Origin of the sequence: Cellulomonas cellasea, assembly GCF_006538745.1 — a bacterium.
In the GTDB taxonomy this organism is placed as follows: Bacteria; Actinomycetota; Actinomycetes; order Actinomycetales; family Cellulomonadaceae; genus Cellulomonas_A; species Cellulomonas_A cellasea.
Genome location: NZ_BJLR01000035.1, coordinates 57,672 through 115,342, shown reverse-complemented (window position 1 = coordinate 115,342; position 57,671 = coordinate 57,672). Strand labels below are relative to the sequence as shown.

General features: G+C 74.0%; 43 protein-coding genes and 1 tRNA gene (2 of these 44 cut by a window edge). 23 read left to right on the top strand and 21 right to left on the bottom strand.

The features are described 5' to 3' along the window. From CCE01nite_RS18350 to CCE01nite_RS18320, 7 genes are all read right to left on the bottom strand, one after another. Positions 1 to 1,931, bottom strand: partial view of a hypothetical protein gene (locus CCE01nite_RS18350; RefSeq protein ID WP_141372789.1) — the 5' portion only. It extends 88 nt beyond the left edge of the window; the window shows 1,931 of its 2,019 coding nt (coding positions 1-1,931); the start codon lies at positions 1,929 to 1,931; its stop codon lies off the left edge, out of view. Positions 1,932 to 1,975: 44 nt separating this feature from the next. Then, entirely contained in the window at positions 1,976 to 4,693 is a 2,718-nt protein-coding gene (locus CCE01nite_RS18345; protein ID WP_052103796.1) for an ATP-binding protein, read from the bottom strand. Further along, on the bottom strand, positions 4,690 to 5,121 hold the full coding sequence (locus tag CCE01nite_RS18340; RefSeq protein WP_034627240.1) for a hypothetical protein: 432 nt from the start codon (positions 5,119 to 5,121) through the stop codon (positions 4,690 to 4,692). Before CCE01nite_RS18340 ends, CCE01nite_RS18345 begins: the two co-directional genes overlap by 4 nt. 8 nt (positions 5,122 to 5,129) lie before the next feature. Further along, the gene (locus CCE01nite_RS18335; protein ID WP_052103797.1) at positions 5,130 to 5,399 is read right to left on the bottom strand and encodes a hypothetical protein; all 270 of its coding nucleotides are present in this window, start codon (positions 5,397 to 5,399) and stop codon (positions 5,130 to 5,132) included. Between the two features lie 444 nt (positions 5,400 to 5,843). Further along, positions 5,844 to 7,973 carry a class I tRNA ligase family protein gene (locus CCE01nite_RS18330; protein WP_084142546.1) on the bottom strand — a complete coding sequence of 710 codons (2,130 nt, stop codon included), beginning with the start codon at positions 7,971 to 7,973 and terminating at the stop codon, positions 5,844 to 5,846. Between the two features lie 285 nt (positions 7,974 to 8,258). After that, positions 8,259 to 8,783: an allene oxide cyclase barrel-like domain-containing protein gene (locus CCE01nite_RS18325; RefSeq protein ID WP_034627245.1), complete on the bottom strand. Its 525-nt coding sequence runs from the start codon at positions 8,781 to 8,783 to the stop codon at positions 8,259 to 8,261. Positions 8,784 to 9,021: 238 nt separating this feature from the next. Further along, positions 9,022 to 11,676: a discoidin domain-containing protein gene (locus CCE01nite_RS18320; RefSeq protein WP_084142547.1), complete on the bottom strand. Its 2,655-nt coding sequence runs from the start codon at positions 11,674 to 11,676 to the stop codon at positions 9,022 to 9,024. A gap of 360 nt (positions 11,677 to 12,036) precedes the next feature. On the opposite strand from CCE01nite_RS18320, the gene CCE01nite_RS18315 reads away from it, so the two are divergent. Then, complete coding sequence (locus CCE01nite_RS18315; protein WP_141372788.1) at positions 12,037 to 13,065, top strand: bile acid:sodium symporter family protein; 1,029 nt, start codon at positions 12,037 to 12,039, stop codon at positions 13,063 to 13,065. A gap of 54 nt (positions 13,066 to 13,119) precedes the next feature. On the opposite strand, the gene CCE01nite_RS18310 is transcribed toward CCE01nite_RS18315, so the two are convergent. Beyond that, positions 13,120 to 14,220: a DUF4349 domain-containing protein gene (locus tag CCE01nite_RS18310; RefSeq protein WP_052103798.1), complete on the bottom strand. Its 1,101-nt coding sequence runs from the start codon at positions 14,218 to 14,220 to the stop codon at positions 13,120 to 13,122. Between the two features lie 163 nt (positions 14,221 to 14,383). On the opposite strand from CCE01nite_RS18310, the gene CCE01nite_RS18305 reads away from it, so the two are divergent. Then, positions 14,384 to 15,727, top strand: a complete 1,344-nt coding sequence (locus tag CCE01nite_RS18305) for a family 20 glycosylhydrolase (protein WP_141372787.1) — start codon at positions 14,384 to 14,386, stop codon at positions 15,725 to 15,727. Positions 15,728 to 15,788: 61 nt separating this feature from the next. Here the strand turns inward: CCE01nite_RS18305 and CCE01nite_RS18300 are convergent, their stop codons facing one another. After that, positions 15,789 to 17,678, bottom strand: coding sequence for a dolichyl-phosphate-mannose--protein mannosyltransferase (locus CCE01nite_RS18300; protein ID WP_246056708.1), 1,890 nt, complete (start codon positions 17,676 to 17,678; stop codon positions 15,789 to 15,791). A 131-nt stretch (positions 17,679 to 17,809) separates the two neighbouring features. Between CCE01nite_RS18300 and rsmI the strand changes: the two genes are divergently transcribed. Beyond that, positions 17,810 to 18,667, top strand: a complete 858-nt coding sequence (rsmI, locus tag CCE01nite_RS18295) for a 16S rRNA (cytidine(1402)-2'-O)-methyltransferase (RefSeq protein WP_034633967.1) — start codon at positions 17,810 to 17,812, stop codon at positions 18,665 to 18,667. A 146-nt stretch (positions 18,668 to 18,813) separates the two neighbouring features. Then, entirely contained in the window at positions 18,814 to 20,580 is a 1,767-nt protein-coding gene (locus CCE01nite_RS18290; protein ID WP_034633969.1) for an ABC transporter ATP-binding protein, read from the top strand. Positions 20,581 to 20,640: 60 nt separating this feature from the next. Here the strand turns inward: CCE01nite_RS18290 and CCE01nite_RS18285 are convergent, their stop codons facing one another. Then, positions 20,641 to 21,297 (bottom strand): ribonuclease FAU-1 family protein, encoded by a 657-nt coding sequence (locus CCE01nite_RS18285; RefSeq protein WP_169744049.1) that lies wholly within the window; start codon positions 21,295 to 21,297, stop codon positions 20,641 to 20,643. A 71-nt stretch (positions 21,298 to 21,368) separates the two neighbouring features. Beyond that, a complete protein-coding gene (locus CCE01nite_RS18280) occupies positions 21,369 to 21,938 on the bottom strand; it encodes an isochorismatase family protein (RefSeq protein ID WP_034633971.1) in 570 nt (189 codons plus the stop codon). A gap of 205 nt (positions 21,939 to 22,143) precedes the next feature. On the opposite strand from CCE01nite_RS18280, the gene CCE01nite_RS18275 reads away from it, so the two are divergent. Both CCE01nite_RS18275 and CCE01nite_RS18270 read left to right on the top strand, forming a co-directional pair. Then, positions 22,144 to 23,328, top strand: coding sequence for an aminotransferase class I/II-fold pyridoxal phosphate-dependent enzyme (locus CCE01nite_RS18275; protein ID WP_034633973.1), 1,185 nt, complete (start codon positions 22,144 to 22,146; stop codon positions 23,326 to 23,328). A 168-nt stretch (positions 23,329 to 23,496) separates the two neighbouring features. Beyond that, the gene (locus CCE01nite_RS18270) at positions 23,497 to 24,687 is read left to right on the top strand and encodes a PQQ-dependent sugar dehydrogenase (RefSeq protein ID WP_034633975.1); all 1,191 of its coding nucleotides are present in this window, start codon (positions 23,497 to 23,499) and stop codon (positions 24,685 to 24,687) included. Here CCE01nite_RS18270 and CCE01nite_RS18265 read toward each other — a convergent pair. Further along, positions 24,684 to 25,319, bottom strand: coding sequence for a TetR/AcrR family transcriptional regulator (locus tag CCE01nite_RS18265; protein ID WP_034633976.1), 636 nt, complete (start codon positions 25,317 to 25,319; stop codon positions 24,684 to 24,686). The genes CCE01nite_RS18270 and CCE01nite_RS18265 overlap by 4 nt on opposite strands. Positions 25,320 to 25,383: 64 nt before the next feature. On the opposite strand from CCE01nite_RS18265, the gene CCE01nite_RS18260 reads away from it, so the two are divergent. After that, positions 25,384 to 26,286: an oxidoreductase gene (locus tag CCE01nite_RS18260; protein WP_034633978.1), complete on the top strand. Its 903-nt coding sequence runs from the start codon at positions 25,384 to 25,386 to the stop codon at positions 26,284 to 26,286. Positions 26,287 to 26,330: 44 nt separating this feature from the next. Here CCE01nite_RS18260 and CCE01nite_RS18255 read toward each other — a convergent pair whose 3' ends face one another. Beyond that, a complete protein-coding gene (locus CCE01nite_RS18255) occupies positions 26,331 to 26,999 on the bottom strand; it encodes a hypothetical protein (RefSeq protein WP_141372786.1) in 669 nt (222 codons plus the stop codon). Between the two features lie 348 nt (positions 27,000 to 27,347). Here CCE01nite_RS18255 and CCE01nite_RS18250 point away from each other — a divergent pair, with 348 nt between their 5' ends. After that, entirely contained in the window at positions 27,348 to 28,484 is a 1,137-nt protein-coding gene (locus CCE01nite_RS18250; RefSeq protein ID WP_034633984.1) for a GH12 family glycosyl hydrolase domain-containing protein, read from the top strand. A 72-nt stretch (positions 28,485 to 28,556) separates the two neighbouring features. On the opposite strand, the gene CCE01nite_RS18245 is transcribed toward CCE01nite_RS18250, so the two are convergent. Beyond that, positions 28,557 to 29,843, bottom strand: coding sequence for a pectate lyase (locus tag CCE01nite_RS18245; protein WP_170223988.1), 1,287 nt, complete (start codon positions 29,841 to 29,843; stop codon positions 28,557 to 28,559). Between the two features lie 272 nt (positions 29,844 to 30,115). On the opposite strand from CCE01nite_RS18245, the gene metG reads away from it, so the two are divergent. From metG to CCE01nite_RS18210, 7 genes are all read left to right on the top strand, one after another. Then, a complete protein-coding gene (gene metG / locus CCE01nite_RS18240) occupies positions 30,116 to 31,744 on the top strand; it encodes a methionine--tRNA ligase (RefSeq protein ID WP_034631248.1) in 1,629 nt (542 codons plus the stop codon). Next, a complete protein-coding gene (locus tag CCE01nite_RS18235) occupies positions 31,741 to 32,682 on the top strand; it encodes a TatD family hydrolase (RefSeq protein WP_034631215.1) in 942 nt (313 codons plus the stop codon). The genes metG and CCE01nite_RS18235 overlap by 4 nt, the downstream gene beginning before the upstream one ends. 176 nt (positions 32,683 to 32,858) lie before the next feature. Then, positions 32,859 to 34,178, top strand: coding sequence for a resuscitation-promoting factor (locus tag CCE01nite_RS18230; RefSeq protein WP_246056705.1), 1,320 nt, complete (start codon positions 32,859 to 32,861; stop codon positions 34,176 to 34,178). A 363-nt stretch (positions 34,179 to 34,541) separates the two neighbouring features. Further along, the gene (locus CCE01nite_RS18225) at positions 34,542 to 35,828 is read left to right on the top strand and encodes a resuscitation-promoting factor (protein WP_034631252.1); all 1,287 of its coding nucleotides are present in this window, start codon (positions 34,542 to 34,544) and stop codon (positions 35,826 to 35,828) included. An 85-nt stretch (positions 35,829 to 35,913) separates the two neighbouring features. After that, positions 35,914 to 36,900, top strand: a complete 987-nt coding sequence (rsmA, locus tag CCE01nite_RS18220; RefSeq protein WP_084142751.1) for a 16S rRNA (adenine(1518)-N(6)/adenine(1519)-N(6))-dimethyltransferase RsmA — start codon at positions 35,914 to 35,916, stop codon at positions 36,898 to 36,900. Further along, complete coding sequence (locus CCE01nite_RS18215) at positions 36,897 to 37,832, top strand: 4-(cytidine 5'-diphospho)-2-C-methyl-D-erythritol kinase (RefSeq protein WP_034631219.1); 936 nt, start codon at positions 36,897 to 36,899, stop codon at positions 37,830 to 37,832. The genes rsmA and CCE01nite_RS18215 overlap by 4 nt, the downstream gene beginning before the upstream one ends. 144 nt (positions 37,833 to 37,976) lie before the next feature. Beyond that, positions 37,977 to 39,842 (top strand): ABC-F family ATP-binding cassette domain-containing protein, encoded by a 1,866-nt coding sequence (locus CCE01nite_RS18210; RefSeq protein ID WP_141372785.1) that lies wholly within the window; start codon positions 37,977 to 37,979, stop codon positions 39,840 to 39,842. Between the two features lie 34 nt (positions 39,843 to 39,876). Here CCE01nite_RS18210 and CCE01nite_RS18205 read toward each other — a convergent pair whose 3' ends face one another. Further along, on the bottom strand, positions 39,877 to 40,407 hold the full coding sequence (locus CCE01nite_RS18205) for a MarR family winged helix-turn-helix transcriptional regulator (RefSeq protein ID WP_371861061.1): 531 nt from the start codon (positions 40,405 to 40,407) through the stop codon (positions 39,877 to 39,879). Positions 40,408 to 40,620: 213 nt separating this feature from the next. Then, entirely contained in the window at positions 40,621 to 41,223 is a 603-nt protein-coding gene (locus CCE01nite_RS18195) for a TetR/AcrR family transcriptional regulator (RefSeq protein WP_174774715.1), read from the bottom strand. Positions 41,224 to 41,497: 274 nt separating this feature from the next. Between CCE01nite_RS18195 and CCE01nite_RS18190 the strand changes: the two genes are divergently transcribed. From CCE01nite_RS18190 to CCE01nite_RS18165, 6 genes are all read left to right on the top strand, one after another. Continuing rightward, positions 41,498 to 41,569, top strand: a tRNA-Gln gene (locus CCE01nite_RS18190). Between the two features lie 201 nt (positions 41,570 to 41,770). Continuing rightward, positions 41,771 to 43,423, top strand: coding sequence for a bifunctional UDP-N-acetylglucosamine diphosphorylase/glucosamine-1-phosphate N-acetyltransferase GlmU (gene glmU, locus CCE01nite_RS18185; RefSeq protein ID WP_034631232.1), 1,653 nt, complete (start codon positions 41,771 to 41,773; stop codon positions 43,421 to 43,423). Continuing rightward, positions 43,420 to 44,403 (top strand): ribose-phosphate diphosphokinase, encoded by a 984-nt coding sequence (locus CCE01nite_RS18180; protein WP_034631234.1) that lies wholly within the window; start codon positions 43,420 to 43,422, stop codon positions 44,401 to 44,403. The genes glmU and CCE01nite_RS18180 overlap by 4 nt, the downstream gene beginning before the upstream one ends. 428 nt (positions 44,404 to 44,831) lie before the next feature. Then, a complete protein-coding gene (locus CCE01nite_RS18175; protein WP_034631236.1) occupies positions 44,832 to 45,455 on the top strand; it encodes a 50S ribosomal protein L25/general stress protein Ctc in 624 nt (207 codons plus the stop codon). A 127-nt stretch (positions 45,456 to 45,582) separates the two neighbouring features. Further along, positions 45,583 to 46,200, top strand: coding sequence for an aminoacyl-tRNA hydrolase (gene pth / locus CCE01nite_RS18170; RefSeq protein ID WP_034631238.1), 618 nt, complete (start codon positions 45,583 to 45,585; stop codon positions 46,198 to 46,200). Between the two features lie 199 nt (positions 46,201 to 46,399). Then, positions 46,400 to 47,866, top strand: coding sequence for a sugar transferase (locus tag CCE01nite_RS18165; protein WP_246056704.1), 1,467 nt, complete (start codon positions 46,400 to 46,402; stop codon positions 47,864 to 47,866). A gap of 116 nt (positions 47,867 to 47,982) precedes the next feature. On the opposite strand, the gene CCE01nite_RS21670 is transcribed toward CCE01nite_RS18165, so the two are convergent. After that, positions 47,983 to 49,314 carry a right-handed parallel beta-helix repeat-containing protein gene (locus tag CCE01nite_RS21670; protein ID WP_157464196.1) on the bottom strand — a complete coding sequence of 444 codons (1,332 nt, stop codon included), beginning with the start codon at positions 49,312 to 49,314 and terminating at the stop codon, positions 47,983 to 47,985. A gap of 1,010 nt (positions 49,315 to 50,324) precedes the next feature. Further along, positions 50,325 to 51,767: a right-handed parallel beta-helix repeat-containing protein gene (locus CCE01nite_RS18150; RefSeq protein WP_141372782.1), complete on the bottom strand. Its 1,443-nt coding sequence runs from the start codon at positions 51,765 to 51,767 to the stop codon at positions 50,325 to 50,327. Between the two features lie 467 nt (positions 51,768 to 52,234). Here CCE01nite_RS18150 and CCE01nite_RS18145 point away from each other — a divergent pair, with 467 nt between their 5' ends. Next, the gene (locus CCE01nite_RS18145) at positions 52,235 to 53,410 is read left to right on the top strand and encodes a glycosyltransferase family 4 protein (RefSeq protein WP_034633276.1); all 1,176 of its coding nucleotides are present in this window, start codon (positions 52,235 to 52,237) and stop codon (positions 53,408 to 53,410) included. Positions 53,411 to 53,495: 85 nt separating this feature from the next. Here the strand turns inward: CCE01nite_RS18145 and CCE01nite_RS18140 are convergent, their stop codons facing one another. Genes CCE01nite_RS18140 through CCE01nite_RS18130 form a run of 3 tightly spaced genes read right to left on the bottom strand, consistent with a single transcriptional unit; the run spans position 53,496 to position 56,814 of the window. Beyond that, positions 53,496 to 54,254: a CDP-alcohol phosphatidyltransferase family protein gene (locus CCE01nite_RS18140; protein WP_052104348.1), complete on the bottom strand. Its 759-nt coding sequence runs from the start codon at positions 54,252 to 54,254 to the stop codon at positions 53,496 to 53,498. Continuing rightward, complete coding sequence (locus CCE01nite_RS18135; RefSeq protein WP_052104347.1) at positions 54,236 to 55,339, bottom strand: glycosyltransferase family 2 protein; 1,104 nt, start codon at positions 55,337 to 55,339, stop codon at positions 54,236 to 54,238. The genes CCE01nite_RS18140 and CCE01nite_RS18135 overlap by 19 nt, the downstream gene beginning before the upstream one ends. Beyond that, the gene (locus tag CCE01nite_RS18130; RefSeq protein ID WP_034633255.1) at positions 55,336 to 56,814 is read right to left on the bottom strand and encodes a lipopolysaccharide biosynthesis protein; all 1,479 of its coding nucleotides are present in this window, start codon (positions 56,812 to 56,814) and stop codon (positions 55,336 to 55,338) included. The genes CCE01nite_RS18135 and CCE01nite_RS18130 overlap by 4 nt, the downstream gene beginning before the upstream one ends. Positions 56,815 to 57,178: 364 nt before the next feature. Between CCE01nite_RS18130 and CCE01nite_RS18125 the strand changes: the two genes are divergently transcribed. Then, positions 57,179 to 57,671 carry the beginning of a DUF1972 domain-containing protein gene (locus CCE01nite_RS18125; protein ID WP_052104350.1) on the top strand. Its footprint extends 680 nt past the window's final position, so the window shows 493 of its 1,173 coding nt (coding positions 1-493); the start codon lies at positions 57,179 to 57,181; its stop codon lies off the right edge, out of view.

The window sequence follows — 57,671 nt, the reverse complement described above, 5'->3', positions numbered from 1 at the left end:
CCCTCTTCACGGACATTCGCTTCTGCGATATCCACGGGCACGTGGTCTTCAGGACCCACGAGCCGTGAGGCGGCGGGCGCTGCCAGGTTCTCCTCGTCGCCGGCGGACGCCGAGTGCGACGCTGCGACGGTCTTCCCGTCTCGCATGACCGGTCCGTGTGGCCGATCCAAGCCCTCGCCTGGCGTGAGGGCCGGGTGCTCGCGCCATGCCTCCGCTCGGTCGAGCTCGGTCGCTCTCACCCTCTGCTCGACAGCGACCGTGGCAGCACCAGCTCGTCGAGCCGCAGCACCCCCGCCCATCGCGAACTCCAGATCCTGACCCGAACGTGGTTGCTCAGCCCACTCGATGAGCTCCGGGCGTGCTCTGGACGTTCCGCGCCCATCAACCGCGGCCCCAATGAGCGCGGGCGATGATGCCGTGGCGTGCGCAGCCTGACGTGCGGAGTTCCCGTCATCCCCGGTCGACGGGACATGAGCGACAGGCCCGGCGCTGCTGGCGCCGACCTTCGTATCGGGCGTGATCGCGTCGTCGACGCCGGCCTTGACCGCCCCCTTGGTCGCGGCGGTCCGCACCGCCAGCCGGCCGAGGCGTCGCGCGAGCCTGGAGCCCGGCACGGACGTCCTCGGGCGCAGGAGTTTGAACAGCATCAACGGGAGCGCCAGGGCGATGACGGCCTGCAACGCGAAGGGCACGTCCGATGCGAATACCGACGAGATCAGGGCGAGGTTCAGCAGCGCCCCGATCCAGTACAGCGGACCCATGATGAGGAACCGCCCGAGCTGCCCCACGACGCCGATGACCCAGCCACGTCCCAGCTCGAGCATCCCGAACACCCCTAGCGCCGGTGCAAGGGGGATAAACAGCCTGGTCACCGTGTAGGCGATGACGACGAAGACGCCGGCCACGAGCAGGAACGGCATGGTGATTGCCGTCATGATCGCGACGGTCGCCGCGGCGTCCCACCGCCCCTGGTTCCCGGTGAGCTGCTGGTACGCAAGCGGGTCGGCGCTCTCCACCTTCGCCGCGGTCTCACTCCACAGCGTCTTCTTCTCCTCGATGAGCGCCTGCCCAGCGGTCGCGTCCGCGTCGAGCGTTTCCGCCTCCCACCAGGTCATGTGCGACGCGCGGAAGAGGTCGGGTCCGTAGTCGCGTGCGACGGCGCTGTCCGACGAGCCGAGGGTTCCCTCGACCCAGGCGCTGTACAGGCTGTTCCGGTTGATCGTGTCCATCTGACGGGTCAGCGCATCCGTCGCGTCGTCCGCGTCGTCGGTCGACGTCGCCTGAGCCGAGGCGGTCACGGTCTGCTGGATCAGGCCGTCCACCGCTCGCGCGGAGGAGATCGGGTAGCTCATGACGTACGTCGTGGCCACGAGGACGAGGAGCGCCCACGCGGCTGACGTCACCGCGTTCGAGACCTCGGCCCTGGCCGCCGCAGCGAGAACCGTCGCCGCGACGAGAACGAGCGCGACCGTGATCCACGGCGCCCACACCCCGGTCCGGACCGCGTCGGTCGCTTCCGTGATCGTCTGGTCGAGCGGGTCGAGCCAGGTCGGGTCGACAACGAAGCCGAGCGTGCTGTGCACCAGCGCGTTGGTGGCGGCCGACCCAGCAAGCAGCAGGTTCCCGATGCCGGTCACGAATCCGGGCCCCCAGCTGGCCCCGGGAACGCAGCCGTTGTCGTAGTTCACCCAGCGGTAGCTGTAGCCGTACACGTCGGAGATCGCGACGTCGGGATCCGAGAACGGATCGCCGGGGCTGCTCCCAGGCGGAGGTGGCGTCAGCTTGCCGGGCAGACCTGCGCTCGGCCGGTTCGGCGCCGGGGCCGGCGCGCACGCCTTGATCGCCGACACCGTGGGTCCAGCAGTGACAGGCGACGCCACCGCCGAGGCAGCCAGCGCCGGCGCCCCGAGCAGCACCCCGAGCGCGACCACGAGAGCACCGACTCGACGGGTCCACACAGTGCTCCGGGCGCCCCTCATGACGCGACCCCCTCGGCGCTCTCGTCGAGCAGGCGCAGGGAACGACGCTTGGTCGGATCCGCCGTCGTGTCCAGCGCCGCCGACAGCCCAGGGTGGTTGGTGAAGTCGATGCGGATCTCCTCGATGCCGCCGCGGCCGCCGTCGCCTCCCATGCCGTCACGGAAGATGAACTCGCGCGGTTCCTGGGTGCGCTCGTGCGAGCGGCGCGACCGAGGGCTGAGCCGGCCCATGACGGTCTCGTAGCCCACACCGACCGGAAGTCCCAGCAGCCGGCAGGCGTCGGCCTGAGCCTGCTCGTCGGTCGTCTTCCCGACGAAGGCGGCGCCGACGAAGTTGTTGATGTTCTGGCCCAAGACGTTGCTGGCGTTCTGGGTCGAGAGCAGGGCCGCGATGTTGTGCTTGCGGGTGTCGGTGGCGACCTTCTGCACGAGCGTCGCGCCGGTGCCGACCTTGGTGATCTCGTGGGCCTCGTCGATCGCGATGCCCTTCCGCTCGTGCACGTCGGCCCGGTACACGTTGCGCAGCGCCGACCAGGCAGCGAGGTTCATGATCGGCCGGCTCATTAGCTCGTCGTAAGACCAGTCCTCCCGCGGCTTGCCCTCCTGCGCCTGGACGAGCCCCTTGAGGTTGAACACCGTCAACCGCGGCGTGCTGACGTCGCCGCCGTCGTGGCCCCGACCGGGCGTGGCGAAGAAGAGGCGGGACAGCTCACGCTCCTTCGCCTCGCAGAGCCGGGCGTGGATCGTGCGGGCGATGGAGTCCTGGTCCCGGGTCGCTCGACCGTTCAGCGCCGACATCACCGCCTCAACCGTGGAGCTTCCCAGTGCCGGCGCCGCGGAGATCGCGTCACGAAGGACGCTCTGCACCTCCTCACGTACCGCCGTCGCCGGAGGCAGGCACCACCGCAAGGTGTCGTAGGCCAAGTCCCGCCGCTGAGCCTCCGCAGCGCTCATCGCCAGGCGCCACGCGACCTCGGGGTTCTCTTCGTCCCTGAACCACTGCTTCAGCGGGTTGCGCACCATCGCGTAGGGGTTCAGCGTGCCCGGCTCCGAGTCCAGCAGGTTGACGTTCAGCGCCATCCCACGGAACTCGGGCAGCGTCGTCAGCGCTCCCAGGCGCCCCGACGGATCCATGATCGTCCAAGTCACGCCCTGCGCACACGTCTTGTAGACGACCCCGCCCATCAGCCAGGACTTCCCGGCGCCCAGCCCGCCGACGAGCGGGACCAGACCCGAACCCTCGACGACCTCGGGCCCGTACCAGGGGTCCCACGTGACAGCCCGTTCCGCGAACCCGGCCGTGTACCCGAGCAGCACCCCGCGCTTGTCGCCCACCTCGGCGGTCGCCGCGGGCACGCCGGCGGCGAACTTCAACACGGGCATCCGCCGCGTGTGGCCGAAGTTCGCCAGTGGCTCGCCTGGCACGAACTCGCGCGCCAACCGGTACTGGTCGAACTCGCGCTCGACCCGGATGTTCGGCTTGTAGAGGTTCTGGACCGCTGTTGCCCGGGCTAGCGCCTCATCCTCTGTCGGACCAGAGACAGCGATCCGGAACCAGCCGCGGACCCGCGTGCGCAGCCCGTCGAACCCGGAGCGCATCTCGTCCTCGACCTCGCTCGCCCGAGCCGACTGGCGGCTGAGCTGACGAGGCGGGTCCTTCTCGTGGTCCTTCACGTAGTGGTCGATCTGCGCCACGATCCGGTCCGAGAGCTTGTTCATCTCACGAGAGGTGTCCTCGGGTCGACGCACGTCGATCCGGAACGACCACTCCACCGGGAAGCGGAGCTTGTCCGTCTTGGCGATCCACGGCTCTTCCTTCTCCGGGATCAGCAGCTCGCCCATCCGCCCCACGGTGAGCACGACGACGTGCCGGGTGATCCGGCCGTCGCCCATCGTCGACTCGATCCGGGTCGACAGAGCCAGCGGCTCGGCCGTCCAGTCGACCGCGCCGGCGAACTCGTCGAGGTCCTCCTTCGTCCACGAGAACTCCTCGACGCTGTCCTGATGCGGAACCGGGCACCCGAGCGCGAACGACCGGGCCAGCAGCCACGCCATGTCGTTCCCGACGGCAGGGATCGCCTCGATGCCGGGGCCGGCCATGATCGCGTCGGTCTCGTCGAGCTTGGCCTGCAATGCCTCGCGTTCACGCCGTGCCACGTCGGAGACCATGCGTGACGTGACGTCGACGACCGCCGACCGGGTGCCCAGGTCGACCCCGAAGTACACGAGCTTGTCGCTCTGCATTCGGGTCGCGAGCTGGAGCTGGTCGCGCTCGAGGATCTTCTCGAACCCCTGGGTGGGAGCGGGGGAGTTGTTGTACGCCGCCGCCGCCCAGCTCGCCACGGGATACGGACGGCTCGTGATCCGCCCGTACATCGTGCGCCCCGTGAGCTCCGCGAGCTGCGCCGCCATGGCGGTGATCAGTGCCTCACCATCGGCAACCGACCGGAAGCTCCACATCTGCGGGTCCAGCAGGTACCACGCGGTCATGCGGCGGTCGGTGAACGTGACATGGCCGGCGACCCGGGAGAGCGACCACCCCATCTCGGCACCGCGCGGCTTCGGCACATCGGGGTGAGAGGGGCGACGGCGGCCGGCCTTGGGTGCCCGGCCGGTCGTCGCCTCCTCCTCCGCGGGGTCGTAGTCGATCAGCGGCTCGTCCTCCGGCTGCGACGTGCCCTTGACGAAGAGAGCCTTGAGGTTGACGTGCATCATGACCCCTGACCTGCTGCGTGATTCGCGTACGACCGCCACCGCCGGCGGCGCACGGGGAGGTCGTGGGCTGCGCCCACCTCCGTTGTCGGAGCGCGGAACGCCGGCGTGCGACGGCTGCGGTGCCCCTTCACGACGGCCCGGCGTGCCGTGAGCTCGTGCGACATGGTCCGGATCAGCACCCCGACCGGGCGCTCCTGGCTCGTGTGGTCGACGATCCAGCCCGTCAGCCAGGCGGTGCCGATCGTGAGCATGCCCACCGACAGCAACGAGTAGCCGATGCCGCTCTGGTTGACCGTGACCAGCCCGAGCAGGAACACCACGGGCCCGATGAGGATCGCGCGGTAGCGGAAGCGGCCGATGTACCGGCCGGGAGGACCGAGATAGGTCTGGTCGACGTCGTAGATCTCGTCATCGTCCGGGAGGCGCATGGCGCACCTCAGGCCCGGAACAGACCCACGAGCCAGGCGCCGACGTCCATGGCCGCCCCAGTGGTCGCCAGCGCGAGGACGGTCACACCGACCACCGCGCAGGCCGCGATCGTCACGACCTTGGAGATGTTGCCGTTCTTCCCGGCCCACAGGGCCGTTGCCGCGATCATCAGCAGGATGATCGTGATGACGTTGTTCTGGATCCAGGCCGACAGCCCGGTCGTTCCGAAACCGCCCTCCGTCGCCGTCAGGGCATACGCGCGCGCCACAGTCATCATGACTGCCTCCGTGTGGATGAGTACGTACCAGTTCTGTCGTGTGGGACGCACTGCGCCTCATGACGTCGAGCACGTGTGCTCGAACTCCGTCGGGCGCGTCGTTGCGCCCAACAAGCCCCCCCGCTTCATCACGGGCCACTCCGATGACGCGTCGCACGGGCGAGGCGCCTCGGTCCCACCTGAGCAGAGAGGAGGCGGAGTCGCAAGAGCGACTTCCGAGCGGGGTGGTGAGCTCGTGCCCCCCTGGTGCCCCCCGGGCCTGAAAACTCGCGACTGCCGGCGCTCCTATGCAGCGCCCGACCTGCGGCGCAACCACCCTGCGCACCGCACAGCACGCCTTCGCAATGAGAAGGTCAGGGGTTCGAATCCCCTCAGCTCCACCCACGATCGGCCCCCGGTGCCCTGAGCGCCGGGGGCCTTTTTCGTGCCGGCCGCACGGCCGTCCTACCCTGCGGTCAGCTCCAGCATCGCCTGCAGCCGCCGCTGCTCGCGGGTGTTGGCGTCGAGGTCCGCCCGTGCCCGTTCCTGCGAGGCGGCCGGTGCACGCTCGCGGAACCCGGGGTCGGCGAGGCGTGCGGAGAGCCGGTCGACCTGCGTCTGCGCGTGCTCGAGACGACGCAGCAGAAGGCGGCGCTGCGTGGCGTCGAGCTCGGCCCGTGCAGGGAGCGTCAACGTCCCCCCGAGCACGCTGAGCTCGCTTGCGGGGTCCGGGCCGGGTGCCGTGTCGGTGAGTCGGGCCGTGTCGGTGAGCCCGGCGATGCGGCACAGCTCGGTCCACAGCGGGATCCCGTGTCCGCGTGCGGGCAGCGGCGCGGTCGAGAAGCCCTGGCGGACGCGGTGGGAGCGCGTGGCGTCGCGGAGGGCACGCAGCTGCTCGCCGGCTGCCGCCGCCTCCGGGTCGAGCGCACCCGGCTCGGGGCACGGCTCATGGTCGAGGTTCCCGGACCAGCCGAGCGTCTCGGCGAGCTCCTCGGTGGTGAACGGCAGCATCGGGTGGAGCGCGGTCAGCAGCGTGGTCAGGGTGTACGAGAGCGCTGCCCGTGCCGACGCGTCGCCGGCGTACAGCTCGTCCTTGCGAGCCTCGAGGTGCAGACCCGAGAGGTCGTCCTCGGCGAACCGGGTCAGTGCGTCGCCGGCGGTCGCGAGGTCCCCGGCGTCGTACCCGGTGCGTGCCGGTGCCAGCGCGGCGTCGAGCCGGGTCAGCAGCCAGCGGTCGAGCAGGTGCGACGGTGCCGGTCGCGTCCGTCGCCAGGTGCACCCGAACCTCCCCGCGAGCGCCGTGATGCTGCGCAGCTTGGTCAGGAACGCGCGTGCACCGGTGAGGTCGTCGTCGCCGAACGGGATGTCGGCGCCGGGACGGGACCTGCGCGCGAGCGCGAGCCGGAGCGCGTCGGGCCCGTGCTCGGCGATGAGCGGGAGCGGGTCGACCGTGTTGCCGAGGCTCTTGCTCATCTTCCGGCCGTGCGCGTCGCGGATCATGCCGTGGAAGAGCATCCGCCGGAACGGGGGCTGCCCGGTCAGGTAGGTGCACAGCAGCGTCATCCGCAACGCCCAGAAGAAGATGAGGTCGTTGCCGGTGACGAGGAGGCTGTTCGGGTAGAACCGGCGGAGGTCCGCGGTGTCGTCGGGCCAGCCCAGCGTCGACAGCGGCCACAACGCGGAGGAGAACCACGTGTCGAGCGTGTCCTCGTCCTGCGTCCAGCTGTCGGGGATCTGCTCGTCCGACGGGAACGCGCAGGTCTGTCCGCCGGGTCCGTACCAGATCGGGATGCGGTGGCCCCACCAGAGCTGCCGCGAGATGCACCAGTCGTCGAGGTCCGCGGCCCACCGCAGGTAGTCCCGGAGCGCGTCGGGGGGGTCGATCCGCGTCGCGCCGCCGGTCACCGCGTCGGTCGCTGCTGCGGCCAGGTCCGACGTGCGCAGGTACCACTGCGGGGTCGACCGGATCTCCAGCCGGGAGCGGCACCGCGAGCACGCCGGCTGCGTCCCGGCGTGGTCGGCCTCGATGTCCGAGAGCGTGGTCGCGCAGCCGGGGCACCAGAGTGTGTCCCGCCGGGCGCGGTGGATCAGCCCGTCGTCGAACAGCCGGGTGAAGGCCGTCCGGGTCACCCGGCTCGGACCTTCGTCGAGGGTGAACGTCAGCCGGTCCCAGTCCGGGCTCGCGCCGAGGTCGCGCATCTGGGTCGTGATCCCCGCCTCGCACGCGTCCTTCCAGGCCCAGGCCCGCCGCGCGAACTCCTCCCGGCCGATCTCGGCACGGCTCGTGCCCTCGGCGCGGAGCTGGCGCTCCAGCAGCGCGTTCGTCGCGATGGCGGCGTGGTCCAGCCCGGGGAGCCACAACGTGCTCTCGCCCTGCATCCTGTGCCAGCGGGTCAGCGTGTCGGACAGCGTGTGCTCGTAGGCGTGACCCAGGTGCAGGTCGCCCGTGATGTTCGGCGGGGGGAGGATCATCGACCAGGCCGGCGATCCGGGCGTGCGGTCGGGCGCGAAGGCGCCGGATTCCTGCCAGCGCCGGTAGCGCTCGCGTGGGGTCGTCGGGGTGGCGGTCGGGGGTGGGGTCGTCGAGGCAGTCATGGTCGTGCGTCCGTTCGTCCTGGGTCCTGGGGGTAGCCGCTCGGTCGAGGTCTGCTCGACGAGCACAGGAGAGCCCTCGCCCGGTGTCCGGCAGGACGGCGAGGGCTAGCGTACGAACGCAGGGCGCAGCAGACCCGGGGTGCGGGGTCCGTGTGCGCAGGCCATGCCCCAGCGTCGCCCCGACCGGGCTCGGCGCGCAAGGCCCCGTCAGGCGGGCGCCTCGCCGACCGCCGACGGCCGACGGGCGCCTCGCGACGGGCGACGGTCGGCCGCACCGCCACGCGGTCACCGCCGGGTGAGCGTGATCACCAGCCGCCCGGTGTTCTCCTCGTTGCCCAGCTCGGTCAGGACGAGCTCGCCGCTCGCGCCGACGTACCGCCCGGTCCCGCCGACGACGGCGAGCGTCTTCACCGGAGCGTTCGACGCCCGGCCCTGGGCGGTGATCTGCCCGTCGGGCAGCTGGTAGCTGACCTGGCACGCGAGCGCGAGCGGCGGGTCGGCGGGGACGACGGCCGTGACCGTGCACGTCCCTCCGCCGGCGCCGACCTCCCGGCCGCCGCGCAGCAGGGCGTCCTCGAAGACGATCTGGTCGCCGCGGCTCGGGCTGAGGTCCGGGTCGGTGATCGACGTGACCTCGCGCACCCCGTCCGGCCCGAAGTCGAGCAGGAAGAAGCCGGAGAACTGGACGTCGAAGGTGAGGGTGCGGTCGTGGCCCCGGCCCCGGTCGACCGAGTCGCCCCCGACGGACGCACCCGTCAGGGCGACCGCCCCGAGCACGGCGGCGACGGCTGCGGCGAGTGGCTTACGCATGGCGGCTCCTGACGTCGAGCGGGCGTGCGGCCGACGGCACGACGGCCACGTCCGACGCTCCGCGTGTGCCTCGAGGCCGTCAAGGCTCGCGCGGTCGCCCCGCCTTCACGTGCACCGCGCGGCGCGGTCGACCCGTCGGAGGGCCGACACGACGACGCCGGCCGACCCGTCGGACGGGCCGGCCGGCGTGCTCGACGTGCGGGGACCTACAAAGGCGGAGCGCCCGGGGCGGTAGCCGTCACGGGTAGCTCGGCATGTACGCGTTCATCGTCGTGCTGTTCACCCCCGGGCCCGTGCCGTTGATGACGTGGGACATGCTGCCCACCCCGCCGAGTGACACGACCGCCATGTTCTCGAAGCGCACGTTCGGGTTCACCGGCGCCTCGAAGGTGTGGAACAGGTTGACCGACGGGTTGTTCTGGAAGAACACGTAGCTGCCGAGGCCCTGCGCCCGGAACGACGTGACCGAGTCGGCGACCTTGATGGACGCGTAGCCCTGGCGGCTGCCGTTCATCCACGCGGCCTGGTTCGGCGGGTCGTAGGGCTTCTCGTTCTGGAAGAAGATGACCCGGCCGCCCTGGCCGTTCCAGATGACCTCGTACTTCTGGTAGTGCTCGACGAACAGGCCGGTCGCGAGCACGTTGTTGCCGTTGACGACGAGGCCGGTGTCGGCGGTGTTGATGGTCCAGCCGATCGTGCCCGCGTTGCCGTGGTCGCCGCGCCACATCCAGGTGTGGTCGACGATCGTGTTGCTGCTGTTGACGACGAGGGAGTTCGTCGCTTTGCCGGCCACGCGGCCGCCGATGCGGAAGAACACGTCCTGGACGGTGACCGGGTTGGCGGCGCGGTTGGTGCCGATGCCCGCGGTGGTGCCGACCGTCATGAGGGCGGTGCTGTTCGTGGTGCCGGCGTCGATGAACATGCCCTTCACGCGGACGCCGTCGACGTCGCCGACCGCGATGGCCGTGACGCCGCCCTGCGGGACGAGCGTGGCGTAGCCCATGCCGAGCAGGACCGTGTCGGCCCGGTTCACGACGATCGGGGCGTCGAGGTCGTAGATGCCGGGCGTGAACACGACGTGGCAGCCGCCCGCGATGCGGGCGTTGATCGTCGCGGCGCTGTCCGACGGGCGGGCCACGAACACCTGGCTGAAGCTCACGGACGAGCCCGGCGTCGGGGAGCCGACGGCCCAGCTGGCGCCGGTCGCGTTCGTGCGCAGGGACGGCAGGAACAGGCGGTACTCGTTGCCCGCGACGTAGATGTACGGGACGTCGCGCGAGGCCGGCGTGCTGCCGACGTTCGTGTGGTGCACGCCGCTGGGCGAGGTCGAGAAGTTCGTCGCCGGGGCGCCGTTGACGCCCGAGAAGACCATGTTCCAGTTGGAGCCGCTCCAGCTGCCGAGGTTGCTGTTCATCGTGAACCACTGCTGCTGCGACGCGGACTCGACCGAGCCGGTGACGCGGGTGTCGGAGATGTAGCCGCCCGACGACCAGCCGTACGACGCGGGGAACAGGTCGAGGCCGCCGAGGACGTTCATGCGGCGGAACGGTGCGGCCTGGGAGACGCCCCAGCGGTTGCGGCCGCCGTTCGTGTTGATCGTCATGTTCTCGGCGCTGCGCCAGAAGTTCTGCGTCGCGTTGCCGGCGTCGCTCGCGTTGAACGCGTCGACCGTGACCGCGCCGTTGATGGTGACGCCGTCGGGGTTCTGCGCGAGACCCTGGATCGAGGTGTTGAAGCCGATGTTCGCGTAGATGTCGTATGAGCCGGGCTTGAACAGCAGCGCGTCGCGCCGGTCGTGGAACTGGTGGGCCTGGGTGTCCTTCTGCGCCTCGAAGACCTGGTTGAGCGACGCCTGGATCGTCGCGTCGGGCGTGCTGTCCTCGAAGATGCGGACGTTCGGGCCGAAGTCCGGGACCGTCGGCTGCGCGGCGCACGTGGTGCCGCCCGTCGTCGTGGTGAGGACCTGGAAGTCGAACAGCGAGTACCCGAAGCCGGTGCCGCGGGCCGTGCCGTTCATCCGGACGTAGCGCCCGCTGCCCTCGACGGCGAGGGTGTCGATGCCGCCGTCGCCCGTCGTCGTCGAGTAGATCGTCGTCCAGGGGCCGCTCGCGGAGCCGCTCGTCTGGATCTGGTAGGCGCGGCCGTACGCCGCCTCCCAGCTCAGCACCACGCGGCAGATGCTCTGCGTGCTGCCGAGGTCGACCTGGATCCACTGCGGGTCGGAGAAGGCGCTCGCCCAGCGCGTCGTCGTGCTCGCGTCGACCGCGGCGGACGCCGGGGTGCCCGCATTCTCCGTCGAGGAGGCGGAGGCCGCCTTGCCCAGCGCCGCGTTCGTGCCGGTGCTGCACGTGGGCGTCGTCGTCCCGGTCCCGAAGACCTGGAGCTCCCACAGCGAGTAGCCGTAGCCTGTCGCGCGCTGCGTGCCGAGCACGCGCACGTAGCGGCCGCTGCCGGTCACCGCGAGGGTGTCGACGCCGCCGTCGCCGGTGGTCGTCGCGTGGACGTCCGTCCACGGGCCCGTCGGCGAGCTCGCGACCTGGACCTGGTACGACCGCGCGTACGCGGCCTCCCAGCGGAGCACGACCTGGTCGATCGCGTAGGTGCCGCCGAGGTCGACCTGGATCCACTGCGGGTCGGCCGAGGCGCTCGACCAGCGGGTGCCCGTGTCGCCGTCGACGGCGCTCGCGGCCGGGGTGCCCGCGTTCTCCACGGACGACGCCGTCACGGGCTTGCCCTGGGAGATCAGCGGGCCGGCCGCGTGCGCGACCGGGACGAGGGGGGTGAGGGTCGCGAACGACAGGAGCGTCGCGACGAGGAGGAGCACGAGGACGGGCCGGCGCCAGGTGGGCGCCGTGAGCGCCACGCGGGGGACGGTTCCTGCAGATCGGGCCATGGAGAGGCTCCTGACAGCTCGGAGAGGGCACGCGGAGGACCCGCGGCGCACGGGTGCCGCGGGGCAGGGGGACCGCAGGCGAACGGTGGTGCACCTGCAGCGGGGGACGGTCACGACCTTGTGAGTCCGGTGGTGCGGTACGACGGCGCAGCCTGCTCCCGACGTTGGGAGCAACTTACTTTCTGGATAGTAAGACTATCCGGACGATCCGCGCCAGAGCTGGGACAGAGCGGCTACCTGCGGGGCCGTGGGGACGGCAGTCGAGGCCCGGCCGAGCCCGCAGGCAGGAACCGTCGGGGAGACGACGGGCCGGCGTGAGCGCGTGCCGGGGACGAAACCTCCCGGTGGCATGATGACGCGATGCCCGGCAGCCCCTCCGAGTCCCCCGGCGGCGCGCGCCGCACCTGGTCCGCCGTGAAGGCGTGGATCGACCCGCTCGTCGTCATGATCGTCGCGGTGCTCGTCCTGGGGCTCGTGCTCCCGGCCGACGGCGTCGCCGCCGACGTGCTCGGCACGGTGAAGACCGCCGCGATCGTCGTCCTGTTCTTCCTCTACGGCGCCCGCATGGCGACGCGCGAGGTGTGGGACGGGCTGCGCGCCTGGAAGCTGCAGGGGTCGATGCTCGCCTCGACCTACCTCGTCTTCCCATTGCTGGGCCTGGCGATCCAGCTGCTGCCCGATGCGGTGCTCGCCGACGAGCTCAAGACCGGGCTGCTGTTCTTGTCCGTGCTGCCGTCGACCATCCAGTCGTCGGTCGTCTTCACCTCGATCGCGCGCGGCAACGTCGCCGGGGCGATCTGCGGCGCCACCGTGTCGAACGTGCTCGGGATCGTGCTGACGCCGCTGTTCGTCGCGGTGCTGCTCAGCCGGACCGGGGGACCGCTCGGCGGGTCCGCCGCCGCGACGCTTCTGCAGCTGCTCGTGCCGTTCGTCGTCGGGCAGGCCGTGCAGCCGTGGATCGGGCGGTGGGTGCGCGCGCACCGGCCGCTGACCCTCGTGACCGACCGGGCCGCGATCCTGCTCGTCGCGTACGCGTCGGTGAGCGAGGCGCAGGTCTCGGGCGCGTGGGACGAGATCACGTGGGTGTCGCTCGTCGTGCTGCTCGTCGTGTGCGCCGTGCTGCTCGCCGTCATGCTCGCGACGACGTGGGGCGTCGGCGGGCGGATCGGGCTGAACCGGCCCGACCGGATCGCGCTGCTCATGTGCGGGTCGAAGAAGAGCCTCGCGACCGGGCTGCCCATGGCGTCGGTGCTGTTCAGCCCGGTCGTCGCGGCCAGCGTCGCGCTCCCCGTCATCGTGTTCCACCAGCTGCAGCTCGCGACGTGCGCGGTCCTCGCGCGGAGGCTCGCGAGCACCGAGCCGGACGAGGTCGTCGCCCGGACGGCCTGACGCGGCGGCCCACCGCCGCCCGGTGCTCCCGGGCGGCGGGGAGACGTCGTCCGGTCAGCGCTCCTGCGCCGGGTTCGGCGTCGGGTCCGGCGCCGGCTGCTCGGCGGCCGGCGCGCCCGGGGACTGCTCCGGGGACGCCTCGGGCTGCGCGACAGGCGGGCCGCCGTACGGACCCGGCTGCGGCGCGCGGGCACCGTACGCGGGCGGAGTGCCGGTCGACGGCGCACCGACCCACGGACCCGACGGGTACGGCTGCGGCACGGGGTCCGGCCGGCGGCTGCGCACCCACCGGGTCAGGCGGACGACGCCGAACGCCACGAGCCCGCCGAGCACGAGCCACGGCAGCAGCACGCCGAGCACGACCACGAGCCCCCGGAGCATCGAGACGAGCGACTCCCACCCGACGGCGAGCCCGTCGCGGAACCCCTCGGGCGCGGGCGCGGCGACCTCCGGCTCCTCGGACGGCTCGGTGATCGACACCCGCAGCGTCGAGAGCGCGACCTGCTCCGCGAGGCGGGCGCGCTGCCCCTGCAGCGTCTCGAGGTTCGTCTGCCGCTCGGACAGCGCGACCTCGGCGGTGATGAGGTCCTCGCTCGTCGTAGCCTTGCTGAGCAGGTCCTCCATGCGGGCGACCGAGATCTGCAGCGACCGGATCCGGGCGTCGAGGTCGGTGCTGCGCGCCGTCACGTCCTCCGCGGACAGGTTGACCGACTCGACCGTGCCGATCTGCTCGAGCGCGTCGAGCGTCGGGGTGAGGTCGTCGGACGGCACGCGGACCAGCAGCTCGGCGCCGGCCCCCTGCCCCGAGGTCGCGGCGCGCTCGTAGCGCTCGTCGACGCGCCCGTCGGCCGCCTCCACGAGCCGGACCACCTCGTCGGCGGCGTCGCGCGGCTCCTCCGACGTGAGGAGCACCTCGCCGCTCGTGACGACCTGCCGGGAGCCCGACCCCACGTCCTCCGCCGCGCGCTCGGCACCGGCCTCGCCCCCGGCGACGTCGGCGGCCTGCGGCGCCTCCTGCAGCGGGCCGGCCGCGTCGGACGCAGCCTCGGAGCCCCCCGAGTCGCTCGCGGAGCAGCCCGCGAGGACCCCGACCAGCAGCAGGGGAACGGCGGCCAGCAGTGCGGTCCTGCGTCCTCGCGCGTGGTGTCGTCTCATGCGGCGACGGTAGGGGCGGGCGGCGCGCGGACGGGGGGTCGTGGCCCGATCGTGACGGTTCCGTCATCCGATCGCTGCACAGGGGGCCGTCCGGCCGCGCGGACGCGTGACGCGCGGCGTACGGTGCGGCAGCACCGTCGGCCCGAGCGGGAGGGCAGCAGCCGTGACCAGCCCCATCGCCCTCGTGCCGGCCCCGCTGCGGTGCGAGCCGCTCGACGGCGGGCCGTTCGCGCTGGGTGCGGCGACGAGCGTCGCGGTCGGGGACTCGCCCGGCGAGATCGCGGTCGGGTACGTCGCGGCGGACCTGCTCGGCCGGCTCGGGCGGTGCCCGGTCGAGCTCCTCGTGGGGGCGGACGGCGCGGACGTGGTCGACGACGTGGTCGTCCTGCGGGTGCGGCAGCGGCCCGGCCGCCCGCCGGGCACGGGCCCCACGACCGGGCCGGCCGGGGCCGACGAGCGCTACGTGCTGCGCGTCGAGCCGGGACGGGTCACCGTGGACGGTGCCTCGACGACCGCGCTCGTGCGCGGGCTCGCGACCCTCGTCCAGCTGCTCGCGGGGGGCGTCGGCGGGGCGGTCGGCGCACCCGCGGTCCTCGTCGAGGACGCGCCCCGGTACGCCTGGCGTGGGCTGTGCGTCGACGTGCCGCCGGAGGCCCTCGACGTCGACGACCTCAAGGTCGTGGCGACGCTGCTCGCGGCGTACAAGCTCAACGTCCTGCACCTGCGGGTCCCGGAGCACGGCGGCTGGGACGGCGGCGGAGACGGCGGGGGAGCCGGGGGCTGGTGCAGCACGCCGGCGTACGCCGAGCTCGTGGGGTTCGCCGAGCTGCACGGCGTGACGGTCCTGCCGGAGGTCGATGTCCTGACGCCCCGAGCGCCGGCCGCGCAGCGCGACCGGTCCGTGCGCGACGCCGTGGCCGAGGTGGCGCGCGCGACGCCCGGGCCCTGGCTGCACGTCGGCGGTCGCGACGTCGCCCCGGTCCCGACGGTCGAGGACCTGCGGCGCGTGGCGGAGCCGGTCGACGCCGTCGTCGGGTCGGCGCACACCGTGGTCGGCTGGGCGGAGCTCGCCGCCGTGCCTCTGCCCCGGGGGAGCGTCCTGCAGCACCACGACGACGCCCGCGACCCCGCGCCGCTCGTCGCGGCCGCGCGCGCCGGGGTGCGGGTCGTCCTCGCGCCGGACGCGCACGCGCGGCTCGACGGGCCCGCCGGCGTGCGGGACTGCGGCGCGTGGGACCCGGCGGCGCACGTGCCCGGGCTGCCGGCCTCCGCGGTGCTGGGCGTCGAGGGGGTCGTCCGGACGCGGGACGTGCACGACCTCGACGAGCTCATGACGCTGCTGCTGCCCCGGCTCGCCGCGGTCGCGGAGGTCGGCTGGTCCGCGCCCGCGCTGCACGACTGGGCGGGGTTCCGCGGGCGGCTCGCGCACCACGGGGTGCTCTGGGAGCGCGCGGGCCTCGAGTGGACGCCCTCGCCCGAGGTCGACTGGGTCCCGGCGGAGCCGTGAGCGGTGGGAGCACGGATCCCGGTGAGCGCCGCGCGCACCCTGGAGCGGTGAGCCTGGCGGCTCAGACCCAGGTGTCGAGCCACATGTGCGCGTGCCAGAACGAGTACGGGATGACCCACGCGGTCCAGATCGGGTAGAAGAACCCGCTGACCGCGACGATCACGACGACGAACGCCGACACCCCCGCGATGGCCCGTCGCCGGTGCACCGGGTCGCCGTCCCGCTCGCCGATGAACAGCCCGAGCACGTACGCGAGCGTCAGCACGACCCACGGCGTGAAGGCGATCGAGTAGAACGCGAAGATCGTGCGGTGCGTGTAGGCGAACCACGGCAGCCAGCCCGCGACGATCCCCGAGAGCACGGCGCCCGCACGCCAGTCGCGCTGCCACACGAGCCAGCCCAGTGCGACGACGATCGCGGCGGCCCCGGCCCACCAGATCAGCGGGTTGCCGAGCGACGTGATCGCCTGCGCGCACGCGTCGGCCCCGCACGCCTCGCGCGCCTGGTCGGGCGGCAGCGTCGAGACCTCGGACGGGTAGAAGTACGACGTCGGGCGCCACTGCACGATCCAGCCGAGCGGGTGCGCCGCGTAGGAGTGCTCGGCGCTCAGCGAGGTGTGGAACGCCCACATGTCCGAGTGGTACTTCCACAGCGAGCGCAGCCCCTCGGGCAGCCACTGCACGCCCTGCCCGGGGTTCTGCTCCGCCCACAGGCGGCCGTAGGCGTCGGGCGAGCGGAACCACGACCACCACGTGCCGACGTAGGTGACGACCGTGATCGCGACCATCGCGAGGCCGGCCGGGACCGCGTCGCGCACGAACGCCGCGAGCGGCCACGCGCGGACCCCGACGGCGCGGCGGGCCGTCGCGTCCCACAGCACGCTCATCAGCCCGAACACCGCGAGGAAGTACACGCCCGACCACTTGGTCCCGGCGCACAGCCCGAGCAGCACCGCCGCGGCGAGCCGCCACCCGCGCACGCCCATGCCGGGTCCCCAGCGCAGCGCGGCGCCCGAGTCGAGGATGACGGCGGTGCGCGCCGCGAGCCGGCGCCGGGCCTGCTCGCGGTCGAGGAGCAGCGCGCCGAACGCGGCGAGCGCGAAGAACATGACGAAGCCGTCGAGCAGGCCGATGCGCGAGTGCACGATCGCCATGCCGTCGACCGCGAGCAGCAGCCCCGCGAGCGTGCCGAGGGCCGTCGAGGCGAACAGCCGTCGCCCGATGCGGGCGACCATGAGCACGCTGAGGATCCCGGCGATCGCCGCGCCGAGGCGCCACGCCGCCGGGTTCTCGACGCCGCCGCCGAGCTGCAGCCCGAGCGCGAGCATCCACTTGCCGACCTGCGGGTGCACGACGTACTCCGCCGCGACCTGCAGCGCGCCGGGGTCGCCCGCGGCGAAGCGCTGGTTCGCGTCGTCGCCGAGCCACTGCGCCTCGTAGCCGCGCTCGAGCATCGAGTACGCCTGCTTGACGTAGTACGTCTCGTCGAACACCAGCGTCCGCGGGCGCCCGAGGTCCCACAGGCGCAGGACCGCCGCGAGCGCGGTGACGGCGAGCGGCCACAGCCAGCCCATCAGCCGCGCGCGGGGCGTGGCGTCGAGCTCGAGCGTCGCGGGGCCGAGCAGGCGGCGCAGCAGCCGGGTCTCGGTCGCGACGATCGGGCCGGCGTCGGCCGCGTCGGCGGCGTCGTCGCGGTCCGGACCGATGGCCTCGTCGGCCTCGGCGTCACCGGCGGCGCGGACCTTCGCGGTCAGCACCGCGTGGGACGGGCGGCCGTCGTCCGGCGCGTCCGCCTCCTCGGCGCGGCTGGAGCCGCTGCCCCGCGGAGCGCGGCCCGCGAGGCGTGCGCCGCCGTCGGCGGGGGGCTGCTCCCCAGGCGTGCGGGGACCTGCCGGGTCGGTGGACGTCGAGGCGCCCGTGGGCGCGGCGTCGTCGTCGAAGGTGCGCGGCACCCGGTCATCGTAGGGGGAGCGCTTCCGCGCGCGCCCCCCGCTGCGCCCGATCCGTCCGCCCCGTGGGCGCCCGTCGACCCGCGTCAGGACCCCGGGTCGGGGCCGCGGCCGCCGGGTGGCAGGCTTGCGGCGTGAGCACACCAGGCACCCCGGCCGGCCGGCTCGTCCTCGCGGCGACCCCCATCGGCGACGTCGAGGACGCCTCTCCGCGCCTGCGCCGGCTGCTCGAGGAGTCGGACGTCGTCGCCGCCGAGGACACGCGCCGGCTGCGGGCGCTCGCGGCGCGCATGGGCGTGACCGTCGGCGGGCGGGTCGTCAGCTATCAGGAGCACAACGAGGCGGCCCGCGCGCGCGAGCTGCTCGAGGTCGTCGCGCAGGGCGGCACCGTGGTCGTCGTGACCGACGCCGGGATGCCGTCGGTGTCCGACCCCGGCTTCCGGGTCGTCGCCGCCGCGGTCGAGGCCGGGCTGCGCGTCACCGCGGCGCCGGGGCCGAGCGCGGTGCTGACGGCGCTCGCGCTGTCCGGGCTGCCGACCGACCGGTTCTGCTTCGAGGGCTTCCCGCCGCGCAAGGCCGGCGAGCGGTCGCGCGCGCTCGCGGCCCTCGCGACCGAGCGGCGCACGATGGTGTTCTTCGAGGCGCCGCACCGGCTCGCGGAGACGCTCGCGGCGATGGCGGAGGCGTTCGGTGACGACCGGCCCGCCGCGGTGTGCCGCGAGCTGACCAAGACGTACGAGGAGGTGCTCCGCGGCCCGGTCGCGGAGCTCGCGGCATGGGCCGCCGACGGCGAGGTGCGCGGGGAGATCGCAGTCGTCGTCGCGGGGGTCGCGGGGCCGGCCGCGACGTCGATGGCGGACCTCGTCGTCGAGGTGCTCGCGCGCGCCGACGGCGGCGAGCGGCTCAAGGACGCCGTGGCCGACGTCGCGGTCGCGGGCCAGGTCGCCAAGCGGGACCTGTACGCGGCGGCGCTGGCGGCGCGCTCGCGCTGAGGCTCGGGGGCGCCGGCCGCCCGGGCTCGTCGGGCGCCTGCTCGTCCGCCCGCTGCACGACCGGCGCGTCCGGGACAGCGGCGCGCGCGGGCGCCGGTCCGCGGGATCACCCGGTGGGATCGCGGTCGAATCGTTACGATGACGCGGTGACCGGCGAGCTGCTCGAGGACCGCTACCAGGGCGGCCGACCCCTGCGCACGCTCGCGTACCTGTTCACGGGCCAGCGCCGGCGGCTCCTCGTCGCCGCGGTGGCGTTCGCGTTCAAGCACTCGCCGGTGTGGATCATGCCGGTGCTCACCGCCGAGGTGATCGACATCGTCGTCGAGCACCGCCCGCTGCGGGACCTGTGGTGGGCCGCCGCGCTCATGGCGCTGTTCATCGGCCAGAACTACCCGCTGAGCGTCCTGTTCATCCGCCAGCTCTCCCTCTCGGTCCGCACCGTCGAGACGAACCTGCGCATGGCGCTGTGCCGCCGCCTGCAGGAGCTCTCGATCGGCTACCACCGCCGGATCAGCGCCGGCGTGCTCCAGGCGAAGATCGTGCGCGACGTCGAGAACGTCGTCGAGAGCACCCGGCAGACGTTCGACTCCGGCATGGCGGCGGTCACGACCCTCGCCGGCGCGATCGTCATCACCGCGGTGCGCGTCCCCGAGTTCCTGCCCGTGTTCGCGGTCGCGGTGCCCGCGTCGGCGCTGCTCGTCGTCGCGATGCGCCGGCGCATGACCGCGCGCAACGCGGCGTTCCGGGCGCAGGTCGAGCAGATGTCGGCGCGCGTGAGCGAGATGACGCACCTCATCCCGATCACGCGCGCGCACGCGCTCGAGACCGACGAGCTCGACCGCATGGACCGCTCGCTCGTCGGGGTCCGGGAGGCCGGGATCCGGCTCGACGTCGTCAACGGCAAGTTCGGCGCGCTCGCGTGGATCACGTTCCAGCTGCTCAGCGTCGCGTGCCTGGTCGGCGCCGCGTGGGTCGCGTGGACCGGGGTGTTCGCCGTCAGCCCGGGCGACGTCGTGATGCTCTCGAGCTACTTCATGGCGCTCACCGGCTCCGTGACCGCGCTGCTCAGCCTCGCGCCCGTGGTGACCAAGGGTCTCGAGTCGATCCGGTCGATGGGCGAGGTCCTGACCGAGCCCGACCTCGAGCGCAACGCCGGCAAGGCTGAGGTGGCCGACGTCGCGGGTGCGGTGCGCTTCGAGGACGTGCGGTTCGCGTACGACGACGCGCCCGACGAGCACGCGGTCGACGGGCTGACGCTCGACGTCGCGGCGGGGGAGACGGTCGCGCTCGTCGGCCCCTCCGGCTCGGGGAAGTCGACGGTCCTCAACATGGTCATCGGGTTCCTCGCCCCGACCCAGGGGCGCATCCTGCTCGACGGCCGCGACATGGCGGGCCTCGACCTGCGCACCTACCGCCGGTTCCTGGCCGTCGTGCCGCAGGAGTCGCTGCTGTTCGAGGGCAGCGTGCGCGCCAACGTCACGTACGGGAGCCCGGACCTGTCGGACGACGCGGTCCGCGCCGCGCTCCGGGACGCCAACGCGCTCGAGTTCGTCGACGCCATGGGCGGGCTCGACGCCGTGATCGGGGAGCGCGGCGCACGCCTCTCGGGCGGTCAGCGCCAGCGGCTCGCGATCGCCCGCGCGCTCGTGCGCGACCCGCGGGTCCTCGTGCTCGACGAGGCCACGTCCGCGCTCGACACCGCGTCGGAGCGCCTGGTCCAGGAGGCCCTGGCGCGCTTGATGAAGGGCCGCACGACGTTCGTCGTCGCGCACCGGCTCACCACGATCCAGGGCGCCGACCGCATCGCGGTGATGCGCGACGGGCGGCTCGTCGAGATCGGGGCGCACGAGGAGCTCGTCGCGCGCGGGGGCGCGTACGCGCAGCTGCACGCGATGGGGCCGCTCGCGGGCTGAGCGGGCGAGCGCTGCCGTCGTAGCGGCGGGTCGCGCCGTCGGCGCCTGACGCGGGCGGGGTCAGCTGAGCTCGTCCGCCGCGTACCGGACGTCGTCGGGCAGGGGCAGGGGCTCGTCCCACCCGGTCGGTGGGCGCCACGAGCCCCACCCCTCGTCGAGCGGCCAGCCTCGGCGCTCGACGACCGCCGCGGCCGCGGCGCCCTGCGCGCGCACCCAGGCCGAGAGCTCCGGCGAGATCGTGCCCGCCCCCTCCAGGTCGGCGAGCTCGTCCTCGTCCTTGTACTGCCAGGACCCGTCCGGGTGGACCAGGAGGTCGAGCACGAGGTCGTGAGTCACCGTGGTCCGTGCGCCGCGCCGGTGCGGTAGCTCCACGTTGACGTAGACACCGGTCCACCCGCCGTCGGCGCCCGTGAAGAACCAGAACGACCACGGCGCACCCGTCGGGGCGACGCGCACCTGGCCCCCGCCCTGCCACCGCCTCCGGGTGGGGATCTCGGTGTCGAGGTCCCGCTCCGACGGCCGCACGGCGCGCACGTCCCGGCCGTCCGGCAGCCGGGCGACGACGGACTCGGACCCGCGAGGCAGCCAGACGACGAGTCCGCGAGCGTCGTCCCGCACCACCCGGACAGGGTGCCCGCGATGGCGGGACTCGCGCCAGAACACGACGTCCCCCGGCTCCCAGTGCGGCCCACGGCCGTCGACGGGTCTCGCTGCCACGACCTCGGGGTAGAGGGCCCGGGCCTCGGCGGGCACGCCGACGTCGGTGCGGGGCGCCGGTCGGGACGCGCTCACGCGTCGTACGACGCGACGAGCCCGACCCCCGCGGCGGCGAGCTCGGCGCGCGCCTGCTCCCCGAGCTCGGGGGTCACGGGCACGGTCAGGTCGGTCAGCACCCGGGTCCGCAGGCCGAGCGCGTGCGCGTCGAGCGCGGTCGCGCGCACGCAGTGCGACTCGGCGATCCCGACCACGTCGACGTCGGTCACGCCGCCCTCGCGGAGCAGGTCCGCGAGCGGGCGGCCGTCGGCGTCGACGCCCTCGAAGCCCGAGTAGGCGGCGGCGTACTCACCCTTGCGGACGCTCAGGTCGGGCAGCATCGCGGCGAGCGCGGGGTGGATCGCGGCCTCGGGGGTGCCCGCGACGCCGTGCGGCGGCCAGGTGTCGACGAAGTCCGGGGTGTCGCTGAAGTGCGCGCCCGGGTCGACGTGCCAGTCCTGCGTCGTGACCACGAGCGGGTACCGGTCGCGGTGCACCTCGACGTAGCGCGCGATCGCGGCGGCGACGGCGTTGCCGCCCTCGACCGGGAGCGAGCCGCCCTCGCAGAAGGTCGGCTGCACGTCGACGACGAGCAGCGCGCGCACGGGTCCGGCGTCGGAAGCCGCTGCCCTGGGAGCGGCGTCCGGGGCCGTCGGGGCCGGCCCGGGGGTGGCGCCGTCGCGCGCCGGCTGTGCCTGCGGGTCCTGCTGCGTCACGGTGCTCCTCCGGGTCGTGCGGGCGGTCTGCGTCCCGAGTCTCGCAGCGTGGCGGAGCGGGTGCGCGCGCGGACGTGGGCACTAGCGTCGGTCCATGGAGTTCCGTCGCATCCCGGGCCTGCCGCCCTACGTGTTCACGATCATCGACTCGCTCAAGCTCGAGGCCCGCCGCGCCGGCCACGACGTGATCGACCTCGGCTTCGGCAACCCGGACCTGCCGAGCCCGCAGGTCGCGGTCGACAAGCTCACCGAGGCGGCCCAGAACACGCGCAACCACCGGTACTCCTCGTCGCGCGGCATCCCCAAGCTCCGCCAGGCCGTCGCCGACCTGTACCAGCGCCGCTTCGGCGTGAGCCTCGACCCGGAGACCGAGGTCATCTCGACGATCGGCGCGAAGGAGGGCTTCAGCCACCTCATGTGGGTGCTGCTGCAGCCGGGCGACGCCGCGATCGTCCCGACGCCGAGCTACCCCATCCACATCTGGGGCCCGTACTTCGCGGGGGCCGACGCCCGGCAGGTCCCGATCGGCGACGGCGACGACGGTGCGGGGTACATCGACCGTGTCATGGAGGCGTGGGAGCTCGGCTGGCCCAAGCCGCGCGTCGTCGTGCTCTCGTTCCCGCACAACCCCACGACGACGACCGTGGACCTGCCCGACCTGCAGCGCCTGGTCGACTGGGCGCGCGAGCGCGACGTGGTGCTCGTGCACGACCTCGCCTACGCCGACATGTGCTTCGACGGGTGGACGCCGCCGTCGATCCTGCAGTGCACGGGCGCCAAGGAGGTTGCCGTCGAGCTGTACTCGATGACGAAGTCGTTCTCGATGGCGGGCTGGCGCGTCGCGTTCCTCGTCGGGCGCCCGGACGTCGTCGGCGCGCTCGCGAAGCTCAAGAGCTACCTCGACTACGGCACCTTCCAGCCGATCCAGATCGCGGCGACCGTGACGCTCAACGAGGCCGCGGACTACCCGGCCGAGCTCAACACCGTCTACGAGTCGCGGCGCAACGCGCTCTACGACGGCCTGACGCGCATCGGGTGGGACATCCTCAAGCCGCGCGGCACGATGTTCGCCTGGGCGCGGATCCCCGAGCAGTACGCCGAGATGGGGTCGATCGAGTTCGCGCAGCACCTCGTGCGGGAGTGCGACGTCGCGGTCTCGCCGGGCGTCGGGTTCGGGCCCGGCGGTGACCGGCACGTGCGGTTCGCGCTCATCGAGAACGAGCAGCGGATCGCGCAGGCGGTGCGCGGGCTGCGGCGCGGGCTCACGCGGCTGGGCTGACCTGGGCGCGCGCAGGATCGCGGCCTGACGCCTGACGGCTGACGCCTGACGCTCCGGGACCGTCGGCGGGCGCCCGTGCCGCACGCCCGCACCGTCGGGAGGCGGTGCGGCCCGCGAGCCGCGAGGCTGGCGGGCATGAACGGGCGGACGCGGTCGAACGGTCGAGGGGTGGACGGCGCGGTCGCGCTCGCGGTCGGCGCTCTGCTGCTCACCGGGTGCTCGGCATCGGGCTCGGGGGACGACGCCGCGACGCCGGGGCTGAGCCCGGCGAGCTCCGCCGTGCCGACCGCGCCCGCGGGCACCGGGGCGCCGCTGACCGAGGTCCCGCGGGTCGAGGTCGCCGGGGTCGACGAGGTCGCCGCCGGGCTCGACGTGCCGTGGGGGCTGGACTTCCTGCCCGACGGCCGCGCGCTCGTGACGCTGCGCGACGCGGGCCGGCTCGTCGTCGTCGACCCCGCGGGCGACGTGACGGACGTCGTCGGACCGGGTGCCGAGGCGATCGCGGGGGCGACCGACGCGCAGGGCGAGGGCGGGCTGCTCGGCGTCGCGGTCCTGCCCGCCGAGGACGCGTCGGACGGGGCGGGCGCCGGCCCGGGTGCCGGCACGACGGTCGCCGTCTACCTCACCGCCGCGCGCGACAACCGCGTGCTCACCGCCGCGCTCGACGGCACGACGCTCGGCGAGGTCACCGAGGTCCTCACCGGCATCCCGAAGGGCCAGAACCACAACGGCGGGCGCCTTGAGGTCGGCCCTGACGGGTTCCTCTACGTCACGACCGGCGACACGTACGACACCCAGCTCGCGCAGGAGCGCGACAGCCTCGGCGGCAAGGTCCTGCGCATCACCTCCGAGGGCGAGCCCGCGCCGGGCAACCCGTTCCCGGGCTCGCCGGTGTGGACGCTCGGGCACCGCAACGTCCAGGGCATCGGCTGGGCGGGAGACGGGCGGATGTTCGCCTCGGAGTTCGGCCAGGAGACCTGGGACGAGCTCAACGTCCTCACGCCCGGGAGCAGCTACGGCTGGCCCGTCGTCGAGGGGCCCGGGGGCGAGGACGAGGGCTTCGTGGCACCGGTCGCGACGTGGGCGACGTCGGACGCGTCGCCGAGCGGGCTCGCGGTCACCGACGAGGGCGTCTACCTCGCGGGCCTGCGCGGCGAGCGGCTGTGGCGCGTGCCGCTGCGGGCCGACGGCGTGGGGGAGCCGCAGGCGCTGCTCGACGGCGAGCACGGCCGCCTGCGCGCCGTCGAGGTCGCACCGGACGGCTCGCTGTGGGTCGTCACGGGCAACACCGACGGCCGTGGCCGGGTGCGCGACGGCGACGACCGCATCCTGCGCGTCACGGTCGTGCCGGCGGCCTAACCGGCGGGGGCGCTGTGCAGCAGCTGCTCGACGGCGGTCTCCACGAGCCCGTCGAGCAGCTCGGGCCGGACGAGGCCGCCGTTGATCATCGACGCGATGCCCTGGAGCGTCGCGAACGCGACGAGGCCGGTCCGCTCGGGGTCCCCGGCGGGCAGCGCGCCGAGCTCCTGACCCTCGACGACCAGCCCGTGCATGAGCGTGAACGGGGCCGAGGCGGCCTCGACGATCCGCTCCGCGCCGGCCCGGTGCTTGCTCGTCCACATGAGCTCGAGGAGCGCGGCGTTCTCGGTCGCGAAGCGCACGTACGCGGTCATCGCGGCGCGCAGGCGAGCGGGGAAGTCGGCTCCGGCATCTGCGACGGCGTCGCGCACGTCGGCTCCGGCGTCAGCGACGGCGCCACGCAGCGCGGCGTCGAGGCGGGCGAACCCGGCCTCGGCGAGCGCGTCGAGCAGCGCCTGCCGGTTGGCGAAGTGCCGGCGCGGCGCGGCGTGGCTCACGCCGATCTCCCGGGCGAGGTCGCGCAGCGTCACCTGGTCGGGGCTGGTCGCGCGGAGGCGCTGCTCCGCGGCGTCGAGCAGGGCGGTGCGCAGGTTGCCGTGGTGGTAGCGGCGCTCGTCGGTCGTCTCGGGCACGCCGTCAGCCTACCGCCGATGTTGTCATTGACGACATCGGTGGCCCCTGCCTACCATGTTGCACATGACAACATTCTCCGCGGCGGACGTCCCCGCCATGACCGGGCGCACCGTCGTCGTCACGGGCGCCAACAGCGGGATCGGCCGGGTCGCCGCGCAGGTGCTCGCCGAGCGCGGCGCACGCCTCGTGCTCGCGGTGCGCGACCCCGAGAAGGGCCGTCAGGCCGCGGCGGGGATGACCGGCGACGTCGAGGTGCGCCGGCTCGACCTCGCCGACCTCGGGTCGGTCCGCACCTTCGCCAGCGAGCTCACCGAGGACGTCGACGTCCTGATCAACAACGCGGGCGTGATGATCCCGCCGCTCACGCGGACCGCCGACGGCTTCGAGCTCCAGCTCGGGACCAACCACCTCGGTCACTTCGCGCTCACCAACCTGCTCCTGCCGCGGATCCGGGGGCGCGTCGTGACGGTCTCCTCCAACGGCCACCGGATGGGGTCCATCGACTTCGCCGACCTCCAGTGGGAGCGCAAGCCGTACCGGGCGATGACCGCGTACGCGCAGTCCAAGCTCGCGAACCTGCTGTTCACCACCGAGCTCCAGCGCCGCCTCGACGAGGCCGGCTCCCCGGTGATCGCGACCGCCGCCCACCCCGGCCTCGCGGCGACGAACCTGCTGCGGTCCGAGGGGCGCAGCCGCGCGCGGCACGCCGTCGAGCGCGCCGTGAGCCGGCTGATGTCGCAGAGCGAGGAGCAGGGCGCGCTGCCGACGCTCTTCGCCGCGGTCGCCGACGTGCCGGGCGACTCCTACGCCGGGCCGGGCGGCCTGCTCGAGGGGCGCGGGGCGCCGACGCTCGTCGGCCGGTCCGCGAAGGCCCGGGACCGTGCGCTCGCGGCGCGGCTGTGGGACGTCTCGGAGGAGCTCACGGGCGTCACGTTCCCGCGGGCCGCGCTCGGCTCTGCCGCCTGACGGCGCGCCGGACGCGCACGGCGCGGCGACGACCCGCCTCGTCGTCAGCCCCGCGACCCCGGCTCGCCCGGCGGCTCCTGCCGCCCGAGCACGCGCTCGAACCACCCGCCCGCGGGCAGGTCCAGCGGTGGGCGCGGGGGCTCCGTGTGCTCGGCGCGCGGCTCGACCGGCCACAGCGTCACGACGCCGTCCCGCGCGCCGGAGAACGTCGCCGCCGGGATCACGGTCCGGGTCTCGGGGATGCCGAGCGCCTCGCACGCGCACACCACGACCACGTCGCCGTCGGGCGGCACCGGCGTCAGCCAGAGCTTCTTGTCCACGCTCCGTCCGCCGCCGTGCCCTCCGCGGTCGCCCAGGCGCGGGGCGTCGTCGCGGTCGGGCTCCGGACCCGCGTTCGTCGTGACGCTCCCGTCCGCGAGCTCGACGCCGAGCAGCAGCCGGTCGGGCGCGGCGTGCACGCCGTGCCGGTGGCCGTGGCCCTCCACGAGGGAGAAGAGGTCGGGCGCCGCCGGGTCGTCGCGGCGGCGGCGCACCGCGAGGTCGAGCTCGACGCCCGTCGAGTACACGTGCCCGCCGACGAGCGCGACCGCGAAGTCCTCGGTCCGTGCGAGGACCGCGTGCACCGCGACGGGGGTGGGGACCTCGTTCTCCGGCGGACCCGCCGCCCAGGCCGGGAGCGCGGGCACGAGGCTGTCGTCCGGGACGAAGTGCATGGCACGACGATCCCGGCCCGCCCTCTCCCCGTCAACGAGCGGGCTGCTGGTCGGTCCGGTCCGGGTGCTCAGCGGGCAGGCGGCAGGCGAGCACGCAAGGCGGGAGGCGGGCGAGCGACGGATGCCGAGCGGGGAACTGCTGCGCCGGTCGGCGGACGCCCGGGCGGTCCTGGTCCTGCTGAGTGCCGAATCGTTTCGCGTCGCGCGCCCGCGGGAGCACGGTGCTTGCATGGCCGAGGGCACCCCGTCGCAGCGCAGCGCAGCGCCGCGCCGTCGACCGCCCGCCGGGCCGCACCCCTGCGGCGCCACGCACCTTCCTCGCCGTCCCCGCACGGACCAAGGAGCGACATGAGATCCCTGCGCACCACCCTCCTGACGGGCCTGCTGAGCCTCGGGCTCGGCGCGTCCGCGCTCGCGGCGGCCGCACCCGCGACCGCCGCCGTGATCTGCGAGCAGTACGGCAGCGCGCCGATCCAGAACGGCCGCTACATCGTCGGCAACAACCGCTGGGGCAGCAGTGCCACGCAGTGCATCGACACGACCTCGACCGGCTTCCGGGTCACCCAGGCCGACGGGAGCAACCCCACGAACGGCAGCCCGAAGTCGTACCCGACCGTCTACTACGGCTGCCACTACGGCGTCTGCTCGACGAGCGGCAACATCCTCACGAACGGGCTCCAGGCGAGCGACCCCGCGTTCGCCGGGATCTCGACGAGCGTGAGCATGAGCTACCCGAGCAGCGGCACCTACAACGCCGCCTACGACATCTGGTTCCACCAGAGCCGGCCGTCGTCGACGACCGGTCAGAACAACGGTGCCGAGCTCATGATCTGGCTCAACCGCCAGGGCTCGATCCAGCCGATCGGCTCGCGCGTCGGCACGGCGAACCTCAACGGCGCGACGTGGGAGGTGTGGTCCGGCAACATCGGCTGGAACGTCATCTCGTACGTGCGGACGCAGCCCACGACCAACCTGAGCTTCAACGTCAAGACCTTCTGGGACGACGTCGTCAGCCGCGGGCTCGGGCAGAACTCGTGGTGGCTCACGAGCGTCCAGGCCGGCTTCGAGCCGTGGATCGGCGGGACGGGCCTCGCCGTGAACAACTTCTCGGTGACGACGGGCTCGACGCCGCCGCCGACCAACCCCACCCCGCCGACCAACCCGACCCCGCCGCCGTCCGGGACGCGCGCGTGCACGGCGACGTACACGACGGTCAACGCGTGGCCCGGCGGCTCGCAGGGCTCGGTGACGGTCCGCAACAGCGGCTCGACGGCGATCTCGGGCTGGGCGGCCGGCTGGACCTACCCGAGCGGCCAGAGCGTGACGAGCCTGTGGAACGGGCGGCTCACGCAGAGCGGCTCGAGCGTGACGGTGCGCAACGAGTCGTACAACGGCGCGCTCGCCCCCGGTGCCTCGACGACCTTCGGGTTCCAGGTCAGCGGCACGTCGTCCGGCACGCCGGCGGTGAGCTGCGCCGCGAGCTGACCCCGGGTCGAGGGCGGACAGCAGGACGCCCCGCCGCAGCCGGACCGGGCTGCGGCGGGGCGTCCTGGCGCGTCAGCGGTAGACGATCGCGGACGGGGTGTACCCGCACGCGGCGGACGGTCCGGAGGAGACCTTGGTGGGCTCGCCCGAGGTGACGCCCTTGTATTCGTCGCAGATCGCGATCTTCTTCGAGGGGTCCCCGACGATGGTCAGGCCGGACAGGGTGGCCTTGTCGCCGAGGTTGGGGTTGATCCCGACGAGGGACTTGGCCGGGGCCGTGATCGTGACGTTCTGGACGACGACGGTGCGGGCGTACTGCTTGGAGCAGTTGCCGCACGAGCGGTAGAGCTTGCCGATGTCGGCGACCTGGAAGTTCTTGATGACGAAGGTGCCGGGGCCGTTGTGCTGGAAGACCTTGTCGGAGGCGGAGCGGGCGCCGCCGCCGTTGATGGTCATGGTCTGCGAGGCCGCGGTGCCCTTGAACGTGGCGGCGTCCTCCCCGACGTCCTCGAACCAGACGTTCTCGATCGTGCAGGTCCCGAGGCAGTGGATGCCGTCGCCCGCGCCCGTGCCGAGGATGACGTTCTTCAGGACTGCGCCGTTCTCGAGCTGGAACATGGGCGGCTGGCTCTCGCCCTGGTCGCCCGAGGAGATGCCGTAGTACCGGACCAGGCCCATGTCCCGGGTCCCGCTGACCTTGATCGTCGAGGACACCTTGGTCGACGACCGCGGCGTCGGCCACGAGGTCGGCGTGGTCGGGGCGGTCGTCGCGGGCGGCGTCGTCGGGCTCGTCGTGCCCGAGCCGACCTTCACGAGCTGCCACTGCTGGTTGTACTGGTTGCCGTCGTCGCCCTGCACGACGAGCGCGCCGTTGGCGGTCGAGCGGTCCTTGACCTCGACGACCTTGCCGGACAGCTTGCTGACCAGGCGCACCCGCCCGCCCTCGGAGTCGGCGAGCCTGAACTGCTGGTTGTCACCGTTCGCGTCCGTGTACTGGCGGATCTGCGCGCCGGCGGCCGTGCTCCACTCCCAGACGTCGAGCACCTTGCCCGAGCTCCGCGACTTCAGCCGGTAGTAGCCGCTGCCCGACGAGACGAACTGGAACTGCTGGTTGGCGGCGTCGGCGCGCGTGTACTGGATGATCTGCGCGCCGTCGTCCTTCGAGCTGCTCAGGACGTCGAGGGCCTTGCCGCTCTGGCGGTTGACGAGGACGTACCAGGCGCTGGTGTCGACCGTCGCGGCGCTCGCCGCGGGCGCGGTCAGCACGGCGCCGGTGCCGGCGACGAGCAGCGCGACGGCGCCCGTCAGCGCGGCGCGCAGCCGTGCGCCCCTGCGGGCGCGGGTGGGTGATGTGGTCACGGGGGAGAACCTTCCGTCGGACCGCGACCGGGGGCCGCGGAGGGGTGTCCCCGCTGGTCAGCGCGGTCCCGGGGGTGGCGCGCGCCGACGTGGGGTGCGGGGCGTCGCCACCGTAGGGGCGGGCTCGGAAGGGGGTCAACGCGAGTTGTACAACGTTAGAGAAGTCTCACCGCGAACCCGCGTCGAGAGGGGCGCCCGCCCGCACGCCGCGCCGACGTCCGCGGGGCGTCGATCACGGCGACCCGCACCGTGCCCCCGCCTACGATGTGCGCATGCCCGAGTCCCGCTCGTCCTTCTACCTGACCACGCCGATCTACTACGTCAACGACGCCCCCCACATCGGGCACGCGTACACGACGGTCGCGGCCGACGTCCTCACCCGATGGCACCGCCAGCGCCAGGAGCAGGTCTGGTTCCTCACGGGGACCGACGAGCACGGGCAGAAGGTCATGCGCACCGCCGAGTCGCACGGCGTGACGCCGCAGGAGTGGGCCGACCGGCTCGTCGAGAGCCAGTGGCAGCCCGTGCTCCAGACGCTGGACGTCGCCAACGACGACTTCATCCGCACGACGCAGGAGCGCCACACGACGCGCGTGCAGTCGTTCATCCAGGACCTGCACGACAAGGGCGAGATCTACGCGGGCTCCTACGAGGGGCCGTACTGCGTCGGCTGCGAGGAGTACAAGCTCCCCGGCGAGCTGCTCGACGGGACCGGCGAGTACGAGGGCCAGAAGGTCTGCCCCATCCACGGCAAGCCGGTCGAGATGCTCTCCGAGCAGAACTACTTCTTCCGCATGAGCGCGTACACCGAGCGCCTGCTCGAGTTCTACGAGGCCAACCCGACGTTCGTGCAGCCGGCGAGCGCGCGCAACGAGGTCCTCGCGTTCGTGCGCCAGGGCCTGCAGGACCTGTCGATCTCCCGGAACACGTTCGACTGGGGCATCCCGATCCCGTGGGACGCGACCCACGTGCTCTACGTGTGGTTCGACGCGCTGCTCAACTACGCGACCGCCGTCGGGCTCGGGTCCGACGACCCCGAGGAGAAGGCGCGGTTCGAGCGGGTCTGGCCCGCCGACGTGCACCTCGTCGGCAAGGACATCCTGCGGTTCCACGCCGTGATCTGGCCCGCGATGCTCATGGCCGCGGGGCTCCCGCTGCCCGGGCAGGTCTTCGCGCACGGCTGGCTGCTCGTCGGCGGCGAGAAGATGAGCAAGTCCAAGCTCACGGGCATCGCGCCGAGCCAGATCATCGACACCTTCGGCTCCGACGCGTTCCGCTACTACTTCCTGCGCGCCATCGTGTTCGGGCAGGACGGCTCGTTCTCCTGGGAGGACCTGCACGCGCGGTACACCGCCGAGCTCGCGAACGGCTTCGGCAACCTGGCCTCGCGCGTCACGGCGATGATCGCCAAGAACTTCGGCGGCTCGCTCCCGGAGGCCGGCCCGCTCACGCCCGCCGAGGAGGCGCTGGCCGAGGTCGCCGCGCGCGCGGTCGCCGACGCGGAGGCCGCGATCGACCGGCTCGCGCTGCACGAGGCCATCGGCGCGGTGTGGACGCTCGTCGACGCGACGAACCTCTACCTGACCGAGCAGGAGCCGTGGAAGGTCGCCAAGGCGCCCGGCGAGGTCGGTGAGGACGGGCTCGGCGTCGCGGGCGGACGGCTCGCGACGATCCTCGTGACCGCCGCCGAGGCGCTGCGCTCGCTCGCGGTGCTGCTGCACCCGGTGACGCCGAAGGCCGCACAGCAGCTGTGGGCGGCGCTCGGTGCCGAGGCCGCGCTCGGGGCGCTCGCCGCGCAGCCCGTCGCGGACGCGGGCCGCTTCGGCGTGCTCCCGGCCGGCACCGCGGTCACCAAGGGCGCGTCGCTGTTCCCGCGGATCGAGGAGCCGGCCGAGCAGTGAGCCGGTCGCGCGGCCGCGAGCGCGGCTGGCCGGCCGACCCCGAGCCGCTGCCGTCCCCGGTGTGGGACAACCACACCCACCTCGAGAGCGTCCTCGCGTTCGACGTGCCCGACGACGCGGCCGGCGGTCGCACGCTCGACGACCACCTCGGCCGGGCTGCCGCCGCGGGGGTCACGACCGTCGTCCAGGTCGGCTGCGACGTCGACGCGATCGCCTGGACCGACGCGCTGCTGCGCGCCCATCCCGACGGCCTCGCGGGCGTCCGGCTGCTCGGCGCGGTCGCGATCCACCCCAACGAGGCCGTGCTGCACGCGAAGGTCCTCGAGGTCGCACCGGACGGGCTCGACCCCGCGCTCGACCCGCGGCACGACCTCGACCTCGACGCGGCGCTCGCCCGCGTCGCCGACGTCGCGCGCAGCAACCCCCGCGTGCGGGCGGTCGGCGAGACCGGGCTGGACCACTTCCGCGCCGGACCCCGCGGCCGCGAGGTGCAGGTCGAGGCGTTCCGGGCGCACGTCGCGCTCGCCAAGGAGCTCGGCCTCGCGCTGCAGATCCACGACCGGGACGCGCACGCGGCGGTGCTCGACGTCCTCGAGCGCGACGGCGCACCGGAGCGGACCGTCTTCCACTGCTTCTCGGGCGACGCCGCGATGGCGCGCCTGTGCGCGGACCGCGGGTGGTACCTCTCCTTCGCGGGCCCCGTGACGTTCGGGGCGAACGACGAGCTGCGGGCGGCGCTGCGGGCGGTGCCGCTCGACCGGGTGCTCGTCGAGACGGACGCGCCGTACCTCACGGCCCACCCGCTGCGCGGTCGCCCGAATGCGCCGTACCTGCTCGGCCTGACGGTCCGGCGGGTCGCGGCGGAGCGGGGCGTCGGGCTCGACGAGCTGTGCCGGACGCTGAGCGCGACCTCCGAGGCGGTGTACGGCCCAGCCTGACCGGTCGCCTCCGCCGGCCGAGGGGTGAGACCTCCCGGCGAACCCGGACAAGCGTCCGGCTCCGGCTACCCGCGACGGTCACGGATCGGTTACGGTCAGGATGCCGTGCGCGGAGCGTGCGCCCTCGGGCGCCGGCACCGCGGGCGCGGCACCCACCGAGGACCGAGAGGACGCCCGTGCCCGTGCCCGAGCCCGAGCCGCTGCCGATGACCCGGCGCGAGCGTGCGGCGCTCGAGCGGACGCAGGCGCGTCCGGCGCTCCCCGGCGTCCCGCTGCCCGGTCTGGCGCGCCGCGGCGGGAGCGGCAGGAGCCGCCCGGTGTCGGCCCCGGCCCCGCGCACCGTGTCCCGCCCCGTCCGGCTCGCCGCGCAGGGCGTCGTGCTCGCGCTGGTCGCGGGCGGCACGAGCGCGTTCGCGGTGCTGCACAAGTCCGTCACGGTCGACGTCGACGGCTCGCCCGTCGAGGTCACGGCGTACGGCCGGACCGTCGGCGACGTGCTCGCCGGCGCCGAGATCGAGGTGGGGGAGGGCGACCTCGTCGCGCCCGGGCTCGACGAGCACATCTCGAGCGGGTCGCAGGTCGTCGTGCGCCACGGCCGTGAGCTCGAGGTCGAGGTCGACGGCGAGCAGACGACCGTGTGGACCACGGCGCTGACCGTCGGGGAGGCCGTCGAGGGCCTCGGCCTGCGCGGCGGCGACACGCTGCTGTCGGCCTCGCGCTCGGCGTCCCTCGGGCGCGACGTGCTGCGCGTGTCGACCGAGAAGACGCTGCACCTCGTCGTCGACGGCCAGGTCATCGACGGCGTGAGCAGCGCCCCGACGGTCCGCGAGGCGCTGCGCGAGATCGGCCTCGTGCTCGAGGAGGGTGACCACGTGTCGGTCCCGCTCGACGCGACGGCGGTCGACGGCCTCGTCGTCCTCGTCACACGCGCGAGCCAGGGCGACCAGACGGTGACCGAGGTCGTGCCGTTCCAGACCGTCGAGGTCGAGGACCCCGAGCTCGTCAAGGGCAAGAAGGTCGTCGAGACCAAGGGCCGGGCCGGCCAGCGCCAGACGACGTACGCGACGTCCGTCGTCGGGGGCGCCGTCGTGGAGCGGACGGTCCTCGCGTCGGCCGTCACGGTCGCCCCCGTCGACCAGGTGGTCAAGGTCGGCACCGCGGAGCTCCCGGACCCGTCGGTGGTCGCGGTCGAGCCCGGCACGGCGCAGGCGCTCGGCAAGGAGATGGCGGCGGCCCGCGGGTTCGGCGACGACCAGTTCGCGTGCCTGCTCGCGCTCTGGAAGAAGGAGAGCGGCTGGCGCGTCGACGCCGAGAACAAGTCCTCGGGCGCGTACGGCATCCCGCAGTCGCTCCCGGGCAGCAAGATGGCGACGGTCGCGGACGACTGGCGCACCAACCCGGCGACCCAGATCACCTGGGGCCTGAACTACATCGAGGGCCGCTACGGCGACCCGTGCGGCGCGTGGGCGCACTCGCAGGCCAAGAACTGGTACTGACGAAGGGGCGCTCCCGGCCGCACCCCGCCCGGGCCGAGCCGCTCGACGGCCGCCCGTGCCCGTCTCGTATGTCCGGGTCTGTCCCGGTCTGGCGTCCCCGAGCAGGGTGATCTCGCGCACAGAGGGTTGGGCGCCACATCACGGGTCGGTTACGGTCGCGTGTCGCTGCACCGGCCGGACGCTCCCTCGTGGGGTGCCGGGAAGGACCGCGTGCGACGGGCCCACGCGCCTCCGCGTGAGCCGTTGACGGCCGGATCGGGGATCCGGGAACGACGGGCGTGTCCTCCCTCCAGGACGTGCAGAGCCACCGGCCCTCGGGCGACGGGGCACCGCCGTGCGCCGCGTGCGGTGCGTCCGCTCCCCGTGCCCGGGACCACCGACGTCTGGAACCGTGTGCGCTTCCCCTCCCTGACCCCCGCCGGCGACACCGCCGAGACAGCCACCGAGCCCCAGCTCTCCCCGACCGCCTCCCTGCGCTCGCGCCTCACCGGGTCCTCCGACTCCGGCCGAGCCCGCCTCCGCCTCGTCGCCGCGCTCTCCGCGGCCCTGGTCCTCGCGACCGGCACGGCCGTCACGGCCCAGGCGCACAAGACCGTCACGCTCGACGTCGACGGCGTCGAGACCCGGGTCACGACCTTCGCCGGCAGCGTCGAGGGACTCCTCGAGGAGCACGACGTCACCGTCGGCACGCGCGACACGGTCGCCCCCGACGGCGCCCTGCAGGACGGCTCCGACGTCGTCGTGCGCCACGCGCGCCTCGTGACCGTCCGTACCGACGGCGTCGACGAGTCCGTCTGGACCACCGCGCTCAGCGCCGACGAGGCCCTCGAGGCGCTCGCCGGCCGCGGCGGCGACGTCCAGCTCGTCGCGTCGCGCTCCAACGGCACGGGCCGCCCGTTCCTCGCGGGCGACCTCACGCTCGACGGCCCCGCGGACGTGCTCCGCGACGGCGAGACCCTTCCGGTGCCCGACGGCGTGACCGACGTCGCGACGGCCCTCGAGCGCCTCGGCGTGGTGCTGGGCGAGCGTGACACCGTCGCCGTCCGCCCCGGTGCCGACGGCCGGGTGACCGTCGTCGTCACACGCGTCGTGGTGCAGGACGTGACCACGACCGTCGAGCTGCCGTTCGCGTCGGTGACGCAGGACGACGCCGGGCGGTTCGTCGGCCAGAAGGCCGTCGTGACCGAGGGCGTCGCCGGGGTCCGCACGGTCGTCGAGCGCGTCACGACGGTCGACGGCGTCGAGACGGCGCGCGAGCCGGTCTCCGACCAGGTCACGCAGGCCCCGGTCGACGAGGTCGTCGCGGTCGGCAGCAAGCCGCGCCCGGCGCCCACGCCCAAGGCGGCGGCGGCCCCTGCGGCCGAGTCCGCCCCGGCGACGGGCTCGCCCGTCACGGCCGGCGGCGACGCCGACTCGCTCAACTGGGCCGCGCTCGCGAAGTGCGAGTCCGGTGGCAACCCGTCGATCGTGTCCGCGACGGGCAAGTACCACGGCCTGTACCAGTTCTCGGTCGCGACGTGGCAGGCGGTCGGCGGTGCCGGCCTCCCGTCCGACGCGTCGGCGGAGGAGCAGACGGCGCGCGCCAAGATGCTCTACAACCGCTCGGGTGCCGGCCAGTGGCCGCACTGCGGGAAGAACCTGTTCTCCTGATCGACCGACGACGCCCCGTCCCCACCCCTCGGTGGGGGCGGGGCGTCGTCGTGCCCGCCGAGCGCCCCCGGTTAGGCTCCTGCGCATGACCGACACCCCCGGACCCCTGCTCGGGCCCGCGGAGATCCGGCAGCTCGCCGAGCGCGCGGGCATCCGTCCCACCAAGACCCTCGGGCAGAACTTCGTGCTCGACGGCGGGACGGTGCGCAAGATCGTCCGGCAGGCGGCCGTGCAGCCGGGGGAGCGGGTCGTCGAGGTCGGCCCGGGTCTCGGGTCGCTGACGCTGGGCCTGCTCGAGGCGGGCGCCGACGTGCTCGCGGTCGAGATCGACCCGGTGCTCGCGCGGCTGCTCCCCGCGACGGCGCGCGCGCACGTCCCGAACCTCGTGGTCTCCGGGCCGCACGAGGGCGACCGCCCGGTCGAGGACGCCGCCGTCGACGCCGCCGCGCGCCTGACGATCGTGCTGGCCGACGCGCTCGACGTCCGCACCCTGCCCGGCCGCCCGCCGACCGCCCTCGTCGCGAACCTGCCCTACAACGTCTCCGTCCCGGTGCTCCTGACCTTCCTCGAGCGCTTCCCGACGCTCGAGCGCGTGCTCGTCATGGTCCAGGCCGAGGTCGCCGACCGGCTCGCCGCGCCGCCCGGCAGCCGGGTCTACGGCGTCCCGTCCGCGAAGGTCGCCTGGTACGCCGACGCCCGCCGCACCTCGACGATCGGGCGCAGCGTGTTCTGGCCCGTGCCGAACGTCGACTCCGCGCTCGTGCGACTCGACCGCCGCGAGCCGCCGGCCACGTCCGCGACGCGCGAGCAGGTGTTCGCCGTCGTCGACACGGCGTTCGCGCAGCGGCGCAAGATGCTGCGCTCGGCGCTCGCCGGGCTCGCGGGGTCCGCGGACGCCGCCGTGGCCGCGCTCGAGGCCGCCGGGGTCGACCCGCAGGCCCGCGGCGAGCGCGTCGACGTCGACGGGTTCGCCCGCATCGCCGCGGCGCTCGCCGACGCCGCGGCGGCGCGCGCCCCGCTCGCCGACGCCTCCGCGCCGTCCCCGGGCGGACCTGGCACAGTGGAACCGTGACGTCGAGCCCCACGGAGATCCGCGCCGACCGTGAGGTCCGGGTCCGCGCACCCGGCAAGGTCAACCTGGCGCTGCGCGTCGGTCGGCGCGAGGCCGACGGCTACCACCCGCTCGCGACGGTGTTCCAGGCCGTGTCGGTGTACGAGGACGTCGTCGCGACGCCCGGCGAGGGCCTGACCCTCTCGGTCACCGGGCCGCAGGCGCACCTCGTGCCGACCGACGGCTCCAACCTCGCGCTGCGCGCCGCACGGGCGCTCGCCGACCACGCCGGGATCGACGAGGGCGTGCACCTGCACGTGCACAAGTCGGTGCCCGTCGCGGGCGGCATGGCCGGCGGCTCGGCCGACGCGGCGGCGGCGCTCATCGCGTGCGACGCGCACTGGCGGACGGGCCTGTCCCGCGACGAGCTGCACGAGCTCGCGGCGTCGCTCGGCTCCGACGTGCCGTTCGGGCTGCTCGGGCACACGGCGGTCGGCTCGGGGCGCGGTGACCTGCTGACGCCCGCGCTGTGCCGCGGCGAGTACCACTGGGCGTTCGCGGTGCAGGACGAGGGCCTCTCGACGCCCGCGGTGTACGCGGCGTTCGACGAGCTGCACATGGGTGGCGGCGGCCACGAGACCGAGGTCAGCCTCATGCAGGCGCTGCGCGCGGGCGACCCGCGGGCGCTCGGGCGGGCGCTGCACAACGACCTGCAGGCCGCGGCGCTCGAGCTCGCGCCGAACCTCGCCGAGCCGCTGGCGGTCGCCGAGGACGCGGGCGCGCTCGGCGTCGTCGTCTCCGGCTCGGGCCCGACGATCGCGGCCCTCGCCCGCAGCCGCCAGCACGCCCTCGTCATCGCCGCGGCCATGACCGCGGCGGGCGTCGCCGACTCGGTGCTCACCGCGGTCGGCCCGGTCCCGGGTGCGCGCGTCGTGACCTCCGGGCCGGAGTGACCTGACCACCGGAGCCGCGGCCGCGGCGTGCGCCCACCCGTCCCCTCCCGGCGGCTGCGGCGGCTCGTGGCGACGCACGGCCGCACCGTCCCCGTACCCTCACGTGCTCGTGCACCCGCACCCCACCCCCGGCGGAAGATCCTGATGGCCCACCTGCTCGGAGCGGACTCCGTGTCGCTCACCCTCGGTACCCGCACGCTCCTCGACGAGCTCAGCATCGGCGTCGACGACGGCATGCGCGTCGGCGTCGTCGGCCCCAACGGCGCCGGGAAGTCGACGCTCCTGCGGGTCCTCGCCGGCCTCCAGCCCGCCGACTCCGGGCGGGTCACGCGCGCCGGCGGCGTCCGCGTCGCGCTCCTCGACCAGCGCGACGAGCTGCCCGCGGGCGCGACGGTCCGCGAGATCGTGCACGGCGACGCCGACGAGCACACCTGGGCCCGCGACCCCCGCGTCCGGTCGGTGCACGCGGGCCTGCTCGCGGACCTCGACCTGACCGACGACGTCGCCAACCTCTCGGGCGGCCAGCGCCGGCGGGTCGCGCTCGCGGCGCTGCTCGTGCGCGACCACGAGGTCCTCGCGCTCGACGAGCCGACCAACCACCTCGACGTCGAGGGCGTCGCGTGGCTCGCGGAGCACCTCGTGGCCCGCTACGCGCGCGGCACCGGGGCGCTCGTGGTCGTCACGCACGACCGCTGGTTCCTCGATGCGGTCTGCACGCGGACCTGGGAGGTCAACGAGGGGTCCGTCGAGCAGTACGACGGCGGCTACGCGGCCTACGTGCTCGCGCGCGCCGAGCGCCAGCGCAGCGCGTCGGTCACCGAGGAGAAGCGCCAGAACCTGCTGCGCAAGGAGCTCGCGTGGCTGCGCCGCGGCGCCCCGGCGCGGACCTCGAAGCCCAAGTTCCGCCTCGACGCGGCCGCCGAGCTCATCGCCGACGAGCCGCCGCCGCGCGACCGCCTCGAGCTCACGCGGATGGCGACGAGCCGGCTCGGCAAGGACGTGCTCGACCTCGAGGACGTGACGCTGCGCTTCGACGCGCCCGACGACGCGACGGGGGCGACGACGACGCGCACGCTGCTCGACGACGTGACCTGGCGGCTCGGCCCGGGGGACCGGTACGGGGTCGTGGGCGTCAACGGCGCGGGCAAGACGACGCTGCTCAAGCTGCTCTCGGGCCGCCTCGAGCCGACGAGCGGCCGCGTCAAGCGCGGCAAGACGGTCCAGGTCGCCGAGCTGACCCAGGACGTCGAGGACCTCGACGAGCTCCGTGAGATGCGGGTCGTCGAGGTCGTCGAGCGGGAGAAGCGCACCGTCGTCGCGGGCGGCAAGGAGCTCACCGCCGCGCAGCTCGTCGAGCGGCTGGGCTTCACCAAGGACCGCGCGCGCACGCCGGTGCGGGACCTCTCGGGCGGCGAGCGGCGCCGGCTGCAGCTCCTGCGCCTGCTCGTCGGCGAGCCCAACGTCCTGCTGCTCGACGAGCCGACCAACGACCTCGACACCGACACGCTCGCGGCGCTCGAGGACCTGCTCGACGGCTGGCCGGGCACGCTCATCGTCGTCTCGCACGACCGGTACCTGCTCGAGCGCGTGTGCGACCGGCAGGTCGCGCTGCTCGGCGACGGCCAGGTGCGCGACCTGCCCGGCGGCGTCGAGCAGTACCTCGAGCTGCGGCGCGCGGCCATGGCGGGCGGCGGCGGCTCGGGTGCCCCGGGGGCGGTGAGCGCGGACACCGGAGCCGCCGCGGGCGCCGAGCAGGCGGGCGGCGGGCCGGACGCCGGTGCACCGGCTCCCTCCGCGGCCGACCAGCGCGCCGCGCGCAAGGAGACCCAGCGCATCGAGCGGCGCCTCGCGAAGATCACGGAGCTCGAGGGGAAGCTGCACGAGAAGATGGCCGCGCAGGCGACCGACCACCAGGCCGTCCTGGCCCTCGACGCCGAGCTGCGCGCGCTCGCGACCGAGCGCGAGGAGCTCGAGGAGGCGTGGCTCGAGGCGGCGGAGACGGCCGGCTGAGCGCCCGCGCCGCGAGAGTCCGCCCGGGAGGGCGTCAGGGCGCGTCGAACGGGGCGACCACGTCCCGCAGCAGGGTCGCGAGCGTCGCGTGCTCGGCCTCGGTCAGCACCGCGAGCAGGCGGCGCTCGACGTCGAGCAGGTCGCTGAACGCCGCGTCGACGCGCGCGAGCCCCGTGCCGGTGAGCTGCACGAGCACGCCGCGCCGGTCCTCGGGGGACGGCTGCCGCTCGACGAGGCCGCGCTCTGCGAGCCGGTCGATCCGGTTGGTCATCGTGCCGCTCGTGACGAGCGTCTGGGTCAGCAGCGCGCCGGGGGAGAGCCGGTAGGGCGCGCCCGCCCGCCGCAGCGCCGACAGCACGTCGAACTCCCACGTCTCGAGCTCGTGGCGGGCGAACGCCCCGCGCCGGGCCAGGTCGAGGTGCCGCGCGAGGCGGCTCACGCGCGAGAGCACCGTGAGCGGCGTGACGTCGAGGTCCGGGCGCACCCGTCCCCACGCCTCGACGATGCGGTCGACCTCGTCCCGCACCGGGGGACCCGCGGTGCCGCCCGCGTCCGTGCCGCCGATCGCGCCCGCCGCGCCGACGGGGCCCGCGCTGCCCGCGTCGCCCTCGCGCGCGGCGGACCCGGCCGGGCCCGTACTCCCGGCGTCCGGCCCGGCAGCGGGCGTGCGCGTGGGCCCGCCGCCCCGTCCGTCCGCCGCTCGAGCCGTCATGGCGCGAGGTTACTCGACATCGAGATACCGGGCAGGCGCGGGCAGCGTGCCGCCGGCGGCGCGGCGTCAGCTGTCGGTCGACGTGAGCGTCGGGCGGCGCTCGAGCCCCGACAGCCCGTTCCAGGCGAGGTTGACCAGGTGCGCCGCGACGTCGGCCTTGCCGGGGCGGCGCGCGTCGAGCCAGTGCTGGCCGGTCAGCGCGACCATCCCGACGAGCATCTGGGCGTAGATCGGGGCGGTCTTGGGGTCGAGGCCCTGGCGCTTGAACTGGTCCGCGAGCAGGTGCTCGACCTGGGTCGCGACGTCGCCGATGAGGCTCGAGAACGTCCCGGTCGCCTGCGCCACGGGGGAGTCGCGCACGAGGATCTGGAAGCCGTCGGTCGACGTCTCGATGTAGGTGAGCAGCGCGAGCGCGGTGCGCTCGACGAGCACCTTGGGGTGGCCCCCGCCGGCGAGCGCCGCCGTCAGAGCACCGGTGAGCGCGCGGATCTCCCGGTCGACGACGACGGCGTAGACGCCCTCCTTGCCGCCGAAGTGCTCGTAGACCACGGGCTTGGAGACCTCGGCGCGCGCGGCGATCTCCTCGACGCTCGTGAGCTCGAAGCCCTTCTCCGCGAACAGCCGCCGGCTCACGTCGAGCAGCTGCTCGCGCCGCTGCACGCCGGTCATGCGCGCACGCGTCGTCCGCCTCGTCTCGGTAGCCACGGGCCCATCATCGCAGCACTGCCGGGACGGCGGCCGGGGCCGGGGCGGCGCCGGGCTGGCAGACTGGTCGGCCGACGGTCGTCCCGTCGGTCGTCGTCGGCTCGTGGCGGTCGCGGCCCCCGCGGGGGCCCGTCGGTCGGTGCGGCCCGCGCCGGTCGGTGCCGAGCGGTGCCGGTCGTCCCGGGTCCGCACGGCACGGACCCGGCACGGGCCGGTCCGGCGCGTGGCGAGCCGACAATCCGCCCTGGTGTAACGGCAGCACGCAGGCCTTTGGTGCCTTGCGGTCCGGGTTCGAATCCTGGGGGCGGAGCAGGGTGGCCCGGGCCGCGTGCGCCCGTCGGGCCCGGCACCAGGGCCGGGCCGGACGAACCGGGCGAACCCGGCGGCGCGGTGCCCGGCCGGCCCCCGGCGAGGTCCGGGCGGCGCGGGGGGCCCTCCGCACGGCGGTAGAGTGCACTCGCGCCAGATCCGCCGCCCGAACCCTCGGGCAGTCCGCGAGGAGCACCCACAGGTGACAGCCCCCCGCCCAGCCGCCGTCGTCGTCCTCGCCGCAGGTGAGGGCACCCGGATGCGCTCGGCGACACCCAAGGTCCTGCACACGATCGCCGGCCGCAGCCTGCTCGGGCACGCGCTCGTCGCGGCCCGCCGGCTCGAGCCGGCGCGGGTGACCGTCGTCGTCCGCCACGAGCGGGAGCGGGTCGCCGCCCACGCCCGGGAGCTCGACCCCACGGTCCTGCTCGCCGACCAGGACGCGATCCCGGGGACCGGCCGCGCGGTGCAGTGCGCGCTCTCGGTGCTCGACGCCGCCGCCCAGGCCGGACAGGCCGCGGCGACCGACGGCCCGGGCCGCAGCGGCAGCGCGGTGGGCCTGCAGGTCGAGGGCCCGGTCGTCGTGCTCGCGGGCGACGTCCCGCTGCTCGACGGCGACACGCTCGCGGAGCTGCTCGCCGCGCACGTCGCGGACGCCAACGCGGTCACGGTGCTGACGACCGAGGTCGAGGACCCGACGGGCTACGGCCGCATCCTGCGCGAGGCCGGCACGGCGGACGTGCTCGGCATCGTCGAGGAGAAGGACGCCGACGAGGCGCAGCGCGAGATCCGCGAGATCAACTCGTCGGTCTACGTCTTCGACTCGACCGTGCTCCGCTCCGCGCTCGGCCGCCTGGGCCGGGACAACGCGCAGGGCGAGGTCTACCTGACCGACGTGCTCGCGATCGCGCGCGCCGACGGGGGCCGGGTGCGCGCGCTGCGCACCGACGACCCGCTGCTGGTCGAGGGCGTCAACGACCGCGTCCAGCTCGCGGCGCTGCGTGCCGAGCTCAACCGCCGGCTGCTCGAGGACTGGATGCGCGAGGGCGTCACGGTCGTCGACCCGGCGACCACGTGGGTCGACGTCGACGTCGAGCTCGCGCGCGACGTGACGCTGCTGCCGGGCACCCAGCTGCACGGCGCCACGACGGTCGGCGAGGGCGCGACGGTCGGCCCCGACACCACGCTCACCGACGTGAAGGTCGGCGCGGGAGCGAGCGTCGTGCGCACGCACGGCTCCGGCGCGGTCGTCGGCGCGGGCGCCACGGTCGGCCCGTTCGCCTACCTGCGGCCCGGCACCGACCTGGGCGACCGCGGCAAGATCGGCACGTTCGTCGAGACGAAGAACGCGCAGATCGGCGAGGGCTCGAAGGTCCCGCACCTGTCCTACGTCGGGGACGCCACGATCGGCGTCGAGACGAACATCGGTGCCGCGAGCGTCTTCGTGAACTACGACGGCGTGAACAAGCACCGCACGACGATCGGCTCGTACGCCCGCACCGGCTCGGACAACATGTTCGTCGCCCCGGTCACCGTGGGCGACGGCGCGTACACCGGGGCGGGCAGCGTCATCCGGCGCGACGTCCCGCCCGGTGCGCTCGCCGTGAGCGCCGGCCCGCAGCGCACGATCGACGCGTGGGTCCTGCGGGCCCGCGCCGGGACGCCCGCCGCCGAGGCCGCCGCCCGCGCGCTGGGCGACCGCAGCACCGAGGACCTCTCCCCGCAGGCCCGGCTCGAGCTCGAGCGCGCCCAGCGCGCCGCGGCCGGCCCGGCCCCCACGCCTCCACCGACGCTCCCGGACCACCCCGCGGAGATCCACGACCTGCCGGCCGACACGAAGGACACCGCACGATGATCGGGACCGTGTCGAACGACGGCGAGCGACGGCTGGTGCTCGTCTCGGGCCGAGCCCACCCGGAGCTGGCGACCTCGGTCGCCGAGGAGCTCGGGACCTCGCTCGTCCCCACCACCGCCTACGACTTCGCGAACGGCGAGATCTACGTGCGCTTCGGGGAGTCGGTGCGCGGCTCGGATGCGTTCGTCCTGCAGAGCCACGCCGCGCCGATCAACCAGTGGCTCATGGAGCAGCTGCTCATGGTCGACGCGCTCAAGCGCGCCTCGGCCAAGACCATCACGGTCGTCGCGCCGTTCTACGGCTACGCGCGCCAGGACAAGAAGCACCGGGGTCGCGAGCCGATCTCGGCCCGGCTCATGGCCGACCTGTTCCGGACCGCGGGCGCCGACCGGATGATGAGCGTCGACCTGCACGCGGCCCAGATCCAGGGCTTCTTCGACGGCCCGGTCGACCACCTGTGGGCCATGCCGATCCTCACCGAGTACGTCCGCACGCGCGTCGACACGACGAACGTCACGGTCGTCTCGCCCGACGCCGGCCGCATCCGGGTCGCCGAGCAGTGGGCCGCGAAGCTCGGCGGCGGCCCGCTCGCGTTCGTGCACAAGACGCGCGACATCAACCGGCCGAACTCGACCAAGGCGAACCGGGTCGTCGGTGACGTCGAGGGCCGCAGCTGCGTGCTCGTCGACGACCTGATCGACACGGCCGGGACGATCACGGGCGCGGTGCGCGTGCTGCTCGAGGCCGGGGCCAAGGACGTCATCGTCGCCGCGACGCACGGCGTGCTCTCCGACCCCGCGATCGACCGCCTGTCGCAGTGCGGCGCGCGCGAGATCATCATCACCGACACCCTGCCGATCGCCGACGACCGCCGGTTCGAGCAGCTCACGGTGCTGTCGATCGCCCCGCTCATCGCGCGGGCGATCCGCGAGGTCTTCGACGACGGCTCGGTCACATCGCTGTTCGACGGCCAGGCCTGACCCACCCCCACCGCACGACCGTCCGGCCAGCCCGCCCGCACCCTCGTGCGGACCGGCCGGCCGGACGTCGTCGTGCCGCCGCGGGGCCCACGGGAGCCCGGCCGCGCCCGCCCGCGGCCCCGCACAGTCGGGCTCGCCGACGCCTCACCCGGGACCGGCTTGGGGTCCTGGCCCCGGGCGGGTAAGATCGTCAGGTTGCCTCGGCGAGGGACGTCGGACGGTCAGGTCGCGGGATGCTCGTCCCGCACGATCGGGCCACGATCTCCGTGATCGACTGGGCGGATGCCTCCGCGTGCCCGTCCTGCGCCCCGCGTCGAGGCCACCACCTGCTCGTCCTGCGCTGACCATCATCAGCGGCGGCCGTCCTCCCCGGGCGGCTCGTCCCCCTGCTCGCCGCCCTGCACCACCGTCCTCACTTGGGAGTCATCGTGTCCGAGGTCAAGCTCGTCGCCACCACCCGCACCGATTTCGGCAAGGGCGCCGCGCGCCGCACGCGCCGTGCCGGCCGCATCCCCGCCGTCCTCTACGGGCACGGCTCGGACCCGCTGCACGTGTCGCTGCCGGGCCACGAGACGTTCCTCGCGCTCAAGCACGCCAACGCGCTCTTCGCGATCGAGATCGACGGCAAGACGACCCTCGCGATCACCAAGGACGTCCAGCGCGAGCCCGTCCGCAACGTCATCGAGCACGTCGACCTGCTCATCGTCACCAAGGGCGAGACGGTCACCGTCGAGATCCCCGTCGTCATCACGGGCGAGTCGTTCTCGGGCACCATCCACATCGTCGAGCACCAGACGGTGACCCTCGAGGCCGAGGCGACGCACCTGCCGCAGTTCGTCGAGGTCTCGATCGAGGGCCTCGAGGCGGGCGCCACCGTGACCGCCGGCCAGCTGGCGCTCCCGCAGGGCTCGACCCTCGTCACGGACGCCGACGCCGTGATCGTCGCGATCAGCGCGCCGCAGGCCACGGCCGCGGACCGCGAGGCCGACGCCGTCGCCGCCGACCTGGCCGCGTCGCAGTCCGCCGCGTCCGCCGCCGCCGCGGAGGCCTGAGCCACTCGCGCGCTCGGGGTGACGCGCTCGCGCCGCACCCCGCTCGGACGCACCACGGCGCCCGGTACCGTCACGGTGCCGGGCGCCGCTGCGTGCACCGGGCACCCGACCGATCGGAAGGACCGTCATGACCGAGGGCCCCTGGCTCGTCGTCGGCCTCGGCAACCCGGGCGCGCAGTACGCCGGGAACCGCCACAACGTCGGCCAGATGGTGCTCGACGAGCTCGCGCGCCGCACCGGCTCGAGCTTCGGCTCGCGCGGCGGGATCCTCTCGCGCCGCCCGCAGGCCGTCGTCGCCGAGACGCGGCTCGGGACGCTCCCCGGCGGGGCACCGGGGCCGCGCGTGGTGCTCGCGAAGCCCACGACGTACATGAACGTCTCGGGCGGACCGGTCGCGTCGCTCGCGCAGTACTACGACGTGCCGCCCGAGCGTGTGGTGATGGTGCACGACGAGCTCGACATCCCCTACGCGGAGCTGAGGCTCAAGCGCGGCGGCGGCGAGGGCGGGCACAACGGGCTGCGCGACACGTCCAAGGCGCTCGGCACGAAGGACTACGTGCGGGTCCGGGTCGGGGTCGGCCGGCCGCCGGGGCGCATGGACGCCGCCGACTTCGTGCTGCGCGACTTCTCGGCGGCCGAGCGCAAGGACCTGCCCTGGCTCGTCGACGCCGCGGCCGACGCGGTCGAGCTCGTGGTCGTCGACGGGCTCGAGAAGGCGCAGCTGCGCGTCCACACCAAGGGCTGACCGGCTCACCGGAACGTCATCGAGCATTCACCCGGATGCCTCGGCATCGGGTGAAATCGGACATTTGGCGTTGTTAGGCCCAGGGGGTCGTCCTACCCTTTCACCAGCATCTTCAGCGCTGGACGGGGGACGTATGACGCTGACGGCAGACCCAGGCCTGCACGAGTCGGAATGGACGCAGGAGCGACGCGCGAGATCGGTGGAGGCCCGCCGCTCGTGGGCCTCCGACCTCCCGTTCGAACGACGCCCGACACCGTACAACTCCGACGAGACGACCTACCCGATGCGGTGGGCGCGGGCCAGCGTCGCGTACGCCCGCACCGCCGTGCTGCTCGACGCGGTGCTCGCCGCGGGCGTCACGTTCGCGGTCCTGAGCTGGTCGACCGGCGTGACGCTGGCGACCGCCGCGTGGGCGGTCGTGGGCGCGGTCGCGTTCGTGTCGTTCGTCGCGGGCGCCAAGGGCTACCAGCGCTCGGCGCTCGGTGACGGCCCGCGCGAGTTCCAGTCGGTGCTCCGCGGGACCCTGCACCTCGCCGGCGCGCTCATGGTCCTGGGGTTCCTGCTCAAGGCGCCGGTGCCGCGCTCGCTCGTCGTGGTCGGGGTGCCCGTGCTCGCGGTGCTGTCGTGGTGGGTCCGGCACGTGCACCGTCGCCGGCTGCACCGCCAGCGCTCGCAGGGCCAGGCGATGATGCGGACGGTCGTCGTGGGCGACTCGGCGTCGGCGCTGCGCGTCACCCGGAACCTCGGCGGGGCGACGCACCACGGCTACCAGATCGAGGGCATGTGCCTGCCGGAGGCCGAGCCGGGCGGCGACGTCGGCGGCGTGCCGGTGCTCGGGGCGATCGCGGACGTCGTCCAGGTCGTCGCGGACCGCGCCGCAGAGGTCGTCATCGTCACGGGCTCGTCGCTCAGCGGCGACGCCCTGCGGCGGCTGTCCTGGGCGCTCGGGCGTGCCGGTGCGCACCTCGTCGTCGCCCCCGACATCGTCGAGGTCGCGAGCCCGCGGCTCACCGTGCGCCCGACCGCGGGGCTCTCGCTCCTGCAGGTCGAGATCGAGGCGCCGCGGGAGCGGCTGCTCGCGAAGTCGGTCATGGACCGCACGATCAGCGTGCTCGCGCTCCTCGTCGCCGCACCGGTGATCCTGGGGGCCGCGGCGGCGGTCGTGCTGACCTCGAAGGGCGGCGCGTTCTACCGCCAGACGCGCGTCGGCGTCGATGGCCGGACCTTCACGATGTGGAAGCTGCGGACGATGGTCGCGGACGCCGATCGGGTCCGCGAGACGCTGCTCGACGCGAGCGACCGCGACGGGCTCATGTTCAAGATGCACGCCGACCCGCGGATCACGCCCGTCGGCCGGTTCCTGCGGCGGTTCTCGATCGACGAGCTCCCGCAGCTGCTCAACATCATCAAGGGCGACATGTCGCTCGTCGGGCCGCGGCCGCCGCTGCTCGAGGAGGTCCAGGCCTACCCCGACGCCGTGCGACGGCGGCTGCGGGTGCGCCCGGGGCTGACGGGCCTGTGGCAGGTCAGCGGTCGCGCGGACCTCGCGTGGGAGGAGTCGGTCCGGCTCGACCTGCGCTACGTCGACAACTGGTCCGTCACCATGGACCTGATGATCCTGTGGAAGACCGGCCGCGCCGTGCTGAGCGGCTCCGGGGCCTACTGAGCGACGGGCCCCGCGGCACCGGTGCCGGCCGGGCCGCGGGCCCACGACGAACGGGCGGGACGCTCCCCTGAGGGAGCGCCCCGCCCGTTCGTCGTGCGTGCGTGCGGTGCGGTGCGTCAGCCGCGCGAGATCTTGACCAGGACGCCGTCGGTGTACACGTTGTTCGTGTTGACGATCGTGTTGCCGGTCGGCGCGATGATCGCGCACCGCGAGATGCGCTGGGCGGTACCGAAGAGGTTGTTCGACACCGTGATGCCCTGGATCGCCGGGTACTTGGAGCCGTACGCGACGTTGACCGAGCAGGCGCCGCCGTCGATCTTGTTGTTCGTCACGGAGAGGCCGGAGATCGCGGAGCGGTCCTGGGTCATCTGGATGGCGGACGCCTGGGCGCTCTCCATCGTGTTGCCGCGGAACGTGATGTTCGAGCCGCCCTGGATCTGGACGTTGTCGGAGTGGCTCTCGCCGCCGCCGTGGTTCGGGTCGCTGGCGTAGTACAGGTTGTCGTGCAGCCAGGAGTTCTCGACGAGGACGTTCGAGCCGGTGATGTGCACCGAGTCGATGACCTTCGCGATCTCGGTGCGCTTGACCGTGAAGTTGTGGCCGATGATGCCCGCGATGTGCGGCGAGGCGTCGGACGCGATGAGCTCGCTGTCCTCGAGGGTGAACGGGTACGCACCGAGCGAGTTGGTGATGAGCGCGAAGCTGCTCGTGATCGGGCGACCGCGCACGATCGAGCGCTTGATCGTCACGTTCGGCGCGTTGACCTTGATGAAGCCGCGCACGTCGACGGCGTCGATGACCGCGCCGGGCGTGGAGACGACGAGGTCACCGGAGACGACCCGGAGCGCGGTGCCGGCCGGCACACCCGTGGACGCGCCGGTGGCGTACTTCGGCAGCGCCGGGGCGGTGGGCGTCGGGGACGGCGTGGGCGTGGGGGTCGGCGTAGGGGTCGGCGTGGGCGTCGGCGTGGGCGTGGGCGTCGCCGAGGGAACCTCGAAGCTCTTGACGGCCACGACGACCCGCACGCTCGCGTCGCGGTTGTACACGATCACCTTGCCGGTGGCCGACGGGGGCAGCGGGAGCGTGAACGTCGCGCTGCCGGCGTCCTGCACGGGCGTCGTCAGGACGGCGTTGGCCTTGCAGGCCTCCGTCAGGGTCGAGCCGGCACAGACCGACAGCGTCGTCGGCTTCCAGGCCCAGCGACCGGTGATCGTCATCGTCGCCGAGGTCGCGCCCGTCGGCACGGAAGGCAGGGTGACGATCTTGGACGAGCTGTAGCTGAGCGTGAACTCAGGGATCGCGGCACCGGTGTTCGTCACGGTGCTGAGCGGGACCGATGCGGCCTGGGCGGAGACGCTGGGGGCGCCGGCCGCCAGGACCGCGCCCAGCACGGCGACCGCAAGGGCGCGACGCGTGGTGCGTGATCGGTCGAGCGATACTGCGAACATGAACAATCTCCTCATCAGGTGCGTTCTGGGCGGAACACACGGCCCATGCTCGTCAGCCTGGATATCGTCGCGAATTGCGACCCGCGTCCCGAGAAATGGACAGTACGCCATCGGTGCGACACTCGTAAGTGAGCGTTCTCACTCGTAGGGCCTAATCGGTCGCCCGCTGTCGCCGCGATAGCGTGTGACCTGCAACTTCACCCGATCGGCGGTGCAGATATTCACCCGTCGGCGGAATCGGGCACCGGTTTTCGGGTGATTCGTCCAGAATGTACGGGTGCCTGCCCGGCGCCGACGTGCGCTCGCTCACGTTTTGGGTGTTTACGCGTGAATGCGCTCGGCAGGCGAACGGCGTAGTTGAGTAATTCCGCCGGTGACGTCGGACACGTCCGACACTTTTCGCTCGCCTGGTTCCCGAGTCCACCCGGTGCGAGAGGCGTTGCTCTCTGGTACGGGGTGCGGCTACCGCGTCGGCGGCGTCCGCTGTGTCTGTTCCTGTCGCATCCGCCCGTGCATCGACGGGCGTCCGGCCACACACCGGGAAGCGGAGGCGCTGCGAGGGCTCCGTCGGCCTCCCGCGGCGGCCACGGCCGGGCGACGAGGGCGGCTCGGCGTCCGGGACCCGGCGAGGGGTTGCGCCCGGTCCCCCACCCGGCGACGCGGGCGGCGCGGTGTCCCGCGCCGGGCGAGCGCCGCGGGAGAAGTGCCGTCCCGGGCTGCCGGACGGGAGCCGGCGGCGGGACGTGCGGGCCGCGGTGGTGCTGTGGCTCTGCGGGGCCGTGCGGCCGGGACGGCGGGCACGCCGAGCCGGGCCGAGCCCGCCGAACTGGGCCGAGCCCGCCGAGCCCTTCCCAGCCGGGCCGAGCCACGGCCAAGCCCGGCGCCCTGCGGTGGGGGCTTCGCCGCAGGGCGCCGGGGTCGTGCGGGTCTAGCTGTCGACCGGGGCGTGCGGTGCCGCCCCGGCCTGGGCGCGTCCCGGAGGGTGGGTGCGCCCGGACGTCACGACGTCGTCAGCCGCGCGACACCTGGACGGGCGTGCCGTCGACCCAGGTGTTGCTCGTGTTGGCGATCGTGTTCGAGCTCGGCGCGATGATCGCGCACTTCGCGTGACGCTGCGAGGTGCCGAAGACGTTGTTCGCCACCGTGAAGCCCTGGATCGGCCCGTACTTGGAGCCGTACGCGACGTTGATCGAGCACGCGCCGCCGTCGATCTTGTTGTTCGTCACCGTGACGCCGGAGACCGCGGCGCGGTCCTGGGTCGTCTGGAACGCCGACGAGTGGGCGCCCTCGATGGTGTTGCCGCGGAACGTGATGTTCGAGCCGCCCTGGATCTGCACGTTGTCGGCATGGCTCGGCCCGCCGTTGTGGTTCGGGTCCTGCATGTAGATCAGGTTGTCGTGCAGCCACGAGTTCTCGACGAGGACGTTCGAGCCGGTGATGTGCACCGAGTCGATGACGTTCGCGATCTCCGTGCGGCGGACCTCGAAGTTGTTGCCGATGATCCCGCTGACGTGCGGGGACGCGTCCGCGGCGCGCAGCTCGCTGTCCTCGAGCGTGAAGCGGTACCGGCCGAGCTCGTTGGTGATGAGGGCCATGCTGCTCGTGAGGGGCCGGCCCCGGATGATCGTGCGCTTGATCGTGACGTTGTCCGCCTGGATCTTGACCAGGCCGTGCACGTCGAGCGCGTCGATGACCGTCCCGGGCTGGGTGATCACGAGGTCACCGCTGTGCGTGGTGAGCGCGGTCCCGGCGGGGACGCCGGTCGACCCGGCGTTCGCGAACCCGCCGGAGCCGGAGCCCGAGCCGGAGCCCGCACCGGGTGCGGGCGCGGGCGAGGTGGTCGTCGCGGAGGGCGCGGGCTTGGGCTGCTCGGGGGCCTTGGTCGGCGCCGGAGCGGGCGCCGGCGGCGGCGGCGGGGTCGTGTACGACTGCACCTCCGCGCGCACCCGCACGCTCGCGTCGGCGTTGTAGAACGTGACCCGGTTCTTCGCCGTGGCGGGCAGCGTGACGGTGACCGTCACGGTCTTCGCGCGCTGCGCCGGCGTCGTGAGGGCCACGGCGCTCTTGCAGGTCTCGGTGGCGGTCTCGCCGGCGCAGACGGAGATGCGCGTCGGCTTCCAGGACCAGCGGCCGCGGACCTTGAGGGTCACGGACGTCGCGTTCGCGGGGGCCCCGGGCAGCGTCACCGTGCGGCTCCCCGCCGGGGGGAGGACGAACTCGCCGATCGTGGGGGTCGTCGCCGTCGCTGCGGCCACGGCCGAGACCATGGGCGCGGTCGCCGCGCTCGCCCCGGGGTCCGCGGGCGGCGCGGTGACGGGCGCCGTGAGCGGGGTGGTGGCCTGCGAGGCGCTCCAGGGGACGAAGGCCATGATCAGTGCGCCCACCGAGGTGAGGGCGAGGCGTCGTGCTCTCGAGCGCTGGGTCGGCGCTCCGGTCGCGTGTCTACCCGTCATGGGACTCCTCATTGTTCTTCGGCGCAGCCGTGGTCGGCGCACGCAGTGCGCGTCGAAGCGCGGGGGGTCGATGGCCGCTCGAGCGGCCGCATCCCGGTCGACACTAAGCCATTCGGGTGACGTCTCCCGTGACCGGGATCACGCCTCCGCGGAGGCGACAGCGCCCCGGACCGGGCCAGCCATAGGCCCCGACCTGCGCTTTCGGACGTCCGCCCGACTCTCGTCGCGTAACGGATGCGTGACGCATTTCACGCCCTGGCTGACTGTTCGGTTGAGGTGGCGGCTGTTGGGTCTGTGGTCGAAGATCGGGCACGCTGTGTGCATGGACGATGCGAAGCGGCGGCGCGAGGGATGAGCACCTGCGTGGCAACCGTACTCAGCCGGATCCCCGACAGGGAGAAGGATGAGAGACATCTCATCAAGTCGGTCCCGGCCTCCCGTCCGGCCCAGAGCGCCCGGTGCACCCGGTGACCGGGCCCCTGCTGCTCGTCGCGCACCCGTCCCCGGACCTGTACGGGTCGGACCGTCAGCTGCTCGAGACCGTGTCGGCGGCCGTCGGCAGCGGGTGGCGGGTCGAGGTCGTCCTCCCGGTCACCGGGCCGCTCGTCGAGCTGCTCGAGGCGCGCGGCGCGCGGGTGCGCGTCGTGGAGTTCCCGGTCCTGCGCAAGGCGCTCCTGCGCCCGGCGCAGCTGGTCCGGCTGCCGTGGCGCATGCTCGCCGCGACGCTGCGCCTGCGCCGGCTCACGCGCCGGCTCGACCCGGCGCTGGTCTACGTCAACACCGTGACGATCCCCGAGTGGCTCCTCGCCGCGCGCCTCGCCGGACGGCCCGTCGCGTGCCACGTGCACGAGACGGACGACGGGTACCCGCCGATCGCCCGCCGGGTCCTCACCGCGCCGCTGCTCCTCGCGCGCTCGGTCATCGCGAACAGCGGGGCCTCGCGGCACGCCGTGACGGAGGTCGTGCCCCGGCTCGACCGGTCGGTCGTCGTGGTCCACAACGGGGTGCCCGGTCCGCCCGCCGGCCCGACGGCGCTGCGAGCGCGCGCCGTGGGCGACCCGGCACGGATCGCGCTCGTCGGGCGCATGTCGCCGCGCAAGGGCACGCACGTCGCGCTCGAGGCGACGGGCCTGCTCGCCGCCGCCGGCCGGGACGTCTCGCTGCGGGTGTGCGGCACCGTCTTCCCGGGGTACGAGTTCTTCGAGGCCGAGCTGCGCGAGCGCGCCGCCCGCCCCGACCTCGCGGGCCGGGTGACCCTGGCCGGCTACGTGCACCCGACGTGGGACGAGCTCGCCGCGGCGGACGTGGTGCTGGTGCCGTCGCGCTCCGAGTCGTTCGGCAACACCGCGGTCGAGGCGATGCTCGCGGGCCGGCCCGTCGTGGCGTCCGGTGTCCAGGGGCTCGCCGAGGTCCTCGACGACGGCCGCACCGGGCTCCTGGTCCCCCCGGACGACCCGGCGGCGCTCGCCGCGGCGATCGCGTCCCTGCTCGACGACCCGGCGAGGGCGGCCGCGCTCGCCGCCGCCGGGCTCGACGAGGCGTCGCGACGGTTCACCGTGACCTGCTACACGGAGGCGATCCTCCGGGCGCTCTCGGACGCGAGCGGGGGCGCCGTCCCCGCGCCGCAGCCGACCGCGCGCTGACGGCCGGGTCGGCTGACGGCCGGATCGCCTGACGACCCGGCCGGCCGGCGGCCCGGTCGGCCGGCGGCCCGGTCGACGCCGGGGCTCAGGCCGTGAGGGTCCGCATCTCGCGGTACCACCGGACGAGGGCCGCGAGGAGCAGGAGCGCGTTCGCCACCATGAGCAGCGTGTACAGCGGCACGAACACCGCGGAGAAGCCGAGCAGCGCGAACGACACGCACAGGATGCCGTAGTCGCCCGGGAGCACCACGAGCGAGCGCAGCACGGGCGCCGGCTCGGTGGCGGGACGCGTCGTGGGCGTGCCGAGCGCGGCGTGCGCGCGGCGCAGCTGCTCGGACAGGATGACCGAGAAGAAGAAGACGCACGCCACCGCGCTGAACGCGAGCGGCACCAGCAGCATCCGGTCCGGCAGGTCGAGGAAGCGGTACCAGCTCACGAGCACCGCGAGGTGGATCACCGCGGTCTTCGTGGCGTCGACGACGTGGTCGAGCCACTCCCCGGCGCGGCTCCCGGTGCCGGTCAGGCGCGCGAGCTGCCCGTCGGCGGCGTCGAGCATGTAGCCGACCACGAGGAGCGCCGAGACGAGCAGGCCGGTCCCCACGGTCGGGCGCTGCGTCGCGAGCAGCGCGATGCCGGTCCCGCTGAGCGCGGCGCTCGCGACCGTCACGTGGTTCGGGGACAGCCCGAGCCGGTACGCGAGCGCGGCGAGCTGGCGTCCCGCCGGCCGGTTGACCCACCGCGACCAGCCCGCGGCGCCGCGGTTGCTCTTCTGCGCGGCGGCCAGCCGGCGCACCACCTCGCGGTGGCTCTGGGTGCGGCCGTCGGTCAGGGGCCGGGTTGCCATGGCGTCGTTCTCCTCGGGTCGGACGACGCGGTGACCGCGCCGGGGGCAGGCGGGGCTCCGGGCCGGGAGCCCGGACGGGTCACGAGCACGCGGAGCCCGGCGAAGGACCCCCGCACGGCCGCGCCCACGGGCGCGACGGGGTGCAGGAGCTGGCGCCGGCCGCCGCGGAGCAGCACCTCGACCGCGTAGCCGGGCGTGCGCAGCGCCCAGCGCACCCGGTCGCGGGCGCCCAGGTGGCGCGCGGCGAACAGCAGCCGGTTGCGGCAGTTCCAGTAGTAGTAGGTCGGCGACTTGGCCTGGGGGTGCGCCGTCGTCTGCGTGCCGCCGCCGTCGTGCACGGCGCGCACGCGCGTGTCCACGAGCAGCCGACCGCCCACGGCCGAGCACCGCCAGGACAGGTCGACGTCCTCCCAGTAGAGGAAGTACTCGTCGTCGAAGCCGCCGATCGCGTCCCACAGCTCCACGGTCAGCACGACGACCGTGCCCGCAAGCCAGGCGTCCGCGAGCGCGGGGTCGCTGCCGTCCGCGGCGCGCGTGCGGCCCTCGCGCACGAGCACCTGGGAACCGCGGAACTGCATCCGGCCGTCGGGTGCGACGACGAGCGGCGAGCGCATCGTCAGCGGCTCGGCGCGCGTGGACGCGACGAGCAGCGCGAGGTCGGCGGCCGTGATCGACGCGTCGGGGTTGAGCAGGAGCAGCGTGTCCGCCCCGGCCGCGCGCGCGGCCTGGACCCCGGCGTTCATGCCGGCGCCGAAGCCGACGTTGTCGAGCTCGAGGAGCGACCAGCCCCGCTCGCGGGCGAGCTCGCGCACCGCGCGCCGCTCGTCCTCGCCCGAGTCGTTGTCGACGACGTGGACCTGGGCGCCGGCGGCCCGCAGGTCGTCCGCGATGTTGCTCCGCAGCAGCGCGCTGGAGCCGTAGTTCACGACGACGATCCCGACGCCGCGCAGGTCGGGGGCCGTCGTCGTCGCGTCCTGCATCGTGACGTCCTGCACCGTCGCCCCCCGCGTCGTCCCGTCCTGCGCCGCGTCGTCCGCGCCCCCGCCCGCCTCCCGCGCCGCCGGGCGTCCGGTCGGCGCGCTCACCGCGCCGACCTCCGCGCCAGCGCGGTGCGCGCGACGGCGAGGACCGCCCGCAGGTCGCGCCGCACGGGCGGGACCGCGAACCCGAGGGCGTAGGTGACGCCCAGGCCCAGCACCGCGAGCGCCAGCTGACCGACCGGCGCGCCGGGGACGGCCAGGGTGGCCGCGTACCCGGCGGCGCCCGCGACGGACGCGACGGCGAGGATGCGCAGGGCGCCGAGGAGGAGCGCGCGCGCGGGCAGGGGCGTGCGCCGCGAGAGCCACCAGATCGACAGCGGCCACTCGAGCGTCGCGGCGACCGCGATGCCGGCGGCGACCCCGGTGATGCCGAAGGTGCTGCCCACCACGACGCACACGATCTTCAGGACCGCCGTGACCGTCGTGTACCGGAACAGCTCCGCGGTCAGCCCGCGCGCGAGGTACACCCAGTAGCCGACGTACGCGAGGGTCTGCATCGCGCCGGCGACGGCGAGGAACTGGAGGACGGGTGCCGCCGCGAGCCACTGCTCGCCGAGCGCGACCCGCACGACGGGCTCCGCAGCGCCCACGACGAGCCCGACGCCGACCACGAGCGTGTACCCGAGCGTGAGCTGGCCGCGCCGGACGTAGTGCGCGAAGCGGTCGGTGTCGTCGCTGAGCCGGGACAGCACGGGGATCGCGACGGTCGAGGTGGGGGTGCGCAGCTGGTTGAGCGTCATCGCGAGAAGGTGGTAGCCGCGGTTGTACAGACCGAGGTCGGCCGCGCCGAACCGGCGCCCGATGAGGAAGGAGTCGACGTTGTTCGCGACGTAGCCGAGCACCTGCGTCGCGGCGAGGTTGCGGCCGAACCGCAGCAGGGCGCCCACGGGCGCGGTGCGGTCGGGCAGCCCGGGCGCCCAGCGGGCGTACGCCACGAGCAGCACGAGCAGCACGACCCCCTGCGTGACCTGCTGCGCGACGAGCGCCCAGTAGCCCTGACCGGCCAGGGCGAGCCCGACGCCCACCCCGAGGGCGGTCGCGGGTGCGGCGACGTCGCACGTCGCGAGCGCCGAGAACCGCATGCGGCGCACGAGGTCCGCGCGGTACTGCGTGATCATGCCGTTGAGCAGGAACGTCACGGCCAGCACGCGCGCGATCGGCGCGACCTGCGGCTCGTCGTACAGCTCCGCGAGGAGCGGCGCGCACGCGAGGACGACGAGCGCGAGCAGCGCCCCGAGCGCGGTGTTGATCCAGAACAGGTTGGTCCGCTGGCCGCGGGACAGCTCTCGCGCCTGCACGGCGGCCGACGACAGGCCGAAGTCGCGCAGGATCTCGCCCACCCCGATGACGGCCACGACCATCGCGAGCAGCCCGTAGTCGTGCGGGTCGAGGAGCCGGGCGAGGATCACGACCGACAGGACCTGCACGCCCATCCGCAGGAGCTGGCCGGCCATCGTGACGGCACCCCCGCGCGCGGCCCGTGCGCCCAGCCCGGCGACGGGGGGTGCGGACGACGGCATGGGCGAGGCTCCTGTCGATCGAGGGGGCGGTGCTGACCCGAGAACCACGGCGTGTCGCCCCCCGGCGTGGTCGGCGCCGTGGCTGCTCGTGCGGTTCGGGCACGTGCGCGCGGAGGTCGACCTGATCAGCAGGTGAGAATCTACTCGGCCGCCGTACGGCGACGTCCCGGCCGTCCGGGTGAAAAGTACGTTTTGTGCTCGGTCACGTGCGCGGGCGTCCGTATTCTTGCGCTGACGATCGAGGGCCGACCGTTCCGGTGGCCGCGACGCGGAGCCGGCCCGCCCTGCCAGTCGCCGGCCGCTCGGGCCGCGTCCAGGCCGGCGGGGCAGTGCGAGGGGACGTGTCGTGACGGGTCAGGGCAGCATGCGCATCGCGCTCGTCGGGACGCGCGGGGTCCCCGCCCGTTACGGCGGCTTCGAGACGGCGGTGGACGAGGTCGGTCGCCGCCTCGCCGCGCGCGGCCACGACGTCACCGTGTACTGCCGGTCGACCGGGGAGGACGCCCCCCGCACCTACGCCGGCATGCGCCTCGTGCACCTGCCCGCGGTCCGCACGCGCTCGCTCGAGACGCTCTCGCACACCGGCCTGTCGGTGCTGCACCTCGCCGCGCACCGGGTCGACGCCGCGATCGTGTTCAACGCCGCGAACTCCCCGTGGCTGCCCGTCGTGCGCGCCGCCCGGATCCCCGTCGCGACGCACGTGGACGGGCTCGAGTGGAAGCGCGCGAAGTGGGGCCCGAACGGGCGCCGGTACTACCGCGCCGCCGAGAGCCTCTCGGTGCGCTGGTCCGACGCCCTGATCGCCGACGCGGAGGGCATCGCGCAGTACTACCGCGACGCGTTCGCCGTCGACACCA

Coding starts and splice junctions, on each gene's coding strand:
- CCE01nite_RS18345 (WP_052103796.1), bottom strand. CDS start 4,693: ATGATGCACGTCAACCTCAAGGCTCTCTTCGTCAAGGGCACGTCGCAG.
- CCE01nite_RS18340 (WP_034627240.1), bottom strand. CDS start 5,121: ATGCGCCTCCCGGACGATGACGAGATCTACGACGTCGACCAGACCTAT.
- CCE01nite_RS18335 (WP_052103797.1), bottom strand. CDS start 5,399: ATGATGACTGTGGCGCGCGCGTATGCCCTGACGGCGACGGAGGGCGGT.
- CCE01nite_RS18330 (WP_084142546.1), bottom strand. CDS start 7,973: ATGACTGCCTCGACGACCCCACCCCCGACCGCCACCCCGACGACCCCA.
- CCE01nite_RS18325 (WP_034627245.1), bottom strand. CDS start 8,783: ATGCGTAAGCCACTCGCCGCAGCCGTCGCCGCCGTGCTCGGGGCGGTC.
- CCE01nite_RS18320 (WP_084142547.1), bottom strand. CDS start 11,676: ATGGCCCGATCTGCAGGAACCGTCCCCCGCGTGGCGCTCACGGCGCCC.
- CCE01nite_RS18315 (WP_141372788.1), top strand. CDS start 12,037: ATGCCCGGCAGCCCCTCCGAGTCCCCCGGCGGCGCGCGCCGCACCTGG.
- CCE01nite_RS18310 (WP_052103798.1), bottom strand. CDS start 14,220: ATGAGACGACACCACGCGCGAGGACGCAGGACCGCACTGCTGGCCGCC.
- CCE01nite_RS18275 (WP_034633973.1), top strand. CDS start 22,144: ATGGAGTTCCGTCGCATCCCGGGCCTGCCGCCCTACGTGTTCACGATC.
- CCE01nite_RS18260 (WP_034633978.1), top strand. CDS start 25,384: ATGACAACATTCTCCGCGGCGGACGTCCCCGCCATGACCGGGCGCACC.
- CCE01nite_RS18255 (WP_141372786.1), bottom strand. CDS start 26,999: ATGCACTTCGTCCCGGACGACAGCCTCGTGCCCGCGCTCCCGGCCTGG.
- CCE01nite_RS18250 (WP_034633984.1), top strand. CDS start 27,348: ATGAGATCCCTGCGCACCACCCTCCTGACGGGCCTGCTGAGCCTCGGG.
- metG (WP_034631248.1), top strand. CDS start 30,116: ATGCCCGAGTCCCGCTCGTCCTTCTACCTGACCACGCCGATCTACTAC.
- rsmA (WP_084142751.1), top strand. CDS start 35,914: ATGACCGACACCCCCGGACCCCTGCTCGGGCCCGCGGAGATCCGGCAG.
- CCE01nite_RS18210 (WP_141372785.1), top strand. CDS start 37,977: ATGGCCCACCTGCTCGGAGCGGACTCCGTGTCGCTCACCCTCGGTACC.
- CCE01nite_RS18195 (WP_174774715.1), bottom strand. CDS start 41,223: ATGACCGGCGTGCAGCGGCGCGAGCAGCTGCTCGACGTGAGCCGGCGG.
- CCE01nite_RS18180 (WP_034631234.1), top strand. CDS start 43,420: ATGATCGGGACCGTGTCGAACGACGGCGAGCGACGGCTGGTGCTCGTC.
- pth (WP_034631238.1), top strand. CDS start 45,583: ATGACCGAGGGCCCCTGGCTCGTCGTCGGCCTCGGCAACCCGGGCGCG.
- CCE01nite_RS21670 (WP_157464196.1), bottom strand. CDS start 49,314: ATGTTCGCAGTATCGCTCGACCGATCACGCACCACGCGTCGCGCCCTT.
- CCE01nite_RS18150 (WP_141372782.1), bottom strand. CDS start 51,767: ATGACGGGTAGACACGCGACCGGAGCGCCGACCCAGCGCTCGAGAGCA.
- CCE01nite_RS18140 (WP_052104348.1), bottom strand. CDS start 54,254: ATGGCAACCCGGCCCCTGACCGACGGCCGCACCCAGAGCCACCGCGAG.
- CCE01nite_RS18130 (WP_034633255.1), bottom strand. CDS start 56,814: ATGCCGTCGTCCGCACCCCCCGTCGCCGGGCTGGGCGCACGGGCCGCG.